The sequence below is a fragment of the Solirhodobacter olei genome (assembly GCF_004010155.1).
In the GTDB taxonomy this organism is placed as follows: domain Bacteria; phylum Pseudomonadota; class Alphaproteobacteria; order Rhodobacterales; family Rhodobacteraceae; genus Solirhodobacter; species Solirhodobacter olei.
This window is the reverse complement of record NZ_RRYH01000011.1, coordinates 1-56,649: the sequence shown is the minus strand read 5'-3', so window position 1 is coordinate 56,649 and position 56,649 is coordinate 1. Positions and strand designations below refer to the sequence as shown.

Annotated in this window: 49 protein-coding genes and 1 tRNA gene (1 of these 50 only partly in view); 26 read left to right on the top strand and 24 right to left on the bottom strand. The window is 68.8% G+C overall.

Features of this window, described 5'->3' with window-relative positions:
* The 3 genes from EIP85_RS09440 to EIP85_RS09430 form a co-directional block, all read right to left on the bottom strand.
* Positions 1-2,662, bottom strand: the 5' portion of a protein-coding gene (locus tag EIP85_RS09440; protein WP_127901934.1) for a condensation domain-containing protein. The gene continues 116 nt to the left of window position 1, outside the view; the window shows 2,662 of its 2,778 coding nt (coding positions 1-2,662); its start codon is at positions 2,660-2,662; its stop codon lies off the left edge, out of view.
* A complete protein-coding gene (locus EIP85_RS09435; RefSeq protein ID WP_127901933.1) occupies positions 2,662-12,450 on the bottom strand; it encodes a non-ribosomal peptide synthetase/type I polyketide synthase in 9,789 nt (3,262 codons plus the stop codon). Before EIP85_RS09435 ends, EIP85_RS09440 begins: the two co-directional genes overlap by 1 nt.
* A 316-nt stretch (positions 12,451-12,766) precedes the next feature.
* Entirely contained in the window at positions 12,767-14,251 is a 1,485-nt protein-coding gene (locus EIP85_RS09430; protein WP_164871688.1) for an oligosaccharide flippase family protein, read from the bottom strand.
* 326 nt (positions 14,252-14,577) lie between these two features.
* Between EIP85_RS09430 and EIP85_RS09425 the strand changes: the two genes are divergently transcribed.
* Complete coding sequence (locus tag EIP85_RS09425; protein ID WP_206615492.1) at positions 14,578-15,309, top strand: sugar transferase; 732 nt, start codon at positions 14,578-14,580, stop codon at positions 15,307-15,309.
* Between the two features lie 12 nt (positions 15,310-15,321).
* Here EIP85_RS09425 and EIP85_RS09420 read toward each other — a convergent pair whose 3' ends face one another.
* Complete coding sequence (locus EIP85_RS09420; RefSeq protein WP_127901931.1) at positions 15,322-15,510, bottom strand: hypothetical protein; 189 nt, start codon at positions 15,508-15,510, stop codon at positions 15,322-15,324.
* Between EIP85_RS09420 and EIP85_RS09415 the strand changes: the two genes are divergently transcribed.
* Complete coding sequence (locus tag EIP85_RS09415) at positions 15,493-16,455, top strand: glycosyltransferase family 2 protein (RefSeq protein WP_206615491.1); 963 nt, start codon at positions 15,493-15,495, stop codon at positions 16,453-16,455. The two genes, EIP85_RS09420 and EIP85_RS09415, sit on opposite strands and share 18 nt — an antisense overlap.
* A 57-nt stretch (positions 16,456-16,512) precedes the next feature.
* On the opposite strand, the gene EIP85_RS09410 is transcribed toward EIP85_RS09415, so the two are convergent.
* Entirely contained in the window at positions 16,513-17,562 is a 1,050-nt protein-coding gene (locus tag EIP85_RS09410) for an NAD(P)/FAD-dependent oxidoreductase (RefSeq protein WP_127901930.1), read from the bottom strand.
* 44 nt (positions 17,563-17,606) lie between these two features.
* Between EIP85_RS09410 and mnmC2 the strand changes: the two genes are divergently transcribed.
* Positions 17,607-18,290: a tRNA (5-methylaminomethyl-2-thiouridine)(34)-methyltransferase MnmC2 gene (mnmC2, locus tag EIP85_RS09405; protein ID WP_127901929.1), complete on the top strand. Its 684-nt coding sequence runs from the start codon at positions 17,607-17,609 to the stop codon at positions 18,288-18,290.
* Entirely contained in the window at positions 18,287-19,192 is a 906-nt protein-coding gene (locus EIP85_RS09400; RefSeq protein ID WP_127901928.1) for a DMT family transporter, read from the top strand. The genes mnmC2 and EIP85_RS09400 overlap by 4 nt, the downstream gene beginning before the upstream one ends.
* On the opposite strand, the gene EIP85_RS09395 is transcribed toward EIP85_RS09400, so the two are convergent.
* Complete coding sequence (locus tag EIP85_RS09395; RefSeq protein WP_127901927.1) at positions 19,167-21,119, bottom strand: lytic transglycosylase domain-containing protein; 1,953 nt, start codon at positions 21,117-21,119, stop codon at positions 19,167-19,169. The genes EIP85_RS09400 and EIP85_RS09395 overlap by 26 nt on opposite strands.
* 173 nt (positions 21,120-21,292) lie before the next feature.
* On the opposite strand from EIP85_RS09395, the gene dapA reads away from it, so the two are divergent.
* On the top strand, positions 21,293-22,177 hold the full coding sequence (dapA, locus tag EIP85_RS09390) for a 4-hydroxy-tetrahydrodipicolinate synthase (protein WP_127901926.1): 885 nt from the start codon (positions 21,293-21,295) through the stop codon (positions 22,175-22,177).
* A gap of 228 nt (positions 22,178-22,405) precedes the next feature.
* Positions 22,406-22,762 (top strand): hypothetical protein, encoded by a 357-nt coding sequence (locus EIP85_RS09385; RefSeq protein WP_422067211.1) that lies wholly within the window; start codon positions 22,406-22,408, stop codon positions 22,760-22,762.
* A 201-nt stretch (positions 22,763-22,963) separates the two neighbouring features.
* Here the strand turns inward: EIP85_RS09385 and EIP85_RS09380 are convergent, their stop codons facing one another.
* Entirely contained in the window at positions 22,964-23,686 is a 723-nt protein-coding gene (locus EIP85_RS09380; RefSeq protein ID WP_127901925.1) for an ArsR/SmtB family transcription factor, read from the bottom strand.
* A 215-nt stretch (positions 23,687-23,901) separates the two neighbouring features.
* Between EIP85_RS09380 and EIP85_RS09375 the strand changes: the two genes are divergently transcribed.
* Entirely contained in the window at positions 23,902-24,270 is a 369-nt protein-coding gene (locus EIP85_RS09375; protein ID WP_127901924.1) for a hypothetical protein, read from the top strand.
* Between the two features lie 167 nt (positions 24,271-24,437).
* Here the strand turns inward: EIP85_RS09375 and EIP85_RS09370 are convergent, their stop codons facing one another.
* The gene (locus EIP85_RS09370) at positions 24,438-25,616 is read right to left on the bottom strand and encodes a MalY/PatB family protein (protein WP_127901923.1); all 1,179 of its coding nucleotides are present in this window, start codon (positions 25,614-25,616) and stop codon (positions 24,438-24,440) included.
* 117 nt (positions 25,617-25,733) lie between these two features.
* On the opposite strand from EIP85_RS09370, the gene def (EIP85_RS09365) reads away from it, so the two are divergent.
* Genes def (EIP85_RS09365) through fmt form a run of 4 tightly spaced genes read left to right on the top strand, consistent with a single transcriptional unit; the run spans position 25,734 to position 28,154 of the window.
* On the top strand, positions 25,734-26,255 hold the full coding sequence (gene def / locus EIP85_RS09365) for a peptide deformylase (protein ID WP_127901922.1): 522 nt from the start codon (positions 25,734-25,736) through the stop codon (positions 26,253-26,255).
* Complete coding sequence (gene def, locus EIP85_RS09360) at positions 26,252-26,767, top strand: peptide deformylase (RefSeq protein WP_127901921.1); 516 nt, start codon at positions 26,252-26,254, stop codon at positions 26,765-26,767. Before def (EIP85_RS09365) ends, def (EIP85_RS09360) begins: the two co-directional genes overlap by 4 nt.
* On the top strand, positions 26,764-27,264 hold the full coding sequence (gene def / locus EIP85_RS09355; RefSeq protein WP_127901920.1) for a peptide deformylase: 501 nt from the start codon (positions 26,764-26,766) through the stop codon (positions 27,262-27,264). The genes def (EIP85_RS09360) and def (EIP85_RS09355) overlap by 4 nt, the downstream gene beginning before the upstream one ends.
* Positions 27,261-28,154, top strand: a complete 894-nt coding sequence (gene fmt / locus EIP85_RS09350; protein ID WP_127901919.1) for a methionyl-tRNA formyltransferase — start codon at positions 27,261-27,263, stop codon at positions 28,152-28,154. Before def (EIP85_RS09355) ends, fmt begins: the two co-directional genes overlap by 4 nt.
* A gap of 10 nt (positions 28,155-28,164) precedes the next feature.
* On the opposite strand, the gene EIP85_RS09345 is transcribed toward fmt, so the two are convergent.
* From EIP85_RS09345 to EIP85_RS09325, 5 genes are all read right to left on the bottom strand, one after another.
* Positions 28,165-28,677 (bottom strand): transcriptional regulator, encoded by a 513-nt coding sequence (locus tag EIP85_RS09345; RefSeq protein ID WP_127901918.1) that lies wholly within the window; start codon positions 28,675-28,677, stop codon positions 28,165-28,167.
* A gap of 49 nt (positions 28,678-28,726) precedes the next feature.
* On the bottom strand, positions 28,727-29,203 hold the full coding sequence (gene rnhA, locus EIP85_RS09340; RefSeq protein WP_127901917.1) for a ribonuclease HI: 477 nt from the start codon (positions 29,201-29,203) through the stop codon (positions 28,727-28,729).
* A gap of 70 nt (positions 29,204-29,273) precedes the next feature.
* The gene (locus EIP85_RS09335; RefSeq protein WP_127901916.1) at positions 29,274-30,353 is read right to left on the bottom strand and encodes an AbrB family transcriptional regulator; all 1,080 of its coding nucleotides are present in this window, start codon (positions 30,351-30,353) and stop codon (positions 29,274-29,276) included.
* Complete coding sequence (gene ispH / locus EIP85_RS09330; RefSeq protein WP_127901915.1) at positions 30,350-31,300, bottom strand: 4-hydroxy-3-methylbut-2-enyl diphosphate reductase; 951 nt, start codon at positions 31,298-31,300, stop codon at positions 30,350-30,352. Before ispH ends, EIP85_RS09335 begins: the two co-directional genes overlap by 4 nt.
* Positions 31,301-31,362: 62 nt before the next feature.
* Positions 31,363-31,944 carry a LabA-like NYN domain-containing protein gene (locus tag EIP85_RS09325; protein WP_127901914.1) on the bottom strand — a complete coding sequence of 194 codons (582 nt, stop codon included), beginning with the start codon at positions 31,942-31,944 and terminating at the stop codon, positions 31,363-31,365.
* A 138-nt stretch (positions 31,945-32,082) separates the two neighbouring features.
* Here EIP85_RS09325 and folK point away from each other — a divergent pair, with 138 nt between their 5' ends.
* The 5 genes from folK (at position 32,083) to EIP85_RS09300 (ending at position 36,738) form a co-directional block, all read left to right on the top strand.
* A complete protein-coding gene (gene folK / locus EIP85_RS09320; protein ID WP_127901913.1) occupies positions 32,083-32,664 on the top strand; it encodes a 2-amino-4-hydroxy-6-hydroxymethyldihydropteridine diphosphokinase in 582 nt (193 codons plus the stop codon).
* A 117-nt stretch (positions 32,665-32,781) separates the two neighbouring features.
* On the top strand, positions 32,782-33,135 hold the full coding sequence (gene rpoZ, locus EIP85_RS09315; RefSeq protein ID WP_127901912.1) for a DNA-directed RNA polymerase subunit omega: 354 nt from the start codon (positions 32,782-32,784) through the stop codon (positions 33,133-33,135).
* 49 nt (positions 33,136-33,184) lie between these two features.
* Positions 33,185-35,308, top strand: coding sequence for a RelA/SpoT family protein (locus EIP85_RS09310; protein ID WP_127901911.1), 2,124 nt, complete (start codon positions 33,185-33,187; stop codon positions 35,306-35,308).
* A gap of 19 nt (positions 35,309-35,327) precedes the next feature.
* Positions 35,328-35,984 carry a DUF2062 domain-containing protein gene (locus EIP85_RS09305; RefSeq protein WP_127901910.1) on the top strand — a complete coding sequence of 219 codons (657 nt, stop codon included), beginning with the start codon at positions 35,328-35,330 and terminating at the stop codon, positions 35,982-35,984.
* A 4-nt stretch (positions 35,985-35,988) separates the two neighbouring features.
* Positions 35,989-36,738, top strand: a complete 750-nt coding sequence (locus EIP85_RS09300) for a pyridoxine 5'-phosphate synthase (RefSeq protein WP_127901909.1) — start codon at positions 35,989-35,991, stop codon at positions 36,736-36,738.
* A 67-nt stretch (positions 36,739-36,805) separates the two neighbouring features.
* Here the strand turns inward: EIP85_RS09300 and EIP85_RS09295 are convergent, their stop codons facing one another.
* From EIP85_RS09295 to argB, 3 genes are read right to left on the bottom strand one after another with little or no spacing between them, the layout of a single operon-like run.
* Positions 36,806-37,312: a SixA phosphatase family protein gene (locus EIP85_RS09295; RefSeq protein WP_127901908.1), complete on the bottom strand. Its 507-nt coding sequence runs from the start codon at positions 37,310-37,312 to the stop codon at positions 36,806-36,808.
* Positions 37,309-37,950 (bottom strand): ferredoxin, encoded by a 642-nt coding sequence (locus tag EIP85_RS09290; protein ID WP_127901907.1) that lies wholly within the window; start codon positions 37,948-37,950, stop codon positions 37,309-37,311. The genes EIP85_RS09295 and EIP85_RS09290 overlap by 4 nt, the downstream gene beginning before the upstream one ends.
* A 7-nt stretch (positions 37,951-37,957) precedes the next feature.
* Positions 37,958-38,854: an acetylglutamate kinase gene (gene argB / locus EIP85_RS09285; RefSeq protein ID WP_164871687.1), complete on the bottom strand. Its 897-nt coding sequence runs from the start codon at positions 38,852-38,854 to the stop codon at positions 37,958-37,960.
* A 117-nt stretch (positions 38,855-38,971) separates the two neighbouring features.
* Here argB and EIP85_RS09280 point away from each other — a divergent pair, with 117 nt between their 5' ends.
* Positions 38,972-39,709 carry an SDR family oxidoreductase gene (locus tag EIP85_RS09280; protein WP_127901906.1) on the top strand — a complete coding sequence of 246 codons (738 nt, stop codon included), beginning with the start codon at positions 38,972-38,974 and terminating at the stop codon, positions 39,707-39,709.
* A gap of 19 nt (positions 39,710-39,728) precedes the next feature.
* Here the strand turns inward: EIP85_RS09280 and yihA are convergent, their stop codons facing one another.
* The 8 genes from yihA to rpmH form a co-directional block, all read right to left on the bottom strand.
* Complete coding sequence (yihA, locus tag EIP85_RS09275) at positions 39,729-40,379, bottom strand: ribosome biogenesis GTP-binding protein YihA/YsxC (RefSeq protein ID WP_127901905.1); 651 nt, start codon at positions 40,377-40,379, stop codon at positions 39,729-39,731.
* Complete coding sequence (locus tag EIP85_RS09270) at positions 40,376-41,137, bottom strand: MOSC domain-containing protein (RefSeq protein ID WP_127901904.1); 762 nt, start codon at positions 41,135-41,137, stop codon at positions 40,376-40,378. The genes yihA and EIP85_RS09270 overlap by 4 nt, the downstream gene beginning before the upstream one ends.
* Positions 41,134-42,981, bottom strand: a complete 1,848-nt coding sequence (gene yidC / locus EIP85_RS09265; RefSeq protein ID WP_127901903.1) for a membrane protein insertase YidC — start codon at positions 42,979-42,981, stop codon at positions 41,134-41,136. Before yidC ends, EIP85_RS09270 begins: the two co-directional genes overlap by 4 nt.
* Positions 42,982-43,157: 176 nt before the next feature.
* Positions 43,158-44,693, bottom strand: coding sequence for a putative bifunctional diguanylate cyclase/phosphodiesterase (locus EIP85_RS09260; RefSeq protein WP_127901902.1), 1,536 nt, complete (start codon positions 44,691-44,693; stop codon positions 43,158-43,160).
* 79 nt (positions 44,694-44,772) lie between these two features.
* On the bottom strand, positions 44,773-45,660 hold the full coding sequence (gene ttcA / locus EIP85_RS09255; RefSeq protein ID WP_127901977.1) for a tRNA 2-thiocytidine(32) synthetase TtcA: 888 nt from the start codon (positions 45,658-45,660) through the stop codon (positions 44,773-44,775).
* A 7-nt stretch (positions 45,661-45,667) separates the two neighbouring features.
* Positions 45,668-45,949 (bottom strand): membrane protein insertion efficiency factor YidD, encoded by a 282-nt coding sequence (gene yidD, locus EIP85_RS09250; RefSeq protein WP_127901901.1) that lies wholly within the window; start codon positions 45,947-45,949, stop codon positions 45,668-45,670.
* Positions 45,946-46,377 (bottom strand): ribonuclease P protein component, encoded by a 432-nt coding sequence (rnpA, locus tag EIP85_RS09245; protein ID WP_127901900.1) that lies wholly within the window; start codon positions 46,375-46,377, stop codon positions 45,946-45,948. Before rnpA ends, yidD begins: the two co-directional genes overlap by 4 nt.
* A gap of 20 nt (positions 46,378-46,397) precedes the next feature.
* The gene (gene rpmH, locus EIP85_RS09240; protein ID WP_127901899.1) at positions 46,398-46,532 is read right to left on the bottom strand and encodes a 50S ribosomal protein L34; all 135 of its coding nucleotides are present in this window, start codon (positions 46,530-46,532) and stop codon (positions 46,398-46,400) included.
* Between the two features lie 208 nt (positions 46,533-46,740).
* On the opposite strand from rpmH, the gene EIP85_RS09235 reads away from it, so the two are divergent.
* From EIP85_RS09235 to urtE, 9 genes are all read left to right on the top strand, one after another.
* Positions 46,741-47,457, top strand: a complete 717-nt coding sequence (locus EIP85_RS09235) for a TVP38/TMEM64 family protein (protein WP_127901898.1) — start codon at positions 46,741-46,743, stop codon at positions 47,455-47,457.
* Positions 47,454-48,821 carry a dihydrolipoyl dehydrogenase family protein gene (locus EIP85_RS09230; RefSeq protein WP_127901897.1) on the top strand — a complete coding sequence of 456 codons (1,368 nt, stop codon included), beginning with the start codon at positions 47,454-47,456 and terminating at the stop codon, positions 48,819-48,821. Before EIP85_RS09235 ends, EIP85_RS09230 begins: the two co-directional genes overlap by 4 nt.
* A 19-nt stretch (positions 48,822-48,840) precedes the next feature.
* Positions 48,841-50,244, top strand: a complete 1,404-nt coding sequence (locus tag EIP85_RS09225) for a sensor histidine kinase (protein WP_127901896.1) — start codon at positions 48,841-48,843, stop codon at positions 50,242-50,244.
* 79 nt (positions 50,245-50,323) lie between these two features.
* Positions 50,324-50,400 (top strand) — tRNA-Arg (locus EIP85_RS09220).
* A 526-nt stretch (positions 50,401-50,926) separates the two neighbouring features.
* Positions 50,927-52,228 (top strand): urea ABC transporter substrate-binding protein, encoded by a 1,302-nt coding sequence (urtA, locus tag EIP85_RS09215; RefSeq protein WP_127901895.1) that lies wholly within the window; start codon positions 50,927-50,929, stop codon positions 52,226-52,228.
* A 67-nt stretch (positions 52,229-52,295) separates the two neighbouring features.
* Positions 52,296-53,891 (top strand): urea ABC transporter permease subunit UrtB, encoded by a 1,596-nt coding sequence (gene urtB / locus EIP85_RS09210; protein ID WP_127901894.1) that lies wholly within the window; start codon positions 52,296-52,298, stop codon positions 53,889-53,891.
* A 1-nt stretch (position 53,892) separates the two neighbouring features.
* Positions 53,893-54,999, top strand: coding sequence for an urea ABC transporter permease subunit UrtC (gene urtC, locus EIP85_RS09205; protein ID WP_127901893.1), 1,107 nt, complete (start codon positions 53,893-53,895; stop codon positions 54,997-54,999).
* Positions 54,996-55,778 (top strand): urea ABC transporter ATP-binding protein UrtD, encoded by a 783-nt coding sequence (urtD, locus tag EIP85_RS09200; protein WP_127901892.1) that lies wholly within the window; start codon positions 54,996-54,998, stop codon positions 55,776-55,778. Before urtC ends, urtD begins: the two co-directional genes overlap by 4 nt.
* 1 nt (position 55,779) lies before the next feature.
* A complete protein-coding gene (urtE, locus tag EIP85_RS09195) occupies positions 55,780-56,484 on the top strand; it encodes an urea ABC transporter ATP-binding subunit UrtE (RefSeq protein WP_127901891.1) in 705 nt (234 codons plus the stop codon).
* Positions 56,485-56,649 lie beyond the last annotated feature (165 nt).

The following is a 56,649-nucleotide window of genomic DNA, read 5'->3' as shown; positions in this document are numbered from 1 at the left end:
CCACGTCCTCCCAGCCGATCGAGGGAGCAAAGGCGCGGCCACGCGGGGTGATGCCGGTGACGACATGCAGGACCGGGGCGTTGAAGGGCGCCGGCCGGTACTGGTTCCGCGCGGCCGAGATATAGGCCACGAACCCTTCCTGCTCGGGCGTCATGTCGGTCCAGCGCACCCGGTCGATCAGCCCCATGGCGCGGGCGAGCTGCAACAGCCCCGTTTTCCGCACGATCCGATAGCTCCCGAGCATCGCTGAGACGGTCATCCGCCCCCGCCGCACGGCGCGGATCTTGGTGCGCAGCGCTGCGAACCGTTCCAGCCAGCGGCGATAGCTGTCGCCCTTCAGCCGCGCGGCATAGCCCGGCTCCCACACGTCCTTGATGATGACGGCGGAGATCTCCGCCCCCTCCGCCTGCAGGATGCGCGCCGTCTCCAGCGCGATATTGCCGTGGACGCAGATGCCGAAGAAGACATATGGCCCCTCTGGCTGCACCCGGCGGACGACCTTGGCATATTCCGCCGCGATCTCCTCGAAGCTGCGCGGGGTCTGGTCGATGCCCCGGCTGCCGTCGAAAAGCCGCACGCAGGTGGCCTGGTGCCGCTCGCGCATGTGTCCCAGTGCGGAAACCATGATGCCCACGTCATTAACCGCAATGATCGGCGCGCCGGTGCCGCCGGATTGCAGCGGCTCGATGCGCCAGTCGTCCTCCGGCACCGGCGCTGCGATGGCGCCCGCAGCAGGCGCCAGCTCCGCCCGGATCAGCCCGGCGAGGCCAAGGATCGTCGGCTGCGCGTAAAGGCTCGCCACGCCGAGGCCCACGCGGAATGTCGCGCGCAGCCGCGCGATCATGCGCACCGCCAGCAGCGAGTGCCCGCCGAGGTCGAAGAAGCTCGCGCCATGCGGCACCTGCGGCAGGTCGAGAAGCTCCTTCCAGAGCGTCTCGAGCGTCGCCTCGATCTCCTCGCGGCTCTGCACCGCCGCGGCGGCCTTGGCCACGGGTACGGCGGTGGGTTCCGGCGGCACCGGCAGCCGCGCCCGGTCGATATCGCCCGATGCGGTCCGGGGCAGCGCGGCAAGGACGGAAACCCCCGACGGCCGCGCCTCTTCCGGCAGCTCTGCCGCCGCATGCGCCATCAGCGCCGCCGGCAGCTGTTCCAGCGGCATCAGGCTGCCCTCGCGGGGGCTGACGAAGCCATAGGCCTGCGCCCCCGCCGCTACCGCCGCCGCGGCGCCAACCTCCGGATGGGCGGCCAGCACCTGCTCCACCCGCTTCAGCCCGCGGCTTTCCGTCTCGCCGCGCCGCGCCAGGGCGGGGGCGAGGGGAAGCGCGCCGAGCCGCGTCTCCGGATCGGCGAAGACCGCCTCGAACCCTTGGGTGATCGTGGCGATCAGCCCCTCGATCGTCGAGCTTTCGTAGAGGTCGGGGCAATATTCGATCGTCATCCGCCAGCCCGCGGCGCGGCGCATGAAATGGATGTGAAGGTCCTGAACGGCGCCCGGGTTGAACGCCGGGGCCGGCGTCAGGCGGAAGGCGCCCTGGTCCAGCGTGTCGCTGAAGACCGGCATGAAGTTCAGCGCGACCGAGGTGATCGGCGCGCGCGATGGGTCGCGCGGCGGGTTCACGATCTCGACGAGGGTGGAGAACTCGAGGTTGCGATGCGCAAGCCCGCCTTCCACCGCCGTGCGGACGCCGGCCAGATGCGCGCCGAAGCTGGCCTCGGGCTCCGCCGGGAAGCGCAGGGCCTGGGTCACGATGAATGGGCCCACGAGCTGTTCCAGATCCGGGTCCGGCCGGTCGGAGACGGGCAGGCTGAAGACCACCTCGCGCCGCCCCGCCGCCCGGGCGAGACTGGCGCCGACCACCGCTGCGCCGAAGACGAAGGCGGAACTGCCCGCCCGTTCGACCGCCGCCTCGAAGCGGGCGTCGAACCCGTCGGGCAGATCGCCATGGATCCGCGCCACGGCATGCGAGCGCTTGGCCGGGCGGGGCTTGTCGGGCTCCAGCTCGAAATGCTCTGCGCCCTGCATCTGCCTTGCCCAATAGGCTCGATCCTCTGCCGCGACCCCGGAGGCGAGCATCTCCGCCTGCCACATGGCGAAATCGCCGTATTGCAGCGGCAGCTCGTCAGCCTCGGCGCTCCGTCCAAGCTCGAAGGCCTCGGCGAAGCGGGCGAAGTCCCGGGCGAGGACGGCAATCGACAGCCCGTCGAAGATCGCGTGATGCGCGACGACCAGAATCGTCACGCGGTCCGCGGCGCCCCGGATCGCCACCGCCCGCAGCTGGCAGGCGCGTGAGAGGTCGAAGGGCCGCGCCGCCTCGGCCTCGATGATCTCCTCGATCCGCGCCGGGCGCTCCGCCGCGGGCGTGGTGCGCAGGTCGATCAGGCTCGGGCGGAACTCCACCCGGGCCAGGACCTCCTGCTCCGGCTCGCCGTCGACCTCCGCGAAGCGGGTGCGCAGGATCTCGTGCCGTTCCACTGCGGCCTGCAGTGCGCGCTCGATATTGCCATCCTGCAGCCGTCCCTCGATCTCCCAACGCATCGCGACGTTGAGCGAGGGGTCGCCCGGGTTGAACTGGTCCAGGAACCAGAACTGCCGCTGCGCGCCCGAGCAGGGGAACCTGGCGACAACTTCGCCGCCCCGGTTCTGACTTTCTTCGGCCCGCATCAGGAAGCCCTCCGGATGCCGCGCCGCGCGCCGCCCTTGAAGTCCTGAAGCGAGGGCCGCTTTGGCGCCGCCTCCCTGCCGTCCGCGTAGGCGGCAAGCGCCCGCACGGAGGGATGGGCGAACAGATCGCGCGCCTCCAGGTCCAGCCCCGCGCCCAGCATCTTCGCGGCGATCCGGAAGACCGCGAGCGAATCGGCGCCGAGCGCCTGCAGCGTCGCCGTCACCGGCACCTCGCGGCCCAACACGTCGGCCCAGATCGCGGCCAGCTGGTGCTCCATCTCGCTCTCGGCGCCGGTCGGGCCCCCCGCGCTGGCGTCTGGCGGCGGGGCCGCGGCCTCGCCTGCCTCCGGCGCGGGCAGCGCCTTGCGGTCAAGCTTGCCGTTGGCGGTCTGCGGCAGCGCGGGAAGGATCATCCAGGACTGCGGCAGCATGTAGTCGGGCAGCGCCTCGGCCAGCGCCTCGGCGAGGGCGGCAATATCGGGCTCCACGCCCGCCTCTGGCACCAGCCAGGCCACCAGGCCCCGGTCGCCCGACGCCTTCTCGCGCACGTCCACGGCCGCCTTGTCGACGCCGGGCAGCGCGCGCAGCCGTGCCTCGATCTCGCCCAGCTCGATCCGGAAGCCACGCAGCTTCACCTGCGCATCCTTGCGGCCAAGCACCACGATCTCGCCACTAGGCAGCCGCCGGGCGAGGTCACCCGTGGCATAAAGTCTGCGCGTCCGGCCCATGAGAGTGACCTCGCGGAACGCCGCCGCCGTCAGCTCCGGTCGTTCGTAGTAGCCAAGTGCGAGGCCCTCGCCGCCGATGTTAAGCTCGCCCACCGCGCCCACGGGCTGCACCTCTCCGGCCTCGGAAAGGATGTGCAGCTCGGTGTTGGCGATCGGGCGGCCGATGGTGATCGGATCCTCCGGCCCGATCCGGCGCAGCGCGGACCAGATCGTCGTCTCCGTCGGCCCATACATGTTCCAGAGCGTGGCACCCCCGGCGGTCAGCCGCCGCGCGAGGTCCGCCGGCAGCGGCTCGCCGCCCGCTAGCAGGCTGAGGCCCGGCTTGGGCGTGAAGCCTGCCTCCAGCAGCATCGACCAGAGCGTCGGCGTCGCCTGCATCATGGCGATGTCGCCCTTCTCCAGCCGCTCGACCAGCGGGAAGGCCGCGCGTACCGCCTCGCTCGAGGGCAGCACGACCTTCGCCCCGGCCGTGAGCGGCAGGAAGAGTTCCAGCACCGCGATGTCAAACATGACCGTGGTGACGGACAGGAGCGCGTCGCCCGCCTTCAGCCCGGGCTCGCGGGCCATGGAGGTGAGGAAGTTCACCACCGCCCGATGCGGCACGGCGACGCCCTTCGGCACCCCGGTCGAGCCGGAGGTGAAGATGACATAGGCCGCGCGCTCCGAATCCGGCGCGACCGTCGAGGGCAGGCCGTAGTCCGGCGCCTGCGACGGGCGGATCAGCTTCAGCGCGGGGGCGAAGGGGGCGGCCTCGGCCACCACGGCGGCGGCCTCGGCCGTCTCCACGATGGTCTTCAGCCGCGCCTCCGGCTGGCGGGGGTCGAGCGGCACATAGGTGTGCCCCGCCTTCAGCACAGCGAGCAGCGCCACCAGCATCCCCGCGCCCCGCGGCAGCGCCACCGCCACCCGGGCTCCGGCCTTCGGCAGCGCCGACTGGATATGGGCCGCCAGCGCATCGCTGCGCCGGGCAAGCTCGCCATGGGTCATGCGGCCGGCCTCGTCCTCGACGGCAACCGCTTCCGGATCGCGCGCCGCCCCCTGGGCGACGAGGTCCTGGATCATCGCATCGCGGTCGAAGGCGAGGGCGGAGGCGTTGGTGCCCTCGACCAGCGCCTCCAGCGCCGCCGCGTCATGCATCGGCAGCGCCGCGATGGGGGTCGAGCTGTCCGCCGCGATGGCCTCCAGCACGGCGCGGTAATGGCCGATCCAGCGGCGCATCGTCTCCGCGTCATAGCAGTCGGTGTTGTAATCGACATGGATGGTCAGCCCGTCCGGCCCCTCCATCACGTTCAGGAACATGTCGAAATTCGCCGCCGCCTTGGCGTTGGTCTCGGCCGTCAGGGTCAGGTCGCCCGCGCGCATCGGGTCGATGCCGCGCTCGAAGTTGAACTGCACCTCGGTCAGCGGCAGCCGGTTCAGCGACCGCGGCACGCCCAGCTCGCGCACCAGCGTGCCGAAGGTCACCGCGCGATGCTCGAAGGCCTCCATGACGGCCCCGCTCGCCCGCTTCAGATGGGCGGCGACGGGTTCGGCCGGATCGAAGGCGGCTCGGATCGGCAGCAGGTTCACCAGGTGGCCGACCAGCGCGCCATCCTCCAGCAGCATCTGCCCCGCCGAGGGCACGCCCAGCACCACGTCGCGCGCGCCGCTGAGGCGGCCCAGCGTGACCTGCAGCCCGGCGAAGAGGGTCGCGAAGAGCGTGCAGCCCTGCTTCGCCCCGGCCTTGCGGACGTCCTTCACCAGCTCGCCCGCGATGCGTGTGCTGACCGTCGCGCCGTTGAAGCTCTTGGCCGCCGGGCGGGCCCGGTCGGAGGGCAGCTCCGGCAGCGCCGGGATTTCTGCGAACTGGCCGCGCCAGTAGGCCAGCGTCTCTGCCGAGGGCGCCGGATCGGCCTGTCGTGCATGCGCCGCGAACGAGGGCGCGGGGGCAAGCTTCGCCGCCCGGCCCTCGACCTTCGCGCCGTAAAGCTCGGCCAGGTCCTGCACCAGCAGGCCGAAGGACCAGCCGTCGACAGCGATGTGATGCGCCGTCATCACCAGCACATGTGCTTCGGCGCCAAGCCGCACCAGGTGCAGCCGCAGCACGCCCGCGCCGGTGATGTCGACGGGCTCCGCCTGCTCCTCGGCCACGATCTGTGCCAGCCCGGCCTCGGGCTCCCCCTCGCCGGAGAGATCGGTGAAGACCAGCGCCGGCGCCGCCTCGGCCCGGATCTCGAAGGACTCGCCGGAGCGGTCGAAGACCATCCTCAGCGCATCGTGCCGCGCGATGAGTTCGGCCAGCGAAACCTCCAGCGCGGGCTGGTCGAGAGGCCCGTCGAGGCGCAGCGAAAGCCCCTCGTTGAAGCTCGCCGCCGGCTTGTCGCCAAGCTGGTGGGTCATCCAGATCTCGCGCTGGCTCTCGGTCAGCGGCACACGGGCGGGCAGGGGGGCCGCCGCCGCATTCGGCGCCACCGGCGCGGCAAGCACCGTGCCATTGCCGGCAAGGATCCCTACCCTCTGAAGCGCATCAACGGACTTCGCGAAAGCGGTGAAGATCGCCTCGATGTCGGCCGCGTCATGCGCCGTGGTCAGGAACCCGCAATAGCCGTCGAGGATATGCACCCCCTCCAGCCGCATCAGCGGGAACAGAAGGCTCGCCCGCGGATCCTGCGCCGTGGCGTTGATGACGAACCAGCCGTTGAACTGGGTCACGAACCCGGGCAGCCCCCGGCTTTCCAGATGCGCGTTCATCCGCGCCGCCAGCGCCGCCGCGCGGGCGGGCACGTTTTCCCACAGCACCGCGCCCTTGGCGTCGAGATGGTCGAGCACCGCCTCGATCGCCGCCAGCGTCAGCGGATGGCGCACGAAGGTGCCGGCGAAGAAGGTCGGCGCCGCCTCGGGCTTGCTGGCGTCGCCATAGCTCCAGGCCCCGCCGTCAAGCGCGTCCATGAACCGGCCCTTCCCGGCCAGCAGCCCGATCGGCATGCCGCCGCCAACGACCTTGCCATAGGTCGCCATGTCGGCCTCGATGCCCCAAACGGCCTGCATCCCGCGCGCGTGGGTGCGGAAGCCAGTGACGACCTCGTCCATCACCAGCGCCGCGCCGCCCTCGCGGGTGATCTCGCGCAGGCTCCGCACGAAATCGGCGGGCTGCAGCTCGGGATGGCGGCTCTGCACCGGCTCCACGATCACGCCCGCGATGTCGGAAACATTGGCGCGGACCCAGTCGAGGCTCTCCTGCGCTCCGTAGGGCAGCACCACCATGTTGGCGAGGCCGGAGCGCGGGATCCCCGGCGCCACCGGCAGCGCGCCGGGCTCGCCGCGCGCCTTGCCGCGGACCAGCACCTCGTCGAACTGGCCGTGGTAGTCGTTGGAGAAGACGACGATCCGCTCCCGCCCGGTCACGGTGCGGGCGATCCGCATCGCCGCCATCACGGCCTCGGATCCGGTGTTGCAGAAGGTCACCCGCTCATGGCCGAGGAAGGCGGCCAGCCGCGCCGCCATCGGCCCGGCGAGGTCGGCCTGCGGGCCGATCGCATAGCCCTTGTCAAGCTGCCGCTTCACCGCCTCGGCGACGAAATCGGGCGAATGGCCGAAGGCGGTCTGCCCGAAACCGTTCACCACGTCGACGAAGCGGTTTCCGTCGAGATCCCAGATATGCGCGCCCTTGGAGCGTTCCGCGACGATCGGGAACACCAGCTCCTTCCAGTCCGGATGGAAGCCCGAGGCGGTGCGCGGGTCGGCATGCGTCGGCCGGAATTCGGCCGTATGCGCCTTGGATTTCGCATGGCGGGTGGAATAGCGCCGCGCGAGATCGGCCACGAAGGTGCGCTGCTCCGCCGTCAGCACGGCGGCAGAGACGTTCGGCCCTCGGCCGAGCTTGAAGCCCGTCTCCTTCGGCTCCGCCTCGGCTGCCGCGGGAATGGCAGGGGCGGGGGGCGGAACTGGGGCAGAGGTCGGAGCGGCGGCAGGCGCGGGCGCCCGAACCATGGCCGGCGCCGGAACCGCGGCGGGCTGGGCCGCCGGTTGGCCCCCGAGCGCGCGCAGCTGTTCTGCAAAGACCGACTGCATCGCCTGCATCTGCGCCTGGATCACCCCGGCTAGGTCGCCGGAGAGCATGGGCGCCGGCGCGGGCGCCACGGTAGCGGCCACGGGCGCTGGGGCAGGGGCAGCCGCGGCCACCGGGGCAGGCGCGGCCACCGGGGCCTCCGCCGGCAGGACCCCGTCAAGGTGGCCCGCCAGCGCATCGATCGACGGGTAATCAGAGATCATCGCGCGGAAGGACACCTCCACGCCGTAGTTCCGGCCAAGCGCACTTGCCGCCTGGGCCATGAAGAGCGAGTCGAAGCCCAGCTCTAGGAACGGAACCTGCGCCTCCTCCGGCCCCAGCGCGTCGCCGGAGATATCGGAGAAGAGCGCAAGCAGCTCCCCTGTCAGGCGGAGCTTGCGGTCGGCTGCGGGCATGGCGTCCTCGTCACTTGAAAGGGTCACGGGTTCAACAATGGGCTCGGCAATGGTGGCAGCATTCTGCGCCGGGGCGGGAGCGGCCGCGTTGGCCGGGACGGTCTTCGGGCCGTCCACCCAGTGACGGCTGCGCCGGAACGGATGCGGCGGCAGCGACACCTTCCGGGCGCCGCGGTCGAGGCGGGCGAAATCCACCTCCACCCCGACGGCCCAGAGGTCTGCGAACGCGGCGGCCATGACGGTCTCATCGTCAAGACCTTCCTGGGTATGATCCGGCAATGACTGGAAGATCCCGCCATGGCCGCCGCGCTTCAGGGTCTGCCCGGCGAAGGCCGAGAGCGTTCTGCCCGCCCCCACCTCGACGAACGCCGGTGCCCCGATCTCTGAATTCTCATTGGTGAACGCGCGCGCCGCCGTCTCCAGCGCCGCCTGGAAGTTCACCGGCTTGCGGGCCTGCGTGGCCCAGTAGTCCGCGCTAGTCGCCTCCGCATCCGTCATCCGAGCCCCGGTGACGGAGGAGATGATCGGCAGCACCGGCGCGGAAAGGCGAAGCCCCTCGGCCCGGGCCCGAAGCGCGGGCACGACCGGATCCATCATCGCCGAGTGGAAGGCATGCGAGGTGTGAAGCCGCACGGTGGCGATATCTGCCGCCTTCAGCCGCGCGTCGAGCGCGTCGATGGCCTCGTCCGGCCCGGCGACCACCTGCAGCTGCGGCGCGTTGGTCGCGGCAAGATCCACGCCCTGTCCCAGATGCGGCATCAGCGCCGCCAGCGGCGCGCGAACCGACAGCATCGCGCCCGCCGGCTGGTCCTGCATCAGCTGCCCGCGGGCGGCGATCAGGCGCAGCGCATCCTCGAAGCGCAGAATCCCGGCGATGACGGCGGCGGCGAACTCGCCCACCGAATGGCCGATCATCGCATCCGGCTGGATGCCGCGCGCCAGCCACAGACGCGCCGTCGCGACCTCTGTCAGGAACAGCGCCGGCTGCGTCAGCCGCGTATCCTTCAGCGCCCGCGATGCGGCCGCGTCAGAGACATCGGCATAGCACAGAAGCTCGGCGATATCGGTGTCGATCAGCGGCTTCAGGATCTCCGCGCCGCGGTCGATCCAGCGGGCGAACTCCGGTTCGGAGCGGTAAAGCCCCTTGCCCATGCCGGGATATTGCGACCCCTGGCCCGGGAAGAGGAAGATCACCTTCGGCGCCTTGTTCGGCGTCCGGGGCTTGGTCGCCGGCACCGCGCGCAGCTTGGCGGCGGCCTCCGCGGCCGATGTCGCGGCGACGGCAAAGCGATGCGGGAAGACCCGGCGGCCCTCCTGAAGCGTAAAGGCCACGTCGGCCAGCGCCGGGGCGTCGGCCCCCTCGAGCCGCGTGGCCAGCGCCCCGGCGAGATCCGCCAGAGCCTCTGCCGAGGCGGCCGAGACCGGCAGCACCTGCGGCGCCCTGGTCGTCTTCGCGCGCCCCGCGCTCGCGCCCTCGGGGGCCTCTTCCAGCACCAGATGCGCGTTCGTGCCGCCCACCCCGAAGGCCGAGATGCCGGCCCGGCGCGGCCCGGCGCTCTGCCAGGGCTCCAGCCGGTCGGCAACGCGGAACGGGCCCGACGCGAAATCGATCCGCGGGTTGGCTGAACGGAAATTCGCGACCGGCGCGATCTCCTTCGCCTTCAGCATTTGAACGGTCTTGATCAGCCCGGCGATGCCCGCCGCGACGTCGAGATGGCCGATATTGCCCTTGACCGAACCGATTGCCACCGTTCCCGGCCGCCCCGCGCCGAAGGCCCGGTTCAGCCCGGCGATCTCGATCGGGTCGCCCAGCGGCGTCGCCGTCCCGTGGCATTCGACGTAGGAGATCGTCTCCGCCGCCACGCCCGCATCGCGATGCGCCGCCGCAACCGCAGCCGCCTGCCCCGCGACCGACGGCGCGGTGTAGGACATCTTGTCGGCCCCGTCATTGGTCAGCCCGGTGCCCCGGATCACCGCGTGGATCTCGTCCCCCGCCGCCAGCGCATCGGAGAGCCGCTTCAGCACCACGACCCCGGCGCCATGGCCGAAGATCGTGCCATCCGCGCCCGCGTCGAAGGGCCGGCAGACGCCGGATACGGAGCCCATGCCGCCCTCGATCGCCATATAGCCGCGCTTCTGCGGCACGGTGATCGAGACCGCGCCCGCGATCGCCACATCGGTCTGGCCCGAACGCAGCGCGCCCACCGCCTGGATCACCGCCGTCAGCGCGGTCGAACAGGCGGTCTGCACTGTCATCGCCGGGCCCTTGAGGTCCAGCTTCCAGGAAACGCGCGTGGCCAGACACCCCGGCAGGTTGCCGGTGATCGTGGTCAGGTCCTCCAGCTGGTAGCCGGTGGCGAAGCGGTGCCCCGCGCCCGGCTCGGCCAGCAGGGTGCCGATCAGATAGGTGCTCATCGCGCTGCCGGCCCAGACCCCGATCGGCCCGGGCGCGCGGGCCGGGTCGATCCCGGCATCGTCCAGCGCCTCCGAGCAGATCTCCAGCAGCACCCGGTGCTGCGGGTCCATCCGCGTCGCCTCGCGCGGCAGGATGCCGAAGAACTTCGCGTCGAACATCTCGATATCTTTGAGGATCGGCCGCACCGCCACGTAGGAGCCAGAGCGGCGCTCCGCCTCGGTATGGCTGTCCTCCATCTCGGCGGGATCGAAGCGGGTGACGAGGTCGTCGCCGGCCCGCACATGCTCCCAGAACTCGGCGAGCGAGGCGGAGCCCGGGAAGCGCCCGGCCATGCCGATGATCGCCACCACGCCATCCTCCGGCGCCTTCGCCCCGGTCTGGCGCGGCGCCTCGGAGGGCGCCAGCGCAGCGAGCCGCATCGCCAGGTCGCCAAGCTTCGGCGCTTCGAACATCAGCGTCACGTCGAAGGCGCGGCCCAGCCGTTCCTCCAGCCGCGAATGCGCCTCGATCAGCTGGATGGAGGAGCCGCCGGCCTCGAAGAAGGTCATGTCGTCGTCCGGCCGCAGGCCCAGAAGCTCCTGCCAGACATCCGCGATCATCCCGCGCAGATCCTGCGCAGGGGCGGTCTCCGGCTTCGCCTTCTCCGCCGGGGTGTCGAACAGCGCCAGCAGGGCCTTGCGGTCGGTCTTGCCCGCGGGCGTCAGCTTCCAGTCCTCCGTCAGCTTCACTGCGCGCGGCAGGCTGGCCGGATGCAGCACGGCCCCCGCGCCCGCGAGCACCGCCTTGACGAACGCGTCCGCGTCCGCCGGCATCCCGCCTGCGGGTTTCAGCACCGCCGCGATGCGCTTGTCCCCGCCCGGCCCCGCGATCACGCCCACCGCGGCCTCGGCCAGCTGCGGCTGGTCGCGCAGCACATGCTCGACCCCGTCCAGCTCGATCCGCCGCCCGCCCAGCTTCACCTGCCGGTCGATCCGGCCGTGGAAGTCGAAAACCCCGTCGGGGTGATGCGTGGCAAGATCGCCGGTGAGGTAGACGAGTCCGGTCTTGCCCGCCCGCGGATCCTCGATGAAGACCTCGGCCGTCTTCTCCGGCCGGTTCCAGTAGCCCTGCGCCACGCCCGGCCCCGCGATGACCAGGTGCCCGGTCGATCCGATGGCGAGCGGCTGCAGGTCCTCGTCGACGACGAAGCATTCCTCGTGGTTCAGCGCACGTCCGATCGGCAGCGGCCGGCCGTCCAGCATGTCGGCCGTGATGCGGATGCCGAGGCTGTCCACCGTCGCCTCGGTCGGGCCGTAGAAGTTCTGCAGCAGGAGATCCGGATAGGTCTCCAGCAGCTTGCGCGCATGCGGCGCGCTCATCACGTCGCCGACCGAGAGGATCATCCGGCAGGAGGCGAAGGCCGGCAGCTGATGATCCACCATCATGTGGTTCATCCCGGCATAGAACATCGCCGCCGTTGTCTTGTGACGGGTCATCACCCGCCCGATCTCGTCAAGCGCGGGGAAGGGCGCCTCGACCACCGCGCAGGCGGCCCCGTTCAGAAGCGCCGCCCAGATGTCGAAGGTCGATCCGTCGCAGGCGATGGTGTTGGAATGCAGCACCACGTCATCGCTGCGCATATCCAGCGCCGGCTGACGCCAGGCGAAGGAGGTGACGCCGCGCTGCGGCACGACCACGCCCTTCGGCTTTCCGGTGGTGCCGGAGGTGTACATGACGTAGGCCGGCGTCTCCGCCTCGGCCTCGGGCCAGGCGGTGCCGGGGGCGGGCGGGGCGGACACGATCGCCTGCTGCAGCGAAAGCGCCGGAAGCCCCTCGGGCAGGATATCGCCCGCGCGGTCGGCATAGCGGTCTGCCACCAGCGCGGCGGTCAGCGGCAGGTCCGTCGCGATGAAGGGCAGCTGCTCGGGCGCATGGCTGGGGTCGAGCGGCACGAAAGCCGCGCCCGCCCGCAGAATGCCCAGCATGCCCAGGATGGCATCGACCGAGCGCGAATCCAGCAGGCCGACGAAATCGCCTTTGCCGACGCCCTGCGCGATCAGCGCGGCAGCGATCCGCTCCGCGATCTCCACGGCCTCGCCGTATCGGATCTCGCGTCCCTCGGCGAGAAGCGCGGGGGCCTCGGGGGCCTCGGCAGCTGATTTTGCGAAGATCGGCCAGATCGGGCCGGTCGGGTCGGGCGTCATGGCCGAGCCTGCGCGCATGCGTTTCCCTCCTGGCGAGAGGCCGCGCGATCCCCCCGGACCTTGCCGCCTTCCCGCCCAAGGCCCTGCAGTCGCCTGCACGGCCCGGTTAACGCCCCCTTAAAGGCGTCTCACACGCGGCCCGATTCAAGTCAACGTCCGCCACAATTCTGGCGTTAATGGACTGTTCGCGAACCGGCATGCACTGTTTCCACAGAATGCTAACACCCTGTAATCGAACGAGATTTATGGCCTGGATCCGGAGATTTGCACGCTTTAGGAAACGGATTGTTTCGGGGCGTGACCTGGGCTCACCGGCGGCGAAATATGGCAGAAATCAGGCCTGCCGCCAGCGCCGCAGCCGTCGCGCGGCCAGCCCTTTCAGCCAGGGATCACTGATCATCAGCGCGGCGGCATAAACCGCCAGCGCCGGCAGCACCACGCCAAGCGCGCGGGCCAGCGCCGGCAGATGCGCGAAGGTTGGTGCCTCGCGCAGCGCGAGGATGGTCAGCGTGCCCAGCAGGATCGGCGCGACAAGCATGCGCGCCTCGCGCAGCACCTCGCGCCAGTCGATCCCGCCATGGCGGCGCATCAGCCGGTTGCCCGCCGCCACCGCGGCAAGGCCGACGGCGACCTGCGCCCAGGCTACGCCCATCAGCCCGAACAGGGCCCCCAACGCCGTCGCCGCCGCGGCGAGGACCAGGAAGACCAGCGTGAAGCCCGGTAGCCGCCTCACCTCGCCGTTCAGCGACAGGACCGGCTCAATGGCCGCCGAGGGCAGCGCCAGCGCCCGGGCGATGGCGAGCACACCGATAAGCGGCAGCGCCGGAAGCCATTTCGGCCCGAGGAGGCCCGAGATCAGATCCGCCCCCATGAGCCCTGTCCAGATCAACACCGGTACGCCCGCCGCGATCAGAAGCTTGAAATAGAGGTTCGCCTGCCGCTGGAACCCGGTGCTGCGCAGCCCGTGATTGTCGCGCGCCTGCCGGAACATCGACCAGGCTAGAACGTAGCTCGGCGCGCCGATCACCTCGGCCACCGCGCCCACCAGCCGCTGCGCCGCTCGGTAATAGCCCACCGGAGCCGGGCCGAGGAACCCGCCGATCACGAAGGTCGCGATATAGACCCGGACGGCGGAGATCGTGCGGCTGAAGAAGATCTGCCCCGAATAGGCGCAGAGCGACCGGAACTCCGCCCGCTCCATCCCGAAGAGCGGCGCCCGCCGGGTGACCACGAAGCTGATTGCTAGATGCGTGGCCTGGAAGGTCAGCCGCCCATAGACCAGGGAGTAGACGCCATGGCCCTCGTAAAGCGCCGCCACCGCCACCGCCATCCCGAGGATCTCGCCGACGCTCTCGGCGATGGCCGAGCCCCTCAGCCCGTCCTGCCAGATCATCATCCCCTGCTGCGCCGAGGAAACCGTCGCGAGCGCCACCCAGACCGCGAAGAGCAGCAGCATGTTGCCCACCTCGGGGGCCGCATACAGCTGCCGCGCGGCAAGGCCCGCCAGCGCGACCACCACACCAGCCCCCAATCCGGAAACGATCGACACCCCCAGCACCTGCCGCGGCACCCGCTCGTCGCCATGCCATGACATAATGTAGGGGGCCCAGCCGACCTCCGACATCCGCAGCAGCAGCAGCGCACAGGTCGAGACCAGCGCGAAGGTTCCGAACTCCGCCGGCGACAGCAGTCGCGCCGCGACGACGAACAGGATCAGCTGGCTTGCCTGCGAGATCACCCTCTCGGCCACGGTCCAGGCGCCGCCCCCGATCGTGGCGGCGAGGCGCGGGGCCCCGGGTTTGTTGGCAGAATCAGTCACGGTGGCGCCTTGGCTCCCTGCATATGCAATCGGGCCCCCGTGCCCCCGTGCGCGGGTGATTGCATTGGAAGTGGGCCATTGGGGCGGTTCTGGCAATCGCCAATTTCGGGCGGTCCCGGGCGGGGCTGGCGGGCTGCCACCGGGACCAATTAAGAAAAATTAAGGTTATCAATGTGTTGAAATGTGGCGAAATCCTGTCCTGACGTTCGTTTCGCGCCTGGAAACACACAATCAAGCACAAAAGGCTCACGTGACGGGCCCGGCCTGCCGTAGAGGTGGCCTTGGGTATGATTCGGCTTGGCATTCAACCTCTTGGGGGCCAACCGATGTTTCTTCAGATCACGAGAAAGGGCCAAGAGCTCAGCCTCGTCAGTCCCACGCCGATCGCGGCGGAGGGGCTTCTGCCGGAACGTGGCGCAGTTGGGCGCGCTCCGGTTGCCGCGCCGTCGCTGCCGTGGTCGAAGGTCGCCTTCGACCGGCTCGCGGGGCTGGCCGGTCTGGTCTTCTTCGCGCCGGTGCTTCTGGCCATCGCCGCGCTCATCTTGTTCACCGAGGGGGGCCCGGTTCTCTTCGGGCATGAGCGTATCGGCCAGGGCGGCCGCCGCTTTCGCTGCCTGAAATTCCGCACGATGGCGGTCGACGCTGACCGGATGCTGCGCGAGATCCTCGCAAGCGATCCGGCCGCCCGCGCCGAATGGCAGGCCCAGCACAAGCTGAGCCGCGATCCCCGCGTTTCCCGCCTCGGCGCTTTACTGCGCCGCACCAGCCTCGATGAGCTGCCGCAGTTCTGGAACGTGCTCCGCGGAGAGATGTCGATGGTCGGCCCCCGCCCGGTGGTGGCGGACGAGCTTGTGCATTACGGCGTACATCTGGCGGAATACCTTGCCGGCCCGCCGGGCCTGACCGGGCTCTGGCAGGTCTCCGGCCGCAGCAACACGACCTATGCCGAACGTGTCGCGCTGGATGTGGAATATGTCCGGAGCCGCAGCTTCGCCAGGGATCTCGGGATCATCGTGAAAACCGCCCTGGTCGTGCTGAAGCGCGACGGGGCTCGCTAGACCGGAAGGATCTCAGAGGACGTGGACGATGGACAGAGCGACCGACGCCCAGAAGGCGGTGCAGCCCAGCACGACCGCGAGACGGATCGTCGCGGGATGACGCGCCTCCAGCCAGCCCAGTACCGGGCCCGACTGCGCTACCGGCCGCTCGCGCGGCACCGCCCCAAAGGCGGGCAGGCTCTGATGGCTATGGGCTTGCATGGCTCGCACGGGAAGAAACCTCCGGCCTCGATCACAGGATCAGAGCAACAGGAAAATCTGGCGAAATTGCGGCTGGTTCTGGCCATTGCGACGACAGGGCGCCCGAAGATCCTCGCCCAGACGCTGGAGGATCTCGCGCGGCAGAGCCGCAAGCCCGACATGATGGTGATCTCCGTCGCCGAGGCCGAGGATTGCGAGCCCGGCCAGCTGGCGCCGCTGCCCTGGCCCTGCCTCGTGGTGAACGGGCCGAAGGGCCTCTGCGCCCAACGCAACCGCGCGCTGGAGGTGCTGGGGCCGAACGACATCCTGATGATGATCGACGACGATTTCCTGATGGCGCCGGATTACCTCGAGCAGCTCATGCGGCTTTTCGAGGCCCGGCCCGACGTCGCCATGATCACCGGCAAGGTGCTGGCGGACGGCATCTGCGGCCCGGGCTTCGATTTCGCGCAGGGCCGCGCCCGTCTCGGCGCCGCGCTGGGCGACGCGGCCTCGGCGGCGGAGGAGGCCTATAACGGCTACGGCTGCAACATGGCCATTCGCGCCCGGCCGGTGCTGGCGAACGCGCTGCGCTTCGACGAGCGGCTGCCGCTCTACGCATGGCTGGAGGACGTGGACTTCTCGCGCCGGCTTGCCAGCCACGGCCGCATCCTGCGCTCGCCTGCGCTGGCGGGGGTGCATCTCGGCACCAAGACCGGGCGGCAGAGCGGGCTCAGGCTCGGCTACTCGCAGATCGCCAATCCCCTTTACCTGATCGGCAAGGGCACGATGAGCCCCCGGCGCGCCCTTCGCCTGATGGCGCGCAACATCGCCGCCAACCTGCTGCGCGCCGCCCGGCCCGAGCCCTGGGTCGACCGCCGGGGCCGTCTCAAGGGCAACTTCCTCGCCATGGCGGACCTGCTGCGCGGCCGTATGAAACCCGAGCGCGTCCTCGCGCTGGGCTAGCCCCGAACCGGGCCCACCCCGTAGGGTGCGCATTCATTGCGCACCTTCCCGCGCACCTCACCGTTCCAGGCTCGCCTCCACCCGGAACCCCTCGGGGATCCGGTCCTGGCCCGCCAGCACCAGCGCCGCCATCACCTCGCCGACCATGGGCGCCACCCCGAAGCCGATCTTGAAGCCGCCATTGGCGACGTAATGCCCCGCCCGCCCGGGCCAGGGCCCCAGCATCGGCGCCCGGCTCGCCGCCCGCGGCCGCACGCCGGCCCAGCGCGCGACGACCTCCGCCCCGGCAAGCGCCGGCACCGCCGCCACCGCCCGGGCGTGCAGATCATCAAGCTGCCCGTCCACCGTGTCCGCCGCCGTGAAGACCCGCTCGCTGGTCGATCCGATCGCCACCGTCCCATCGGCGTGCGGCACCACATGCAGCCCGCCCGCGAAAAGCTGCGGCAGCGCCCCGGCCTCGTACCGCAGGCTCAGCGACTGACCCTTCACCCCGTTCCCGACCTCGCGCCCGAGGGCGCGGGACAGCTCCGCCAGACCCTCATGCCCGGTGGCCCAGACCACGGCCCCCTCGGCCCGACCCGGCCCAAGGACGATCTCGCCCCCCAGGGCCTCGATCGCCGCCGCCAGCGCCGCCGCCGCGCGCTGGGGGTGCATCCGTGCGCTCAGCGTGTCGTGGACGACAAGCCCAGTTCCGCCCTCCGGCGCCCAGCCCGGGAAGGCCGCCGCCTCGGCCACCCGCCAGACGGCACGGTCGCCCCAGATCTCCCGCGCGCTCTCTGCCCGCGCCTCTGCCAGCGCGACGGCCTTGGCGTCGGCCAGCGGCTGCAGCCGCCCCGTCCGCGCATATCCCGCCGAAAGGCCGGAAAGTCGCTCGATCTCCCGCCAATACCCCTCGGCCATCAACAGGCTTTCCAGCTGAAACGCCTTCTTCTCGTTCCACTGGTCCGGCACATGCGGCGCCAGCGCGCCGACCAGCCCGCCGCTCGATCCCGCGCCGATCGCCCGCGCCTCGATCAGCCGGACGGTCGCGCCCTTGCGCAGGCAGGCATAGGCGACAGACAGCCCGAAGATCCCGCCCCCCATCACCGTCACATCGGCCGTTGCCATCGCCTGCGCCCTTCCGCATTGTCGCGCCCCGGGACTTAGGCCAGATGACAGACGAGAACCAGAGAGCCGAGCTGACATGGCGCGACGGCACCACCCCGGTGTCCGCCCGCTTCGACGATCCGTATTTCTCCCTCGGCAACGGGCTGGAGGAGACGCGCCACACCTTCCTCGCCGGAAATGGCCTGCCGGAGCGGTTCCGCGATGGCTTCCACATCGCCGAGCTCGGCTTCGGAACCGGCCTCAACATGCTGGCGACACTCATCGCCTGGAAGGCCGCGGGCACCCCGGGCCGCCTCCGCTACACCAGTTTCGAGGCCTTCCCGATGGCCGCCCCCGACATCGCACGCGCGCTGCGGGCCTTCCCCGAGGCCGAGGCCCAGGCCGTGCCCTTCCTCGCCCAGTGGGAGGAGGGCAGGACACGCCTCAGCCTCGGCACGATGGAGGTGGAGGTTGTGCTCGGCGACGCGCGCGAAACGCTGCCGGGCTGGGGCGGGCGCGCCGACGCCTGGTTCCTCGACGGCTTCGCGCCCGCCAAGAACCCGGAACTCTGGTCGCCCGAAGTCCTGGACGAGGTCGCCCGCCACACCACCCCGGGCGGCAGCTTTGCAACCTATACGGCGGCGGGCTTCGTCCGCAGGGGCTTGCAGGCGGCGGGATTTCGGGTAGAGCGGCTGAAGGGACATGGGGCCAAGCGGCACATGTCCGTGGGCCGGCTGGACATCACATGACCGAACAGAACAACCGTCTGGGCATCCTCCTGATGGTCGCGACGACCATGGTCTTCGCGGGCCAGGACGGGATCTCGCGCTACCTCGCCTCGCATTACAACGTCTTCATGGTGGTGATGATCCGGTTCTGGTTCTTCGCCGCCTTCGTCATCGTGGCCTCGATGCGCCGCCCCGGCGGCATCCGGCGCGCGGCGGCGACGAAGCAGCCGGCGGTGCAGATCTTCCGCGGCGTGCTCCTCGTGCTCGAAGTCTGCGTGATGATCTATTCCTTCACCGCCATCGGGTTGGTGCAGAGCCACGCGGTCTTTTCCTGCTACCCGCTCCTGATCGCGGCACTCTCCGGCCCGGTGCTGGGCGAGAAGGTCGGCTGGCGGCGCTGGACCGCCATCGGCATCGGCTTCTGCGGCGTCCTCATCATCCTCGCGCCGGGGGTGGAGGTGTTCTCGCCCCTGGCACTGATCCCGCTGGTCTCGGCGCTGATGTTCTCGCTCTACGGCCTGCTGACGCGCTATGTCGCCCGGCAGGATCCGGCCTCGGTCAGCTTTTTCTGGACCGGGGTCGCGGGGGCGGCGGCGATGACCCTCGTCGGCATCTGGTTCTGGGAGCCGATGACGACGGAAGGCTGGATCTGGATGGCGGTTCTCTGCTGCACGGCGGTCACCGGGCACTACCTGATGATCCGCGCCTACGAGGTGGCAGAGGTCGCGGCGATCCAGCCCTTCGCCTTCCTGCAGCTGATCTTCGCCTCGGCCATCGGTGTCAGCGTCTTCGGCGACGCGGTGGCGCTGAACACCGTGATCGGGGCGGTGGTGGTGGTCTCCGCCGGGCTCTTCACCCTCTGGCGCGCCCGGGTGAAGCATGAACCGGCGGTGGTGGTCACCGACCCTTCAGCTCAGCCATGAGGCGGATCTTCAGCGGGTGCCCGGCAAGCTTGGACCGGTAGATCTCGTAGCTTTCCGCCACCCGCATGATGTAGTTGCGCGTCTCGTTGTAGGGGATCGACTCGATCCAGTCGACCGGATCGACGTCGGGAGAGCGCGGATCGCCGTACTTGCTGACCCAGGAGGCCGCGCGCCCCGGCCCGGCGTTGTAGCCCGCGGCCACCAGCGTCAGCGCCGGGCCGAACCGGTCGATAAGCTTGGCGAGATAGGCGCCGCCGATCTTGGCGTTGTAGCTCCCGTCCGTCGTCAGCCGGCCCTCGTCGAAGGCCAGCCCGATCGACCGCGACATGCTCCGCGCCGTCGCCGGCATCAGCTGCATCAGCCCCAGCGCGCCCGCCGGGCTGACGATGGAGACATCGAACTCGCTTTCCCGCCGCGCGATGGCCAGCGCGAGATCGGCCGAGATCGGCAGGTCCGCCCGCGCCAGCCGGGTGACCGGGAAATAGGCGCGCGGCAGGATCACGCCGCGCCCGGCGGCAAGCTTGGCCGCCAGCACGGCGATATCGGGATCGTCATGGGCCATGGCGAAATCGGCGAAGGGGCCAAGCTCCTCCGTCTTCAGCCGCTCGGCCGCCTGCAGGAAGAAGTGCCGCGCCACCTTGTGGTCGCCCGCCTCGTCCAGAAGCAGCGCCACATGGATCAGCGGCGAATGCAGAAAGCTCGCGTGCCGCCAGTCCGGATAGTTGGGCCGCGCCAGCAGCGCGGGGTCGAGCGCCAGCCCCGCCTTCTCGGCCGAAAGCAGGCCGTAGAACGCCGTCTGGTAGCGCGCGCCCAGCAGGTAGTCGTCGCGCGCCGAGGTGGTCTTGCCCAGGGCATCCTCGGCCCGGCCCTCCCAATAGGCCGCGCGGGCGGAACTGATCGGGGTGGTCACGGCTGCCGCCAGCGCCCGGAAATGCCGCAGCGCCAGCGCCGGTTCGTGCAGCTTCCGAAGCGCGATGTAGCCGGCGAGGAACTCCATCTCGGCATAGGCCGCGCCGGGCTTCAGGTGATGCTCGGCGGCCAGCCGGTAGGCCATGTGCGGGTTGCCGCTGGTCATCTCCGCCCGCGCCAGCGCCGCGCGGTCATGCGCCCAGGCAGACGGCTCGCCCAGCGACCGGGCAGAGCGCGACCGCTCCAGCATCAGCTGCGCCGCCCAGTCGTTCTTGTCATGACGCAGCCGGTAGCGGAAGCGGTCGAAGGCCAGCCCCGCGTCATCCGCCTCCGCCTTCGGCACCGCGCGGATCAGGTCGTTCAGGCCATTCTCGCGGCCGGTCTGCAGCGCGATCCGCGCCTTGGCCAGCGCCACGGCGCCCGCGCTCGCATAGGGCAGCATCCGCGTCGCTTCCGTGGTCTGCCCGCGCCACAGCAGCCGCTCGAGACGCCGGTCGTTGTCGGGGGCGAGAAGCCGCGCGTAGCGCTTCAGCTCCTCCGCCTGCGCCGACTTGTCGTAGGAAAGCGATAGCCAGGCGCGGCGCGCCTCCGCCTCCGCCTCGTGGGTCTTGCCAAGCTCGGCCAGCGCGCGCTGGTAGGCCAGAGAGCCATCCGACGTGCGCGGCGCGTGGCCGGCGAAATAGGCGATGATGTCCGTGGGCGGCGTCGTGTTCTTGATCGCCCCCTCGCCCTTATAGCGCAGCAGGCCAAGGCCCGGCCAGTCGGGATGCCGCTGAAGGAAGGCGCCGTATTCGGAAAAATCCCCCGCGCCCGCCCGCAGCCGTTCCCATTCGATCACCGCCCGGCCCATCCCGCCCGCCCCGCGCGCGGCTGCGGTGGCGGCATCCCATTTCTGCTGGTCGGCCAGCTTCTGCGCCTCCGCCATGGCGCGGGTCTCGGGATCGGCCCGCACCGCGACGGGCGCCGCGAGCACGACAAGGGCGAGGGCGGCGGGGACAAGTCTGCTGGCGCGTGACATTCTGGGTGAAACTGTGCGGGGGTTTGGGTTCAGTCGGCGTCGACAGGCTAATTGTACCTCAGCACCCCGCGTCCGCAACACACAAACTTGGCAAGCTCGCGCCGCCCGGCTAGGGTCCGCCGGGTTCGAAGCCGGGCGATTCAGCAAGACGCCCATTGAAGGAGAAGCGTGTCATGACCAACAGGATCAGCGGATCTCTTACCGCCCTGGTGACGCCGTTCAAGAACGGCGCCCTGGACCTGGACGCGCTGAAAAAACTGGTCGACTGGCAGATCGCCGAGGGCACCACGGGCCTCGTCCCCGTCGGCACCACTGGCGAAAGCCCGACGCTTTCCCATGCCGAGCACGACCTTGTCGTGGCCGAGGTGGTCAAGGCCGCCGCCGGCCGCGTGCCGGTGATCGCCGGCGCCGGGTCGAACAACACGACCGAGGCGGTGCGCCTCGCCCAGCATGCAGAGGCCTCGGGCGCCGACGCGGCGCTGGTGGTGACCCCCTATTACAACAAGCCGACGCAGGCCGGGCTGATCGCGCATTTCAAGGCGGTGCATGACGCCACTGGCCTGCCGATCATCATCTACAACATCCCGCCCCGCTCGGTGATCGACATGTCGCCCGAAACGATGGGAGAGCTCGCCAAGCTTCCCCGCATCGCCGGCGTCAAGGACGCGACCGGCGACATCACCCGCGTCTCGAAGCAGCGCGCCACCTGCGGCGCCGATTTCATCCAGCTTTCCGGCGAAGACGCATCGGCGCTGGGCTTCAACGCTCATGGCGGGGTGGGCTGCATCTCGGTCACCGCCAACGTGGCGCCGCGGCTCTGTGCCGAGTTCCAGGCCGCCACGCTCGCCGGCGATTACGCCAAGGCGCTGGAGTATCAGGACCGGCTGATGCCGCTCCACACCGCGATCTTCCTCGAGCCGGGGCTCGCCGGGGCGAAATACGGCCTCTCGCGCCTCGGCATGTGCGGCGAGGAGGTGCGCCTGCCGCTCGTGCCGGTGACCGAGGGCGTCCGCGCCCGGATCGACGCCGCGATGCGCCACGCCGGCCTGATCAACTAGGCCGGGCGCCGCCCGGACACAAACCTTGGAAAAGGTCCCGCGCGCCCGCCGTCCCCGGCGGGCGCGCCCGCGTTTCGGGGGCCAGCGCCGCGCCCTGCCGTGCCCCGGTTTGTCGCAAAACCGTCACGCTCCGTCACATATTGGCAACGCGCCGCTCACAATTCGTTTCCGCCTTTCGGCTACCTTGATTTCGCCAACCGTGGCACAGACTTAAAGGGTAAGGAGGCGATGTCTGCGATGGAATTCCTGCCGGAAGAAGTGCGTGCCGGGCTTGAAGCCGCGCGCAAGAACGATGCCAAGCGCCGCGCCCGCCTGCGTGTGCGGGTGGGAGAGGAAACCTATCCCGTCCTGCGCATCTGGGATCGCGGCTTCGCGCTGGATGCCGAGCAGGTTCCGCATCTGCGCGGCTTGGTCGATCTCTACGACGGCTCCCGCCACCTGATGCAATGCCTGATCGTCGCCTCGGTCGAGGATCGGGGTGAGCTGGTCTGCGATTTCAAATGGTCCCGCGTGGCCGCAGACGATCCGCCGGTGGATTTCGACAAGGACGAGAACGCCCCCGTCGCGCTGATCCCGCCCCGCTGACCCCACCCTGAATGGCCCGAAACAGCGGGCGAAGCCCGCCGGGCCAGCGCCCGAGGCCCCCAGGGCGGGCGCTTCTGGTGAGTCTTCGCCCCGGCAAACCTAAGGGGTTCATTAAACCATAAACGGACAGACCTCGGCCGTCCCTAGCGCCCCCCCCCGCGGTCGGGCGCTGCCCCTCCTCACCGCGTGAGGCGCGCGCATTCATTGCGCAACGCCCTCCACCCGCCAGTCCGATGGCAGCCGGAACGCCGCCGCAAACCCCGACTCTCCCGCCCGCGTCAGCCGCAGGGCCCGGCTCTCCGCCTGCCGCACCACCCAGCCCCGCTCCAGCGCCGAGTCCAGCAGCGCCGCGCCAAGCCGCCCGGCGATATGCGGCCGCCGCTCCGACCAGTCGAGACAGGTCCGGCAAAGCGGCCGCCGGCTCTGCGTCGCCCCCGTCACATCGATGCCAAGCCCGGAAAAGAACGCCTCGCCCCGCTCCGTCACCAGCCCGGCGCCATCGGCAAGCAGCACATGCCCCTCGCGCACCAGGCTGTCGGCCAGCGCAAGGGCCAGCCGCCCGGCCATGTGGTCGTAACAGGTCCGCGCCAGCCGCAGCGCCGCGTCGCGCGGGCCCACCGGGCGGTAGCGCGGCGGCCCGTCCGCAGCCAGCGCCATCAGCGCGTGGATCGCCTGCGCCACATCTGCCGTGGCCAGCCGGTAGTAGCGGTGCCGGCCCTGCTTCTCGACCGCCAGCAGCCGCGCCTCGGTCATCTTCGCCAGATGCCCGCTGGTGGTCTGCGCTGTGACGCCGGCGTGCCGGGCAAGCTCTCCCGCCGTCAGCGCCCGGCCGCCCATCAGCGCGGCAAGCATATTGGCCCGCGCCGCATCCCCGATGAGATGGGCGACCTCGGCGATGGAATTTCCGCTGGGAAGGTTGGTCATCCGCCAAGCCTAGCATCCGCCGGCCCTCCGGTCAGCCGGGAACGCTTCGGTAACGGCCGAAGTATTCCGGCCCGGGCGCCACGCCCGTTTGACGCTCCGTCAGCCCCGGCGGGATCGCGCCTCTTGCCCTGTCGTCGCTTGATTTCCGGGGGCAGGGGGCCTTATCTCGAGCCCGGAAGCCGTGGCGCACGCAGCGGCAAGGACAGGACGGATCCATGCGCAACGCGGCATTGATACTGGGTGTGATCGGCGGGCTGATCGCGATGGTCGTGGGCTTTTTCGGCTACGGCTATACCGAGGTGGTGCGCAATCACGCCGAGGTCGGCCAGATGTTCGGCGAGGTCAGCAACGGCCAGCTGATCCAGGTGACGAGCTTCCTCGCCCCCCTCCTTGCGCTCGCCGGCGGGGCCATGGCCAAGGTCCGCGCGCTCTGGGGCGGGATCCTGATGATCGTCGCGGCGGTGCTGATGTTCAACGCCTTCGGCTTCGGCGTCTTCACCATGTTCCCGATCGGCTTCTGCCTCGTCGGCGGCCTCCTCGCCCTCGCCGCCGGCAAGCCCGACGAGCCCAAGTCGCACTTCTGACACCCGGCGTAGGGTGCGCATTCATTGCGCACCGTTTACCGCCCGTTGCGCAAACTGCCCGACCACCGTCCCGAAATACGGTACATTACGGTGCGAAAGCGGTGCGAAGGCTGTGGTGAATCGGCACCCCGATTTCTCAGCCTTTCCAGCCGCTTGCGCCGCCCGGCCTATTGCAGGTCGGCAAATGCCTTCTGCAGCCGCTCCACCGCCTCTTCCACCAGGCTCCGAGGCGCCGCGATGTTGAAACGCAGGAAGTCCTCGCCCCCGCGCCCGAAGGCCGGCCCACGGTTCACGCCGATCTGAGCCTGCGTCTCCACCCGCGCGGTGAACTCCTCCGCCGCCATCCCGGTGCGGCTGAAATCAACCCAGGCCAGGTAGGTCGCCTCCAGCGGCATCGAGGCCAGCCCCGGGATCGCGTTCACGCCTTCGTCGAAAAGCTTCCTGTTGCCGTCGAGATAGTCCATCAGGTCGTCAACCCAAGCCGCGCCCTCCTCGGAATAGGCCGCCGTCGCCATGATCAGCCCGAAGGAATTGGGCGAGATCCCCAGCGCCATCATCTTCGCCGCGAAGCGCGCGCGCAGCGTCTCGTCCGGGATGATGACATTGCCGCTGTGGCCGCCTGCGATGTTGAAGGTCTTGGTCGTGGCGGTCATCATCACCAGTCGGCCGAGGCAGTCCGGAACCGCCTTCGCCATCACGTGATGCCTGTTGCCCGGGAAGACGAGGTCGTGGTGAATCTCGTCGCTGACGATGGTCAGGTTGTGGCGCTCCGCGAAGGCGGCGATGTCCTTAAGCTCGCCCTCGGTCCAGACCCGCCCGCCCGGGTTGTGCGGCGAGCAGAGGATGAGCATCGTCTCCTTGCCGGTCATCTGGGCGTCGTAGGTGTCGAAATCCATCTCGTAGCGCCCGGAGGCGTTGACGAGCTTGCATTCCACCACCTCGCGCTCGGCAGCTTTGATGACGCGGTGGAAGGCGTGGTAGACCGGCGTGAAAAGCACGACCCCGTCGCCCGGCTTGGTGAAAGCCTCGATGCACATCGCGGTGCCGTTCACCAGGCCATGGGTGGTGAAGATCCAGTCCGGCTCGATCTCCCAGCCGTGGCGGGTCTTCATCCACCAGCCGATCGCGGCCTTGTAGTCCCGGTCGTCGCCGAAATAGCCGTAGATGCCGTGATCCACCATGCCCTGCAGCGCGGCGCTGACGCAGGCGGGCGGTCGGAAATCCATATCCGCCACCCACATGGCAAGGCCCGTCTCAGGCGAGACGCCGCAGGCCATCTCCAGGTTGTCCCACTTGGCGCAATGGCTTCCGCGGCGGTTGATGATCTCGTCGAAGGGATTGGACATGGGCTGGCTCTCCGTTTGGCGCCGACCCTAGCCGCTTCCCCGGCAGGCGCAAGACCGCCCGCCCGCACTGCCGCCTGAACCGTTGCGCGCCCGGCTCGGATCGCCTAAATCCCTCGCATGAGCCTGCGTCCGATCCTCATTCACCCCGATCCCCGGCTGCGCAAGATGTGCCAGCCGGTCGCCGCGATCTCGCCCGAGATCGTGAAGCTGGCCGACGACATGCTGGAGACGATGTACGATGCCCCAGGCATCGGCCTCGCCGCGCCACAGGTCGGCGTGATGACGCGGCTCCTGGTGATGGATTGCGTCAAGGATTCCGAGCTGCCGCCGCGGCCTATGGTGTTGATAAACCCTACGATCACCTGGTCCTCGGAAGAGCGCGGCACTTACGAGGAAGGCTGCCTTTCGATCCCCGACCAATATGCCGATGTGGAACGCCCGGCCGAGGTGAAGGTCCGCTGGCTCACCCTCGACGGCACCGAGGCGGAGGAGCATTTCACCGGCCTCTGGGCGACCTGCGTGCAGCACGAGATCGACCACCTCGACGGCAAGCTCTTCATCGATTACCTGAAGCCGCTGCGGCGCCAGATGATCACCCGCAAGATGGAAAAGCTGAAACGCGAGCGGGCCCGCGCGTGACCGACCCCGCCGACCGCCCGATCCTCAGCTGGCCCGATCCCCGCCTGCGGCAGCGGGCAGAGTCCGTCGGCGCCGTGACCCCCGAGATCCGCGCGCTCGCGGAAGAGATGCTGCGCATCATGTACGCCGCGCCCGGCCGCGGCCTCGCCGGGCCGCAGATAGGCGAGATGCGCCGGATCTTCGTCATGGACTGCGGCTGGAAGGAGGGCACGCCCACCCCCCGCGTGATGATCGACCCCGAGATCGCCGGCGCCTCCGCAGATACCATCACCCGGACCGAGGGCTGCCTGTCGCTGCCCGGCATCCCCGCCGATGTCGCCCGCCCGGCCGAGGTGACGCTGCGGTTCACCACCCTCGACGGCACGCAGGTGGAGGAGCGCTTCACCGGCTTCGAGGCGACCTGCGTCCAGCACGAGCGCGACCACCTCGATGGCGTCCTCTGCATCGACTATCTGGACGCGGCGGCCCGCGCCGCTCTCGACCCCGCACTCGCGGCCCTGGGGCCGGTATGATCCGCCCCTTCCTGCCCTGGCCCGACCGCCGGCTGCAGACCGCCGCGGCCCCGGTCGAGGCGATCACAGACGAGATCCGCGCCATCTGGGCCGACATGGTCGAGACGATGGACGCGATGCCGGGCTATGGCCTTGCCGGGCCGCAGATCGGGGTGATGCTGCGCCTCGCCGTGGTCGATTGTTCCGAGAAGCGCGGCCAGGCCGTCCTGCTCGCCAATCCCGAGATCCTGCACGCCTCCGTCCAGCCGCGCGAGCATGAGGAGGCGAGCCCGAACCTGCCCGGCTTCTCCGCCGTCATCTCCCGTCCCCGTGCGGTGACGGTGCGCTACCTGAACGCGGCGGGAGAGCTGGAGGAGCGCGACTTCGTCAACCTCTGGGCCACCTCCGTGCAGCACCAGATCGATCATGTGAACGGACGGATGTTCTTCGACAACCTCTCGCCCCTGAAGCGGAAGATGTTGCTGTCGAAGGCCCAGAAAAAGGGCCGGCGCGGATGAAACTCGTTTTCATGGGCACGCCCGATTTCGCCGTACCTATCCTCGAGGCGCTCGCCGCCCGGCACGAGGTGCTCGCCGTCTACTGCCAGCCACCCCGTCCCGCGGGCCGTGGCAAGAAGGACCGCCCCAGCCCCGTGCAGGCCCAGGCCGAGGCGCTGGGTCTGCCCGTCCGCCACCCGACAAGCCTCAAGGGGCGCGAGGCGCAGGCCGAGTTCGCCGCCCTCGGGGCGGATGCCGCCGTCGTCGCGGCCTATGGGCTGATCCTGCCGCAAGCGGTGCTCGATGCGCCGGCGAAGGGCTGCCTCAACGTCCATGCTTCGCTGCTGCCGCGCTGGCGCGGGGCGGCGCCGATCCATCGCGCGATCCTGTCCGGCGACGCGGAGACCGGCGTCTGCATCATGCAGATGGAGGCCGGTCTCGACACCGGCCCGGTGCTCCTGCGCCGCGCCACCCCGATCGGGGCGGAGGAGACGACGCAGGACCTGCGCGACCGCCTCGCCGCGCTCGGCGCAGAGGCCATCGTCGAGGCGCTCGAAACCCTCGACAGCCGCACCCCAGAGCCGCAGCCCGAGGCCGGCGTGACCTACGCCGCCAAGATCGACAAGGCCGAGGCGCGGGTCGATTTCACCCGGACGGCGGAGGAGGTCGACCGCCAGGTCCGCGGCCTCTCGCCCTTCCCGGGCGCCTGGATCGAGATCGCGGGCGAGCGCATCAAACTCCTCCGATCGCGGCTTGCCGAAGGGCAGGGGGCGCCGGGCACGGTGCTCCACGGCTTCACCATCGCCTGTGGCACGGGCGCGGTGGAGATCGTCGAGGCGCAGCGCCAGGGCAAGCGCCCGATGCCGGCGGGGGAGTTGCTGCGCGGCCTGACGCTTCCGCCCGTGCTCTGACCGATTCGGCTCAGGCGAGCCGCTTCAGCGCGTCCTTCAGGCGAAAACTGTCGCCTGGTCCACCCCAGATCAGCCGGCCCTGCCAGGCCGCGAAGATCATTGCCGCGCTGTCGCGGGCCTTCGAGCCGCCGCCGAGCCTTAGGGCGATCGCCGCCTCCACCCGCGCGCGCCAGGCCTGGCCCGCGTCATGCAGCGCCCCGTCGCGCAGGTGGCCGGCCAGAAGGCAGATATCCGCCTCCCGCCCGCGCCCGATCAGCTTCAGAAGCACCGGCACGCCCTTGGGGGAGACCGCGGCCTCGCTCTCCGCCGCCGCGGTCGCCGCCTCTATCTGGGCCCAGCCGTCAAGCAGCGCCGCGCGGACCATGCCGTCCTGCGTCGCGAACCTTTGCGCCAGGGTAGAGGCGGCAAGCCCCGTCGCTTGCGCTGCTGCGCCAAAGGAGGCAGCCTTGTCCCCCCCTTCCGCAAGCATTTGCCGAAGGGTCGCAAAGACCGTCTCGTCCGGAATGGTTCGGCTGCGCGACATGCCCGAAAGTCTAGGCGAGCGGATGTTCCTGTAAAGCCTGTTTCAGGGCCTAACCGGCGCTCTTGGCAGCTTTGCCGGCCTTGTAGGGCGCCATGCCGCCGCGGGCGAGCTCGTCGGCGCGCTCGTTCTCCTCGTGGCCGGCATGGCCCTTGATCCACTGCCAGTTGACCGTGTGGCGCCCGCGCGCCGTATCCAGCCGCTGCCAGAGGTCGGCATTTTTCACCGGCTTGCCCTCAGCCGTCTTCCAGCCGCGGCGCTTCCAGTTGAACATCCATTCGGTAATGCCGTTCTTCACATAGGCGCTGTCGGTCACCACCGTGATGTCAGAGGCCCGCCCCAGCGCCTCCAGTGCAGAGATCGCGGCCATAAGCTCCATCCGGTTGTTGGTGGTCAGCGCTTCGCCGCCGGCAAGCTCGCGGGTCTTCACCACCGCCCCGCCTTCGCGCGCGATCAGCAGGACACCCCATCCCCCGGGGCCGGGATTGCCGCTGCAGGCCCCGTCGGTATAGGCGAAAAGCTCCGGCATCTCGGCTCCCATGGTCTAGGCCCGGCCGTCATAGCCGCCCGGCAGGCGGAGGAAAACCCTCGCCTCGGCCTCAGCTGGCGCGGACCCGCGTCGCGATGAAGCGAGAGATCGCTGGGCCGAGCAGCAGCACCAGCACGAACCGTACCGTCTGCAGCGAGATGACGAAGGCAAGGTCGACGTGGCTCGTCGCGGCGATGATGGCGACAGAGCTCATGCCGCCCGGGCTGGTGGCGAGGTAGGCCGTCAGCGGATCGATCCCATCGGCCTGGGAAAGAATCACGGCCAGCAGGCCCGACAGCCCGATCAGCGCGAGGATGGCGCCCGCGATCTGCGGCAGAACCTTGATCGCGTGGCGCAGCACCGGCAGCGTGAACGCCAGTCCGATGCCCCAGCCGAGCACGGCGTAACTGACCTGCAACAGCCAGTCGGGCAGGGCGATCTGGATCAGCCCGGCGGCGTGAAGCGAACCGCCGATGGCCAGCGGCACCAGGATCGTGCCCGCGGCGATCCTGAACCGCCGGGCGATCAGAAGCCCGACCCCGGCGATCAGCAGCGCCGTGATCAGCGCCCGCGTCTCGGGGGCGTCGGCGGTGACGATGGCATGCGCTGTCCCCCCGGGGCGGGCCCAGATCCCCGCGATAATCGGCGCGATGGTCGCCACCAGCAGTACCCGCAGGTATTGCATGAAGGCCACGAGCCGCGCATCTCCGCCGAAGGGCTCCGCCATCAGCATCATCGCCTGCGCCGCGCCGGGCGAGAGGCCCCATATAGCCGTCGTCCCTGGCAGGACGTTGAGCCGCAGCAGCGCCCATCCCATCGCCGTGCTCGCCGCGATGATCGCCAGCACGACGGAGAGGAACAGCGGCGCATGGGCAAGGAAGGTGGTCAGCGCGATCGGCGTGATTGACCCGGCAATCATGCAGCCAAGGAACGCCTCCGCTACCGCCTGCGGCGGGCGCGGCAGGCGGATGTTGCCGCCGCCGACCTGCACCACGATCCCCGCCGCCATCGCGGCCAAAAGCGCCGTGGCGGGAAGGTTGAGACGCTCCAGCGGCAGGATCGCGCCGCCGGTAAGCGCCAGAAGAAGCGCCCAGATCGCCCAGCGGGGCAGTTTGGCAAGGGGGCCCGTGCCTTCGGACCCCGCGCTCACGCCGGTTGCCTGAGAACGCGGGGCACCTTGAACTCCACATTTTCCTGCGCGGTCTCGACCTTCTCCAGCGAAACCTTGAAACGGGCGCGGAACGCGGCGACGACCTCGTCGACCAGCTCCTCGGGCGCGGAGGCGCCGGCGGTCAGCCCGACAGCGGAGACGCCCTCAAGCGCACGCCAGTCGATATCCTCGGCGCGCTGAACGAGCTGGGCGTAGGAGCATCCCGCTGCACGGCCGACCTCGACCAGGCGGCGGGAGTTCGACGAATTCGGCGCTCCGATCACCAGAAGCGCGTCCACATCCGGCGCGATCTGCTTCACCGCCGCCTGTCTGTTGGTGGTGGCGTAGCAGATGTCTTCCTTGTGCGGCCCGATGATCATCGGGAAACGGGCCTGAAGCGCGGCCACGATCTCTGCCGTGTCGTCGACCGACAGCGTGGTCTGGGTGATGAAGGCAAGCTTTTCGGGGTCTCTCACATCGAGCCCCGCCACGTCTGCGGGGGTCTCGACCAGCAGAACCTCGCCCTCGGGAAGCTGGCCCATCGTGCCGATGGTTTCGGGATGGCCGGCATGGCCGATCATCACCATCTGCAGGCCCGCTTCGGCATGGCGGGCGGCCTCGATATGCACCTTGGAGACGAGCGGGCAGGTCGCATCGACATAAACCATCTCGCGCGCCTGCGCGGCGGCGGGCACGGATTTCGGCACGCCATGAGCGGAGAAGATCACCGGGCGGTCCGGCGGGCAGTCGTCCAGCTCCTCGACGAAGACGGCGCCCTTGGCGCGCAGCCCATCGACCACGAAACGGTTGTGGACGATCTCGTGGCGCACGTAGACGGGCGCGCCCCATTTCTCGATCGCCATCTCGACGATCTTGATGGCGCGGTCCACGCCGGCGCAGAAGCCGCGCGGCGCGGCGAGGTACAGGGTCAGGGCGGGCTTGGTCATCGAATTCTCGCAGGCTCCGCACTTCACCTAGGCCGGATGTGGCCCGGCGTCCAGACGCGCTCTCAGGCCTGGCTGTCGGTGGTCTCCTCGCGCTCGCTCCGCGCTTCGCGCGGTTCACGCGGCGGCCGGCCGATCACCTCGCGCAGATCGTCGAGCTCGATGAAGTTGTCGGCCTGGCGGCGCAGCTCGTCGGCGATCATGGGCGGCTGGCTGCGAATCGTCGAAACGACCGAGACGCGCACGCCCTGGCGCTGCAGGCTTTCCACCAGCGGCTTGAAATCCCCGTCCCCGGAGAACAGCACGATGTGGTCGACCCTGGGCGCCAGCTCCATGGCATCGACGGTCAGCTCGATGTCCATGTTGCCCTTCACCTTCCGGCGACCCTGGCTGTCGATGTACTCCTTCGCCGGTTTCGTCACCATCGAGAAGCCGTTGTAATGCAGCCAGTCGACCAGCGGGCGGATCGGCGAGTAGTCGTCGTTTTCCAGCAGGGCCGTGTAGTAGAAGGCGCGCAAGAGCTTGCCCCTGCGCATGAATTCCTGGCGAAGCAGCTTGTAATCGATGTCGAAGCCAAGCGCCTTGGCCGCGGCATAGAGGTTCGACCCATCTATGAAAAGGGCCAGCCTGTCATCCTTGTAAAACATTTCAATCCCTTTCAAATCTCCCGGCCGGCATCGCCATGTACGAGAGTGGTGGCACGAAATGGCTTTGTTCCAACGCGGGCAGATGGAAACTAGGATACTCGGGTTGCGTATAGAAGCATTTAGAAACGAAGACGAAACATGACAAAAACGCAGGTTACACCCGTTCTCATCGCGCTCGGGGCCAATCTCCCCTCGGCCGCGGGCGGACCGGAGCGGACTATCCCTCTGGCCCTGCAAGAGATTTCGAAAGCCGGGCTGGAGGTCGTCGCCTGCAGCCGCTTCTACGACACGCCCGCATTCCCCGACCCCTCCGATCCCGCTTATTTGAACGCTGTTGCAGCGATCGCGACCGATCTGGAGCCCGGTGACGTGCTTGCCCGCCTGCATCGGGTGGAGGCGCTCTTCGGTCGCGAGCGGATTCAGCGCTGGGGCGTGCGGACGCTGGATCTGGATCTGGTGGCCTACGGCGAACGGGTGCTGCCCGATCTCGCCGGCTTCACCCGCTGGCAGCGCCTCCCGCCGGAAGAGCGCGTGCGCCGCGCGCCAGAGGAGCTGATCCTGCCGCACCCGAGGCTGGCGGAGCGCGCCTTCGTTCTCGTCCCCATGGCCGAGATCGCGCCGGACTGGCGCCACCCGGTGCTGGGGCTGACGACGGCAGAGATGCTCGCCCGGCTGCCACAGGAAGACCGCGACGCCGTCCGCCCGCGGGCGGACGGCTGAGCCGCCCCGACCGGCAAGGGCCGGGGTCGCCCGGCGGGGCGCGGATTCTCTCCTTGTCAAGCTGGGAGGGAAGGCTTAGATAGGCGCTTCCACAGCCCAATCCTGATTGGAGTCGTTATGGCCCGCGTGACGGTCGAAGATTGCGTTGACAAGGTTCCGAACCGGTTCGAACTGGTGATGCTCGCCTCCCATCGGGCGCGCGAGATCCAGTCGGGCTCGCCGGTAACCGTCGACCGCGACAACGACAAGAACCCGGTCGTCGCCCTGCGCGAGATCGCCGACGAGACGCAGTCGGCGCCGAGCCTGCGCGAGCGGATGATCGAAAGCCACCAGACCCAGATCGAGGTCGACGAGCCTGAGGAAGACGCGATGGCGCTCCTCATGGGCAACGAGGTGGATCGCCCGAGCCAGGACGACATGTCGGAAGAGAAGCTTCTGCGCGCTCTTATGCAGGCGCAGGGGGAGGACTGAAGCGACCGCCCCCTTCGATAGGCGGCTCGCCGGGCAGGATGCGGACGGGATGATCGACGTCGATGATCTGATCGCCCTGGTCCGCAACTACAACCCGCGTACCGACGAAGGCCTGATCCGTCGCGCCTACGACTACGGCCGCGACATGCACGAGGGGCAGAAGCGCCGCTCGGGCGAGGATTACTTTACCCATCCCGTCGCCGTCGCCGCGATTCTGACCGAGCAGCGGCTCGATGACGCGACGCTGGTCACCGCGCTTCTTCACGACACGATCGAGGACACCAAGTCCACCTATTCCGAGGTCGCCCGCCTGTTCGGCAAGGAGATCGCGGAGCTGGTCGACGGGGTCACCAAGCTCACCAACCTGCAGCTCTCCTCCTCTGAGGCGAAGCAGGCGGAGAACTTCCGCAAGCTCCTGATCGCGATGTCGAAGGACCTGCGGGTGATTCTGGTGAAGCTCGCCGACCGCCTGCACAACATGCGCACCATCCGCTCGCTTCCGATGGAGAAGCAGGTCCGCAAGGCGCGCGAAACGATGGACATCTTCGCGCCGCTGGCCGGCCGGATGGGGATGCAGTGGATGCGCGAGGAGCTGGAAGACCTCGCCTTCCGAGTGCTGAACCCCGAGGGGCGATCCTCGATCATCCGCCGCTTCATCATGCTCCAGCGCGAGACGGGCGACGTCGTCCACCAGATCACCAACGACATCCGCAACGAGCTTGAAAAGGCTGGGATCGAGGCCGACGTCTTCGGCCGCGCCAAGAAACCCTATTCCGTCTGGCGCAAGATGCAGGAGAAGGACCTCGCCTTCTCGCGCCTCTCGGATATCTACGGCTTCCGCGTCATCACCGGGTCTGAACAGGACTGCTACCGCGTGCTCGGCGTCATCCACCAGCGCTGGCGCGCGGTGCCGGGGCGGTTCAAGGATTACATCAGCCAGCCGAAGAACAACGGCTACCGCTCGATCCACACCACCGTCTCCGGCCGCGACGGCAAGCGGGTGGAGGTGCAGATCCGCACCCGCGAGATGCATGAAGTCGCCGAATCGGGGGTCGCCGCGCATTGGTCCTATCGCGACGGGGTGCGGGCGCAGAACCGCTTTGCGGTCGACCCGGCGAAGTGGATCACCACGCTGACCGAACGCTTCGAGGCCGACGAGGATCACGACGAGTTCCTCGAGACCGTGAAGCTGGAGATGTATTCCGACCAGGTCTTCTGCTTCACGCCGAAGGGCGACGTGATCCAGCTGCCGCGCGGGGCAACCCCGCTCGATTACGCCTATGCGATCCACACGCGGATCGGGAACTCCTGCGTCTCTGCCAAGGTCGACGGCATCCGCGTGCCGCTCTGGACCCGGCTGAAGAACGGCCAGTCGGTGGAGATCATCACCGCCGAGGGCCAGCGCCCGCAGGTGAGCTGGATCGACATCGTCGTGACCGGCCGCGCCAAGGCCGCGATCCGCCGCTCGCTGCGCGAGGAAGACCGCGGCCGCTTCGTGAAATTGGGCCGCGAGCTTGCCCGCGTCGCGTTCGAGCATGTCGGCAAGCGCGCCACCGACAAGGCCCTGCGCACCGCCGCTCGCCGCCTCGGCCTGCCCGACGAGATCGAGCTTCTGGCCCGCGTCGGCTCCGCCGAACTCACCGCGCGTCGCGCCGTCGAAGCGCTGTATCCCGAGCTTGCCGCCGCCCAGCCGAGCGAGGAGGTCGACGTGAAGCGCCCGGTCGTGGGCCTCGCGCCGGATCAGCCGTTCCGCCGCGCGAACTGCTGCCAGCCAGTGCCGGGCGAACGCATCGTCGGCATCACCTATCGCGGTCAGGGACCGATCGTGCATGCCATCGACTGCCCGGCGCTCGCGGAATTCGAGGATCACCCCGAGCGCTGGGTGGACCTGCGCTGGAAGGCTGGCCGCCACCCGGCCGTCCATACCGTCAGCCTCAACGTCACCATCTCCAACGCGCTTGGCGTGCTGGGCCGGCTTTGCACCTTGATCGGCGAACAGAAGGCCAATATCTCGGACCTGCATTTTGTGGACCGGAAGCCGGATTACTATCGCCTGATCGTCGAAGTGGACATGCGCGACGTCGAGCATCTGCACAACGTCATGACCGCGCTGGAAGCGGAAAGCGACGTGGCCCAGATCGAACGCTACCGGGACTTGAGCAGGAAACCCTGAAGGCGGGCGAGGAAGCCGGGTGGTCTTCAAGCGGCGAGCCAAGCGAAGCGTCGGCCAGATCGTGGCCGAGACGGTCTATCCGCGCGGCGGCTGGCGGCGGGCCATCAGCTATATCATCCATCGCCTGCGCCGTCTGCCGGACAAGCCGCATCGCATCGCGCGCGGGGTCTTCGCCGGGATCCTCGTCTCCTTCACGCCATTCTTCGGGCTGCACCTGCTGATCGCGGCCGGGCTGGCCTGGGTCGTGCGCGGCAATATGATGGCTGCGCTTCTGGCGACACTGGTCGGCAACCCTCTGACCTTCCCCTTCATCATGGCGCTTTCGGTGGAGCTGGGGCATTACCTGCTGGGCCAGCCCGACACGCTCCACCTGCAGGTGATCGTGCGCAGCTTCGCCAGCGCCTCGCTGCAGCTCTGGCACAACCTCGATGCGCTCCTCTATGGTCGCGTCGCGCATTGGGACCGGCTGGAATGGTTCTTCGACCGGATCTTCCTGCCCTATCTGGTGGGCGGTCTCGTGCCCGGGATTGCCTCGGGCATCGCTGGCTACTATCTGAGTTTGCCGGTCATCGCCGCCTATCAGAAGCGGCGCGCCAAGAAGCTGCGCGCGCGGGTCGAAAAACGCGCCCAGCAGAAGGCGGCTCAGGCGCCGGCGCGGACGGAACAGGAAGGGTGAGGACATGCAACCGCTTGGCAAGCTGAGGCTCGGGGTCAACATCGACCATGTCGCGACGGTGCGGAACGCCCGCGGCTCGGCCTATCCCGATCCGCTCCGCGCGGCCGAAATCGCCGAGGCCGCCGGTGCCTCCGGCATCACAGCGCATCTGCGCGAGGACCGCCGCCATATCTCCGATGCCGATATCGACGCGCTGATGGCCGGGCTGAAGCTGCCGCTGAACCTCGAGATGGCCGCGACCGACGAGATGCAGAAGATCGCGCTCCGTCACAAGCCGCACGCGATCTGTCTGGTGCCCGAGAACCGGCAGGAGCGGACGACCGAGGGCGGGCTCGACGTGGCTGTCGACGACAACCGGCTGGCGCAGTATATCGCGCCGCTGCGCGAGGCGGGCTGCCGGGTGTCGATGTTCATCGGCCATGATCCGCGCCAGATCCAGGCCTCAGCCCGGATCGGGGCTGCGGTGGTGGAACTGCACACCGGCGCCTATTGCGACCTCCACGCCGAGGGCCGCTTCGAGGAACGCGATGCCGAGCTTGCTGCCCTACGCGAGGGCGCAGCGTTGGCCCATTCGCTGGGGCTCGAGGTCCACGCCGGCCACGGGCTGACCTACGAAACGGTCAAGCCGATCGCTGCCATTCCGGAAATCATGGAGCTGAACATCGGTCACTTCCTGATCTCGGAAGCGATCTTCCGCGGCCTCGGCCCGGCGATCGAGGAGATGCGGCGGCTGATGGACGAGGCCCGCGCCTGAGTGCGGCGGCGGGGACGAGGGGCTGTCTGCCCCTCGCGCTCCCCGAGAGTACTTCTACCAGGAAAAGTCAGCCATCGAGCTCGCGGGGGATGATGAAATCATCCGGCGCGGCGCTGGACCATGCGGCCTCGGACCAGTCGTCGATGGGAAATTCGGCAACGAGCGTGGCGCCGGTCGGATAGCGCTGGAATTCCGAATGGAGCGGCGGGCGGGCGACCAGGCGTTGGGCGAATTCGGCGATGCCGGGGTTGTGGCCCAGCATCAGCACGCAGTCGCCCGTCGCGTGCCGCAGCACCGCCAGCATCGTATCCGCCGCGGCCTGGTAGAGCTTGCGCTCCTGCCGCGGCTCGGGCGCGCCGGGCAGGGCCTCGGCAATCCGCTCCCAGGTTTCCACCGTGCGGCGTGCGTCAGAGACGATGGCTTCGTCAGGCAGGTAGCCGCGCGAGGCGAGCCAGGCGCCGATCTCTGACGCCGCGCCGCGGCCTCGCGGGTTCAGCGGGCGGTCGTGGTCGGGCATCTCGGCATCGTCCCAGCTCGATTTCGCGTGGCGGATCAGGATCAGGCGCTTGGTCATCGGTGGAACAGCCTCATGTGATAGGCGGATTGTTCGGGCAGTCTGGCATAGCTTTGCGAAACCGGACAGGCGCATCTGACACGGCAGCCACCGCTCATGCAGGCGTGACCCGCGGGCGTATCGAGAAAGCCGTGGCAGGCGTCGAGGTCATAGCCATCCGCCCCCAGCGCCCCCACCGGGCAGGCAGCGAGGCACGGCGCCGCGCAGGTGTCGCAGGGCCGCTGCGGAGGGGCGGGAAGGGGCAGGCGCTCCGGAAGGGCCAGCGCGCCGCGGTAGGAGACGAGGAGGCCCGCCGTATCATGCACCAAGAGCGTGACGGGTGAGGCCCAGGCCCGCCCGGTGCGGAGCGCCCAGGAATAGAACGGGCGATAGGGCGGTCCACCGAACGGGAAATGCGCCTCCCCCCCGAAGCGGGCGGCGAGCGCGCCGATCACCCGGGCCGACCAGCGGTCCAGCGGATCGGGCGCGCCATCGTTGAATTCGGTCGCGGCCTGCACATGCGGCCAGAAGCCGGGCTCCGCCGGACCGAGAAGAAGGAGGGTGCCCCCCCGCCCTTCCCCGGGATCCGGATGAAAGCCGCCAAAGATCGCCAGCTGCTCGTCCGATGCGGCCTTCGCGAGGCTCTCCATCCCGGTCATGCGCGGCTCACCGGCTGCGCAACCGTTCCTGCGAGGCGGTCGATCGGATGATGCTGCCCGCGCCGTGCTCGGTGTAAAGCTCCAGAAGGCAGGCATTCGGCACCCGCCCGTCGATGATCGTCACCGCGCGCACGCCCTGCTCGATCGCCGAAAGCGCGGTTTCGGTCTTCGGGATCATCCCGCCCGAGATGATGCCCGCCGCCGTCATGGCGCGGACCTCCTCGGGCGTCAGGTCGGTCACCACGTTGCCCTCGGCATCCTTCACCCCGGCAACGTCGGTCAGCAGAAGCAGGCGATCGGCCTTCAGCGCCCCGGCGATGGCGCCCGCGGCGGTATCGCCGTTGACGTTGAAGGTCTCGTTATCCTCCATCCCGGTCGCCACCGGCGCGATCACCGGGATCATGCCGGCGCGGTAGAGGTCGCGGATGATCTCCACGTTCATCTCTACAGGTTTGCCGACAAAGCCCAGCTGCGGATCGTCGGCGACGCAGACCATCAGGTCGTCGTCCTTGCCGGAGATGCCGACAGCCCGGCCGCCCTCGTCGTTGATCGCCTGCACGATACGCTTGTTGACGAGGCCGGAGAGGACCATCTCCACCACCTCGACGGTGGCCTTGTCGGTCACCCTCTTGCCGCGCACGAATTCGGACTTGATACCGAGCTTCCCGAGCAGGTCGTTGATCATCGGCCCGCCGCCATGGACGACGACCGGGTTCACGCCCACCTGTTTCATCAGCACGATATCCCGGGCGAACTCCGCCATCGCCTCTTCGTCGCCCATGGCGTTGCCGCCGAACTTGATGACGACGACGGCGCCGGTGTAGCGCTGAAGGTAGGGGAGGGCCTCGGAAAGGGTCCGGGCGGTGGCGATCGGGTCACGCATGGCCATTGTCTGCTTTTTCATCTTCGGGTTCCCGCGGTCCTGCTTTTCGTAGTGGCTTTGACCGGCCCTGCCAAGGGCCGCGTGCCGATTGCCTTTTTGCGGCCGCGGGCTAGGCTCACGCGCAGTCAGGGAGGCGAGATGAGCGAAGATCGGCAGCGGGTGATGGTTCTGACCGGGGCGAGCCGTGGGATCGGCCATGCCACGGTAAAGCGGTTCTCGGCCGGCGGCTGGCGGGTGCTCACCTGCTCGCGCCAGCCATTCGATCCGCGCTGTCCCTGGCCCGGGGGCGCTGAGAATCACATCGAGATCGACCTCGCCGACCCGAACCGCACGATCGCCGCGATCGAGCGGATCAAGGAGAAGCTCGACGGGCGGCTCGACGCGCTGGTCAACAACGCCGGGATATCGCCCAAGGGGCCGGAAGGGGCGCGGCTCAACACGCTCGACACCGATCTGAGGACTTGGGGGCAGGTGTTCCACGTCAACTTCTTCGCCCCCGTGGTGCTGGCCCGCGGCCTGAAGGAGGAGTTGGCGGCAGCCAGGGGAACGGTGGTGAACGTCACATCCATCGCAGGCAGCCGGGTGCATCCGTTCGCGGGCGCGGCCTATGCCACATCGAAAGCGGCGCTCGCCGCGCTGACGCGCGAGATGGCGCATGACTTCGGGCCGATGGGCGTTCGCGTCAACGCCATCGCGCCGGGCGAGGTCGAAACCGCGATCCTCTCCCCCGGAACCGACAAGATCGTCGAGAAGCTGCCGCTGCAGCGCCTCGGCCAGCCCTCGGAAGTGGCGAGCGTGATCTGGTTCCTCTGCTCCGGCGACGCGAGCTACATCTCGGGGGCTGAGATCGAGGTGAACGGCGCGCAGCACGTCTGACCCGCACGGGGGCCGCGGGCTATTCGAGCCCCGCCACCAGCGCGCGCAGCACTTCCATCCCCTCGCCCTTTTCGGAGGAGGTGACGACGATCTCCGGATAGGCTGCCGGGTGCTTCGCCAGCGCGGCCCTGACCTGCGCCAGCACCTTCTCGCGCTGCGCGGCAGAGATCTTGTCCGCCTTGGTCAGCACCACCTCGAAGGTCACGGCGGATTTGTCGAGCAGCGTCAGGATCTCCTCGTCCACCTTCTTCACCCCGTGACGCGCGTCGATCAGCACGAAGGCGCGGCGCAGCGTCTGGCGGCCGGAGAGGTATTCCTTCAGAAGCCGCTGCCATTTCTCGACCACCGCCACCGGCGCTTCGGCATAGCCGTAGCCAGGCAGGTCGACGAGGTAGCGCTCCTCGCCCATGGCGAAGTAGTTGATCTCCTGCGTCCGACCCGGGGTGTTGGAGGCCCGTGCCAGCGCCTTGCGGCCCGTCAGCGCGTTGATCAGGCTCGACTTGCCCACATTGGAGCGCCCGGCGAAGCAAACCTCGATCCGGTCGGCCGACGGCAGCCCGTCCATCGCCACCACGCCTTTGACGAAATCGACCGGCCCGGCGAAGAGCAGGCGGCCCTTCTCGCGGGCTTCGGCCTCGGGTTCCGGGGCGATGGGGTAGGCGAGGGTCATGGCAGAAGCTCGACAGTATCGCCGACCGCGATCTCACCGCCCTCGACGACCTTGGCGTAAAGGCCGAAGAGCTGGTGCCCGAACCCCTCGCGCAGCGCCGCGAGCGTGTCCGCGTCGCGTTCGCCCGTGGCGGGGTTGGTGGTGGTCGCCTTGCAGCGGGTTATCGGCTCCTCCACCCGCAGCCGGGCGGTGCCGATGGTCAGCTCGCGACCGATCCAGCCGGTCTCCTCCCAGGCCGGAAGCCCATCGAGCCAGAGGTTCCCGCGCCAGCGCAGCGGCGAAAGCTCCGCCCCCATGCGGCGGGACAGATCGGCGTTGGAAGCAAGGTTCAGGATCGAGATCGAAGGGTAGTCGGTATCCGTCAGCCCGCGGCCGGGCAGGGCGACGAGCGCAGCCGCCTGCGGCCCGTCCTGGGGCCCGAGCGGCGCGACCCAGTCTAGGAAACGGATCTTGTCGGCCGGGTCCTCGGGGTCGATGGTGATCTCCGGCCGGGCCGGATGGGTCAGGGTGACGCGGCCCTCGGCCTCGTCCAGCGCAGCGTTGATGGCCATCAGCGCCGGGATCTTGGACCCGATCATGAAATTGACGCAGCCGACCCAGCCGGGCGCGGCTGGGTCGAACTTGGACCGCTCATGCGCGACGGCCCAGTGCCGGTCCCAGGGCATGGGCCGGCCGGCGGCCAGCGTCACCCGCTCCAACGCCTCTCTGCCGTGCGCCTTGATCGGGTGGCGCTGGATGCTGGCCAGCCGGACGGTCATTTAGCCGCTGACTTGCCGCGCTTGAAGCTCGACCGGATGTTGCCGAAGATATCCGGCGGGTGGCCGTGGCTGCGCATGATCATGTACTGCTGCAGGAAGGTCAGCGTGTTGTTGGTGATGTAATAGAGCACCAGCCCAGAGGCGAAGTGGCCCAGCATGAACATGAAGACCCAGGGCATCCAGGCGAAGATCATCTTCTGCGTGGCGTCCGCGGGCGCCGGGTTCAGCTTCTGCTGCAGCCACATGGTGATGCCCAGCAGGATCGGCAGCGCCCCGATGGAGAGCGTGGCCAGGAACGAATGCTCCATCGGCGCCGGGAAGGGCAGCACCCCGAAGAGGTTCATCCAGGACGAGGGATCGGGCGCCGACAGGTCGCGGATCCAGCCGAAGAACGGCGCCTGGCGCAGCTCGATCGTGACGTAGATCACCTTGTAGAGCGAGAAGAAGATCGGAATCTGGAACAGCATCGGCAGGCAGCCCGCCGCCGGGTTCACCTTCTTTTCCTTGTAGAGCTGCATCATCTCCTTCTGCAGCTTCTGCTTGTCGTCGCCGGCGCGCTCCTTAAGCGCCTCCATCTCCGGCTGCAGCTCCTTCATCCGCGCCATCGAGACGTAGGACTTGTAGGCCAGCGGCAGCACGATCAGCTTCAGCACGATCACCAGGCAGATGATGGCGATGCCGACGTTGCCGGTCAGGATGTGCAGCTTGTGCAGCAGCCAGTAGATCGGCTTCGTCAGGAAGAAGAACCAGCCCCAGTCGATCGAATCCACGAAGCGCGGCACGTCCTTCTGGTTCTGGTACATCCGCAGCGTGTCGTATTCCTTCGCGCCGGCGAAGACGCGGGAACTGGCCTCGGCGCTGGCGCCCGGCGCGACGGTCATCACCGGCAGGCGGGATTCAAGCTGATAGATGTCGCTCGCCTTGGTGTACTTGTCGACCGCGGTGAAGGGCTTGCCCGTTTCCGGAATCAGCGAGGTCATCCAGTACTTGTCGGTGAAGCCGATCCAGCCGGACTTGGCATGGACGACCTTGGCAGGCCCGCCTTCGGTGGGCACATCCTCGAACTTGCGCATGCCGCCGTACCCGATCTCGTCGAGCTTGCCGTCGGTCATCTGCACCACGCCCTCGTGCAGGATGGTGCTGCCGCGCTCGGGCGGCAGGCCGTGGCGGACGATCATCCCATAGGGCTCCATCGTCACCGCGGCGCCGGTGGTGTTCTTCACGCCCTGGGTGACGGTGAACATGTAGTTGTCGTCCACCGAGATCCTGCGGGTGAAGACCAGCCCCTTGCCGTTGTTCCAGGTCATGACAAGCGGGTTCTTCGGCGTCAGCGCACCCTTGGAGGCGACGGTCCAGACCGTGTTGGCGCCCGGCACGTCGGTATAGGCCAGGCTGCCGCCCGGGGCCCAGCCGTAAAGCACGTAATAGGCGTCAGGCTTGCCGACCGGCGACAGCAGCCGCACCAGCGGCGAATCCTTCGCCAGCGTTTCCTTGTAGCCCTTCAGCTGCAGGCTATCGATCCGCCCGCCCTGGACAGAGATGGAGCCCTCCAGCCGCGGCGTGTCGATCTTGACCGTGGGCAGATCGGCGGCGGTGGCCTTTGCTTCCGGCGTGGCGCCGGCCGCCTGGCTGGCCGAGGCCGTGGCGGTAGCACCCGCCGTGGCCGTGGCTGTTGCCGAGGCCGCCGGGGCCTGCGTCTTGGCCGCGCCCGCGTTCTGTTCCGCCACCGGCTGTTTTGCCGTGTTCTTGGGGGTGTCCTGCGGCGGGAACAGCAGGAACCATACCAGGATCACGATGAAGCTCAGCGCCGTGGCGAGAATGAGGTTCTTGTTCTGGTCGTCCATCAGCGATGCCGCCCGTCCTGTCCGAAGTCAGGCGTGGTTCAACAGAAGGGGGGCGGAAAGGTCAAGCGGTTTCCCTGTGAACGCGGTCCCGGAAGCGCGATTTCCCATAATGCAGAAAGGGGCGCGCGGAGGGAAGGCCAGGCCTCGGCCGCGCGCGGATGGCGGCCGAAGGCGGTTCAGACGGCATGCCGGCCCAGCCGCGGCTGCGCTGTCAGCCGCCCGCGGTAGGCCTTGATCCAGGCCGCCGTATCCTCGACCGGCATCGGCCGGGCCAGCCCGTAGCCCTGGACATGGGAGCAGCCGAGCTGCGCCAGCATCGTATGCTCGCCCGCCGTCTCCACCCCCTCGGCAAGCGCCTCCAGCCCCAGCCGCTCGGCCATGGACAGGATGGCCGAGACCATGCGCTGCTGCTGCGGGTCGCTGTCGACATGGGTGACGAATGAGCGGTCGATCTTGATCCGGCGCACCGCGAAGCGCCTGATATTGGCGATCGAGGCATGGCCCGTGCCGAAATCATCCAGGTCGATGCCGCAGCCGAGACGTGCCAGAGCCGCGACATTGCGCACGATCACGTCATTTTCCGTCTCGGCTACCACGGTTTCCAGGATCTCGACGCAAAGCCTCTCTGGCGCCAGCTCGAACCGGTCGAGATCCCAAGCCAGCGTCTCGGGCAGGCGCGGGTTGCGCAGCTGGTCGCGCGAGAAGTTTACCGCCACGCTCGGCACGCTCAGCCCGGCCGAGTCCCAGGCCGAGAGCGCGGCCAGGGCCTGGAAAAGCATCACCTCGCCCAGCCGCTCCGACAGGGAGGCGCGTTCGATCAGCGGCAGGAACTCGGAGGGCGGGATCAGCCCGCGCTGCGGATGGTTCCAGCGCGCCAGCGCCTCGAAGCCGGTGATCGAGCCGTCGCCGGTCGAGACCTGCGGCTGGAAATACGGTCCGATATGGCCCTGGTCCAGCGCGCGTTCGATCTCGCCCCTCAGCTGGCTGATGCCGGCATGGATCCGCTGCATCTTGGCCGAGAAGGCGCGAATCGCCGCGGGACCGTTCCGCGCCGCATCATCGGCGGCGATCTCCGCCGCCTCAAGCAGCGCCGCGCCCCCGGGCGCCGCCGCGCGGTTGCCGAGGCAGAAGCCGACCGAGGCACTGACATAGACCCGTGCGGCATCGAGGCTGATCGGGTTGGCGACCACCGCCTGCAGCCGGGCCGCCAGCTGCAGGATGCTTTCGAGGTCGATCTGCCGCACGGCCGCCAGCGCCACGGCGAAGCAGTCGCCCTCCAGCTTGGCCACGCAATCGCCCTCGCGCAGCGCTCCCTCCAGCCGCTCGACGCTGCGCTGCAGGATGTGGGAATGGGCGGCATGGCCGTAGCGGTCGATCAGTTCGCACATATCGTCGAGCCGCAGCACGAGGCAGGCGGTGTTCCGGTCGCCCCGTGTCGCCTCTTTCAGCGCGGCATCGAGGCGATCGACCAGCTCTTCTCGCCGCATCGGGCTGTCGCCCGGGTAGCCCCCGGAGGGGGTTACGCGGAACGCGCCAACGGCGAAGAAAAGCAACGGCAGGGTCAATGCCACCAGCACCAGCGCGTGCTCGCCGCCCAGCCAATAGGCCGCCAGCGTCAGCGCGGGCACGAAGGCGAGGTTTTCCGGCCGTTTGAAATGGCCCGCCGCTCGCCGTGCGGCACGCGCAAACCTCTCCGCGTACGGTGCGGCCATGATACGCCCCCTTCTTCCCGCGCCGGCCAGGCCGGCCTTACCCACGTGGTGAGTTTAGGGGTCAGGGTTGATGGCTTCGTTAATCGGGGATCTTCAACTGCGGAGGATTTTCCTCAAATCCCTCGCCGTTTGAGCTGGGCCCGGACCCGAGCGCAAGGCCCGCGAAATCGAACAGCCCGGTGTCCAGCAGATGCGACGGCCGGGCGTTCATCAGTGCGCGGAACATTACTTGCCGCCGGCCCGGGCTGCGGGCCTCCCAGCCGTCAAGGATCTGCTTCACCTGCTGGCGCTGCAGGCCGTCCTGGCTGCCGCAGAGGTCACAGGGAATGATCGGGTAGTTCATCGCGCGGGCGAATTTCTCGCAATCCGCCTCGGCCACGAAGGCAAGCGGGCGGTAGAGGAAAAGGTCCCCCTCCTCGTTCACCAGCTTCGGCGGCATGGTGGCCAGCCGCCCGCCGTGAAACAGGTTCATGAAGAAGGTCTCGAGGATGTCGTCGCGGTGATGGCCAAGGACGACGGCAGAGCAGCCCTCCTCCCGCGCGATGCGATAGAGGTTGCCGCGGCGCAGGCGCGAGCAGAGCGCGCAATAGGTGCGGTTCGCCGGCACCTTCTCCTTCACGATGGAATAGGTGTCGGCATATTCGATCCGGTGCGGCACGCCCATCCGGCTCAGGAACTCCGGCAGCACCGTCGCGGGAAACCCCGGCTGGCCCTGGTCGAGGTTGCAGGCCAGAAGCTCCACCGGCAGAAGCCCGCGCCATTGCAGCTCGTGCAGCACGGCGAGAAGCGTGTAGCTGTCCTTGCCGCCGGAGAGGCAGACCAGCCAGCGCGCGCCCTTTTCGATCATGCCATAGGCCTCGATCGCCTCGCGCACCTCGCGCACCAGGCGCTTGCGGAGCTTCTTGAACTCCGTCGTCGCCGGCGCACCGGCAAACAGCGGGTGGATGTCGTCGCTTTCGTCCAGCATCGGCGCCTCAGGCGGGATCGTGGGGATGATGATGGTGATGGCGGTGGGTGCGGTCATGCTCCGGATCGGCGCCGGGGACCGGGTCGTAGCCAGTGCCGCCCCAGGGATTGCAGCGCAGGATCCGCCAGGCCGCCAGCACGCCGCCCTTCAGCCCCCCGTGCCGCTCCAGCGCCTCCATCGCATAGGCCGAGCAGGTGGGCTGGAACCGGCAGCTCCGCCCCATCCAGGGGCTGAGAACCAGCCGGTAGGCCCGCACGGGCAGCGAAAGGACATAGGCGAAGGGCGTCACGGTCCGGCCTCCTTGTGCCGCTGAGCGTGGACCCGGGAGAGGGCGTTTTCAAGATCGGCGAGAAGAACGTCGAAGGGCCGCTCCACCGTCGCCGCGGGCCGGCCGACAAGAACATAGTCCCATCCCTCGCGGCCATGAGCCGGAATTACCATGCGCGCGATCTCGCGCAGACGGCGCTTGGCACGGTTGCGCGTCACGGCATTGCCGATCTTCTTGGAACAGGTGAAGCCGATGCGGATGCCGTCCGCCGGCTCGCCCGCCTCCCGCAGGCGCGCCTGCAGCAGGAAGCCGGGCGTGCCCTGGCGCCGGGCCCGGGCGGCGCGCAGGAAATCCGCGCGCTTGGCCAGCACCGAAACGCATGAAACCGCCGCGAGGCAACCCGCGGCCTCGGCGTCTTCGCCTGCCACGGGACCCTCCGGCGGTGTCATGGGTGGTCTGGGGTCAGGCCTCAGGCCGAGAGCTTCTTGCGGCCCTTGGCGCGGCGCGCGTTCAGCACCTTGCGGCCGCCGGCGGTCGCCATGCGGGACCGGAAGCCGTGCCGGCGCGCCCGGACGAGGTTCGAGGGTTGGTACGTGCGCTTCATAGCGGGCTCCGTTACGTTTGCAGCCCAAACCCTAGGGATTCGAAGGCCGCCTGATATTCGAAGCCCGTCCTTTACGCAGGTGCGGGCCGCAAGTCAATTCGCCCGCAGCATTTCCCGGCGAGATTTCCGCACCCCGGTCGCGGGGCCCGAAATCGCTACCCAATCCGCCGCTTCCGCCCCATTCTGCCCCGGCTCGTCAAGAGATGCCATGACCGAAGATCCGCAAACCCGCCGGACCCGCGCCACGCCCTTCCTGATCCTGCTCGCCGTCATGGCGCTGGGGGCCTTGGCGCTCGGACACTGGCACGGCATGGCCGCGCTGAAGACCGATCAGGCCGCGCTCGCGGCCTTCACCTCGCGCCATTACCTGGCGGCGGTGCTCCTGTTCCTGCTCGCCTACACCGGCATTGCCGCCCTGTCGCTGCCTGTCGCCACGCTGATGTCGCTGACCGGGGGGTATCTCTTCGGCACCCTCCCGGGCGCCGCGTTCAACCTGATTGGCGCCACCTCCGGGGCCGTCATCGTCTTCCTCGCCGCGCGCGCCGGCTTTGGCGCCCGCTTCGCCGCGCGGCTCGACCGGGGCGGGGGCCGCCTCGCCCGGGTGCGCGCGGGGCTGCGCGAGGGCGAGGTCTCCTATCTCCTCGTCCTCCGCCTCGTGCCGGCGGTGCCGTTCTTCCTGGCGAATCTGCTGCCCGCGATGCTGGGCGTCTCGCTCCGCCGCTTCGCCCTGACCAGCTTCTTCGGGATGATGCCCGCCACGCTGGTCTTTGCCGCCGCCGGCGCGGGGCTGGGCCGGGCGCTGGGGACGGGCGGGACCCCGGGCGCGGGCCTCCTCTTCCGCCCGGCGATCCTTGCGCCGCTGCTCGGCCTCGCGGCACTGGCGCTGCTGCCCGTGCTGATCCGCAAGTTCGGGGGACGGCGATGACCCGGCTTCATGTCGACCTCTGCGTGATCGGCGCGGGGTCCGGCGGCCTCTCCGTCGCAGCGGGGGCCGTGCAGATGGGCGCGCGCGTGACGCTGATCGAGGGCGCCAAGATGGGTGGCGACTGTCTCAACTTTGGCTGCGTCCCCTCCAAGGCCCTTCTTGCGGCCGCCCGCGCCGGGAAGGACCACGCCGCCGCCATGGCCCATGTCGCCGAGGCCATCGCGGCCATCGCCCCGCATGACAGCGAGGAGCGCTTCACCGCCCTCGGCTGCACCGTCATCCGCGCCTTCGCCCGCTTCACATCTCCGCGCGAGGTCGAGGCCGGTGGCACGAGAATCACCGCACGCCGCTTCGTCATCGCCACCGGCGCCCGCCCTGCGATCCCCAAGATCCCTGGGCTGGACACCGTGCCTTTCCTCACCAACGAGACCCTCTTCGACCCCGGCCCGAGGCCCGGCCATCTGCTGATCCTCGGCGGCGGCCCGCTGGGTGTGGAAATGGCCCAGGCCCACCGCCAGCTCGGCTGCGCGGTGACCGTCATCGAGGCCAGCCGGATCCTCGGCCGCGAGGAGCCGGAGCTCGCCGCTCTTGTCATCGACCGCCTCCGCGCCGAGGGCGTGACCCTGATCGAGGGCGCCTCCGCCATCCGGGCCGGGCGCGAAGGCGAAGCCGTCACCCTGGCCCTGGCCGACGGGCGCAGTGTCACCGGCACCCACCTCCTCCTCGCCACAGGCCGGGTGCCCGCGCTGGAGGCGCTCGACCTTCCCGCCGCGGGTATCGAGACCGAAGGCGGCCGGGTGAAGTCGGACGCGCGGCTGCGGACGACCAACCGCAGGGTCTTCGCCATCGGCGACGCCACCTCCGCGCGTCAGTTCACCCATCTCGCGGGCTATCACGCAGGCCTGGTCGTCCGGCAGGCGCTTCTCGCGCTTCCGGCGCGGGCGCGGGCGGATCACATCCCCCGCGTCACCTATACGGTGCCAGAGCTGGCGCATATCGGCCTGACCGAGGCGGAAGCGCGGGAACGCCATGGAAAATCCCTGACCGTGATCACCCTGCCGTTCTCCGAAACGGACCGCGCGGTGACCGATGCCGCGGGGCCGGGCCTGGTGAAACTGATGGTCCATCGCGGCCGCCCCGTGGGCGTCGGCATCGCCGGTCCCCAGGCCGGAGAGCTGATCGCCCCCTGGGCTCTGGCGCTCACCGCGCGGCTGAAACTTTCGGTGATGGCCTCCACTGTTCTGCCTTATCCGACGCTCTCGGAGGTTTCAAAGCGTGCCGCAGGCACCTATTTTTCCGGAAAACTCTTTGATAATGCATGGGTGAGGCGGGTCGTGCGAGCCGTGCAGCGCGTGGTTCCCTGATCCTTACGAAGGCGCTGGAATGTCTCTGAATTCACTCTCGGGCCGCTTCCTGATCCTGACGACGCTTTTCGTCGTCCTGGCCGAGGTGTTGATCTTCGTCCCCTCCGTTGCGCGTTTTCGCGAGGATTACCTGCTTTCCCGCCTCGAACGCGCCCAGATCGCCTCGCTCTCGCTTCTGGCCAACAACGGCGCGGTCTCCGACAGCCTTGAGAAGGAGCTGCTGAACAACGCCGGTGTCCTCAACGTCGTCCTCCGCCGCAATGCCGTGCGCCAGCTCGTGCTCTCCTCGCCGATCCCGAAGCCGGTCTACGCCACATACGACCTGCGCGACGCCAGCCCGTTCAAGCTGATCCACGAGGCGCTTTCCGAACTCGTCGATCCGACCGACCGGGTCATCCGGGTGATCGGCAACCCGGTGCAGGACGCAGGCCTGCTGATCGAGGTCACGCTGGAGACCACGCCCCTTCGCAACGCGATGATCGACTATGGCCTCCGGGTCCTCGCGCTCTCGGCGATCATCTCTGTGATGACGGCCTTTCTCCTTTTCATCGCGGTGCGTCGGCTGCTTCTGGTGCCGATGCGACGGGTGGTCACGCATATGACCTCCTACGCCGAGGCGCCCGAGGATGCGCGACGAGTGATCCAGCCAACCGCCTCGGTCTCCGAGCTGCGCGACGCCGAGGTGGCGCTGCAGAGCCTGCAGAAGCAGCTCACCGGCGCGCTGAAGCAGAAGGAGCGATTGGCCCAGCTTGGCGGCGCGGTGGCCAAGATCAGCCATGACTTGCGTAACATCCTCAACACCGCACAACTCTTCGCCGACCGGATGGAGAGCAGCCGCGACCCGGCGGTAGCCCGTGCCGCGCCGAAGCTGATGAATTCCATCGCCCGGGCCGTGAACCTCTGCGAAAGCACGCTTGCCTTCGGCAAGGCGGAGGAGCCGCCGCCCACGCTCTCCTACGTTTCCCTCCGCCCCCTGATCGCCGACGTGATCGAGGGTGAGAAGGGCGTCGACGGCGAAAACGGCGAGCGCGTGACCTTCCTGGAGGACGTGCCCGCCGGTCTCACCATCCGCGCCGACAGCGAGCAGCTGCACCGGGTGCTGTCGAACCTCGTGCGCAATGCCCGCCAGGCGATCGCGGCTACGGGTGAGCCCGGCACGATCGAACTTGGCGCCGGCGAGAGCGAAAGCGCCTGGTGGATCCGTGTCGGCGACACCGGGCCGGGCCTGCCGCCAAAGGCGCGCGACAATCTCTTTACACCGTTCCAGGGCGGCGCGCGCAAGGGCGGCATCGGCCTCGGCCTCGCCATCGCCGAAGAGCTGGTGCGCGGCCACGGCGGGCGGCTGGAGCTGGTGCGGAGTGACGAGGAGGGCACGGAATTCGTTATCCGCCTGCCCAAGACCATCGCCCCGATCGACGGCTGAGCAGAATTGAATTGGCGCGCCGCGATGGTCGATTCCCCCCTTGCATTCCCTCGGCGGGCGGCCTAAATGGCGGCCTCACGCACCCGTAGCTCAGCTGGATAGAGCATCAGACTACGAATCTGAGGGTCGGGCGTTCGAATCGCTCCGGGTGCGCCACTTCCCCTATTTGCTGAATTGAGTTGGGCAAATCGCCCCCCCTGCCGCAGAGTCCTGCGCCGTGCAGGGCCAGAGATCGCCCGCGGTCTCCGACCCGGCGGGTTAGGCCTGCTGTTTCCGTGCGGCCGCCGAAGGCTCGTTGCCGTCGCGTCCCGCAGGTCGCTTCGGCCGTTCCGGCCCCCGCATCCTCACCCTCTGCTCACCCTTCGGTGACTCTCCTGCGCGTCGCGTTTCGGCAATTGCCTGTGCATCTGCATGTAAATTAAGCGCGAGCCGAGCCGTGAGGGGCCGAGGTGCCTCCGCTGTTGCCCGGCTTGCCGCGATGCAGCAACGTTTCCTTGCGGGCCATTCACGGGCCGCGAACAGGGAAATGTGCGGCGCGCCTGTCTGCGAAAACCCGACGCACCGCACATCGCAACGCTAACAATCGCTGCGGGGGGCACCATACCGCATCCGGGCCGGTCGGGACAATCCGACGCGGCTCCCGGCGGCCGGTTCTCCTGCGCTCTACAAAGGGAGCAAACTCTTGAACATCACCAGAAGAAGCCTGCTCGGCGGGATCGCCGCGGTGGGCGCCGCGCCGCTGGTGGCGCCGGTGCGCGGCTGGGCGGCCGAAGACACGATCAAGGTCGGGATCCTGCATTCGCTCTCGGGCACGATGGCGATCTCCGAGACCACGCTGAAGGACGTGATGCTGATGCTGATCGCGCAGCAGAACGCCAAGGGCGGGGTGCTCGGCAAGAAGCTTGAGCCGGTCGTGGTCGACCCGGCCTCGAACTGGCCGCTCTTCGCCGAAAAGGCGCGCGAGCTGATCAGCCAGGACAAGGTCGCCGTGGTCTTTGGCTGCTGGACCTCGGTCAGCCGGAAGTCGGTGCTGCCGGTGTTCAAGGAACTCGACAACATCCTGTTCTATCCCGTCCAGTACGAGGGCCAGGAGAGCGAGCGCAACGTCTTCTATACCGGCGCCGCGCCGAACCAGCAGGCGATCCCCGCGGTCGACTATCTGATGAGCGAGGATGGCGGCTCGGTGAAGCGCTGGGTGCTGGAAGGGACCGACTACGTCTACCCGCGCACCACCAACAAGATCCTCGAGGCCTATCTGAAGTCCAAGGGAGTCGCCGCCGAGGACATCATGATCAACTACACGCCCTTCAGCTTCTCCGACTGGCAGACGGAAGTGTCGAAGATCAAGGCCTTCGGCTCCGCTGGCAAGAAGACCGCCGTGGTCTCCACCATCAACGGCGACGCCAATGTGCCGTTCTACAAGGAGCTCGCCAACCAGGGCATCAAGGCCGAGGACATCCCCGTCTGCGCCTTCTCGGTGGGCGAGGAGGAGCTTGCCGGCCTCGACACCAAGCCGCTGGTCGGCCACCTCGCCGCCTGGAACTATTTCGAGTCGATCAAGACGCCGGAGAACGAGGCCTTCATCGCCGAATGGCACAAGTTCACCGGCAATCCGAAGCGGGTGACGAACGACCCGATGGAAGCCCATTACATCGGCTTCAACATGTGGGTGAAGGCGGTCGAGAAGGCCGGCACGATCAAGGCCGACACCGTGATCGACACGCTGCCGGGCATCAAGACGCCGAACCTGACCGGCGGCGTGGCCGAGATGCTGCCGAACCACCACATCACCAAGCCGGTCTATGTCGGCGAGATCCAGGAAGACGGGCAGTTCGACGTGGTCTGGCAGACCAAGGGCCTCGTCCCCGGTCAGCCCTGGTCGCCCTACCTGCCGGAGTCGAAGAACCTCGTCTCCGACTGGGTGAAGCTGAAGTGCGGCAACTACGACACCGTGAAAAAGATCTGCCTCGGCGCGAAGAGCTGAGGCTGTAGGGGCGCGCGCCGGCCCCAGCGCCGCGCGCGCCCCGACGAACCCCCGGGGGAGAGGCTCCATGACATCGCTGCTGCGCGCCGTGCTGACGATCTGCGCGCTTCTCTATGCCTCGGTCGCCGTGGCCGATGATTTCTCCGCGCTGGTGCAGGCGCTGCCGAAGGGCAGCTACCATGCGCGCTCGGTGGTGGTGAAGAAGCTCGGCCTTCTGGGCGACGCTCGCGCGGTGCCGGTGCTGAAGGCCCTGAACAACGACGATCTGAAGGTGGCGGGCGACGGCACGGTGCTGATCGTGAACGACACCACCGGCGCGGCCACATCCGCCATCGGCGGGGCGGCGATGGGAAAGCCCGATCCGAACAGCCTCGACCGGGTGAAGGCCAACAATATGGTCCGCCGCGCGATCCGCACCGCGATCGGCATGCTGACCCTGCGCGACCCGGACCCGGCAAAGCGGATGAAGGCCGCCGAGGACGCGCTGAAGGCGGCCGATCCCGAGCAGATCGACGCGCTCGACGCTGCGATCTCGGCCGAGCGCGACGCCGGTGTGAAAGCTGTCATGGCAGAGGCCCGCGCCGCCGCCGTGCTGAAATCCGACGCGCCAGAGGCCCAGAAACTTGCCGCGATCCACACGCTCGGCGACCGGGGTGACAACGCCGCGCTGGCCGCGCTCGTGCCCGTGGCAAACTCCAAGGAGCCCGCACTCGCCCAGGCCGCCAAGACCGCGCTTTCCGCCATCCGCGAAGCGCAGCAGTTCTGGCGCCTGGCGCAGAACATCTGGTTCGGGCTTTCGCTCGGTTCGGTGCTTCTGCTGGCGGCGGTGGGGCTCGCGATCACCTTCGGCGTGATGGGGGTGATCAACATGGCGCATGGCGAGCTGGTGATGCTCGGCGCCTACACGACCTTCGTCGTCCAGCAGGTGATCCGCGCCGACGCGCCGGGCCTTTTCGGCTGGTCGCTCGCCATCGCGGCGCCGCTGGCGTTCCTCGTCTCCGGCGCCGTCGGCATCGCCATCGAGCGCGGAATCGTCCGCCACCTCTACGGACGCCCGCTGGAGACGCTGCTTGCCACCTGGGGCGTCAGCCTGATCCTGCAGCAGGCCGTCCGCACCATCTTCGGCCCGGACAACCGCGATGTCGGCAACCCCGGCTGGATGTCCGGCGCCTTCAAGATCGGCCAGATGCAGGTGACCTGGAACCGGCTCTGGATCCTGATCTTCTGCCTTGCCGTCTTCGCCGTGCTCCTTGCCGTGCTGAAGAAGACGCCCATCGGGCTGCAGATGCGCGCCGTCACCCAGAACCGCGCCATGGCAGCGAACATGGGCATCCGCACCGGCGGGGTCGACGCGCTGACCTTTGGCCTTGGCGCCGGGATCGCGGGGCTTGCCGGCGTCGCGCTGAGCCAGGTCGACAACGTCAGCCCGAACCTCGGGCAGAACTACATCGTCGACAGCTTCATGGTCGTGGTCTTCGGCGGCGCGGGCAACATCTGGGGCACGCTTGCCGGGGCCTTTACGCTGGGCATCGCCAACAAGTTCCTCGAGCCCTTCTCCGGCGCGGTGCTGGCGAAGATCCTGATCCTCGTCGGCATCATCCTCTTCATCCAGAAGCGCCCCCGGGGTCTCTTCGCGGTGAAGGGCCGGGCGGTGGAGTCCTGAGATGCCGAGACAGGGCCTGATCGACCGCCGCCTTGCCATCTTCCTGCTGGGGCTCTTCATCCTGACCGTCGCCGTGCCGGTCGGTAATCTCGCCATGGCGGGCAAGCCGGTGCCGACCTACCTTGTCGCGCTGATCGGCAAGTACCTCTGCTACGCGCTGCTCGCCGTCGCGCTGGATCTGGTATGGGGCTACTGCGGCATCCTCAGCCTGGGCCACGGCGCGTTCTTCGCGCTCGGCGGCTATGCGATGGGCATGTACCTGATGCGCGAGATCGGGGCGCGCGGGGTCTATGCCAACCCGCTCCTGCCGGATTTCATGGTCTTCATCGGCTGGAAGCACCTGCCCTGGTACTGGTGGGGGTTCGACCATTTCTGGCTGGCCGCGATCATGGTGCTGCTGGCGCCGGGAATCCTCGCCTTCACCTTCGGCTGGTTCGCCTTCCGCTCGCGCGTGACCGGTGTGTACCTGTCGATCATCACCCAGGCGATGACCTACGCCCTGATGCTTGCCTTCTTCCGCAACGAGATGGGCTTCGGCGGCAACAACGGGCTGACCGATTTCAAGGATATCCTCGGCTTCGACCTCGCCAGTGATGGCACCAAGGTCGGCCTCACGATGCTGTCCGCCGTGGCGCTGGCAGGGGGGCTTCTGCTGTCTCGCTGGATCACCACCTCGCGCCTCGGCAAGGTGCTGGTCTGCGTCAGGGATGCCGAAAGCCGGACACGGTTCCTCGGCTACCGGGTGGAGCATTACAAGCTCTTCATCTTCACCGTCTCGGCGATGATGGCGGGGGTGGCGGGGGCGCTCTACGTGCCGCAGGTGGGCATCATCAACCCGTCGGAGTTCAGCCCCGCCAACTCGATCGAGATCGTGATCTGGGTCGCGCTCGGCGGCCGAGGAACGCTGGTCGGCGCGGCGCTTGGCGCGATCATCGTCGCGGCCGCCAAGACCTACCTCACCGGCGCGCTGCCGGAGGCCTGGCTCTACGCGCTCGGCGCGCTCTTCATCCTCGTCACCATTGCGCTGCCAACCGGGGTTCTGGGCGCGGTCGAGACCGGTATCGGGCGCCTCCGCCGCCGCCCCGCCGCCAAGGAGGCCGAGGCATGAGCGCCCACCATCCCCACGCCATCGGGGGCCTGCCGCCCGAGGAGTTGCCGCAGCTCTACCTCAACGGCGTTTCGCGCGCCTTCGAGGGGTTCAAGGCCATCAACAACCTCTCTCTCGTCATCGAGCCGGGCGAGTTGCGCGCGGTGATCGGGCCGAACGGGGCGGGCAAGACGACAATGATGGACATCATCACCGGCAAGACCCGGCCCGACACCGGCGAGGTCCTCTGGCAGCAGACGGTGGACCTGACCAAGCTCGATGAGGCCGATACCGCGCGGCTTGGCATCGGGCGAAAGTTCCAGAAACCCACGGTCTTCGAGAGTCACACGGTGGCCGACAACCTCGCCCTCGCCATCAAGGCCGACCGCTCGCCCTGGGCCACGCTCTTCCACCGTGCGGATGTGGCGGAGGCGGCGCGGATCGACGAGCTTCTGGGCATCATCCGCCTCGGCGACAAGCGCCACCGGATGGCGGGGGACCTCAGCCACGGCCAGAAGCAATGGCTGGAGATCGGGATGCTGCTGGCGCAGGACCCGCAGCTTCTGCTGGTCGACGAACCGGCGGCGGGCATGACGGATGCAGAGACGATGCTGACCGCGGACCTGCTGAAATCCATCGCCGGCGAACGCTCCGTCATCGTGGTCGAACACGACATGGAGTTCGTCCGAGCGCTTGGCTGCAAGGTCACGGTGCTGCACCAGGGGTCCGTGCTTGCCGAAGGCAACCTCGAGATGGTCAGCGCCATGCCAGAGGTCATCGAAGTCTATCTGGGGCGCTAAGATGCTGGAAATCGACGCGATCAACCTGCATTACGGCGCGGCCCAGGCGCTGAAGGCGGTAAGTTGCACCGCCCCCGACGGCAAGGTCACGACCGTCCTGGGACGGAACGGGGTGGGCAAGAGCTCTCTGCTTCGCGCGGTGGTGGGGCGGCACCCGATCACCGCCGGTGCGATCCGCTGGCAAGGGCAGGACATCGCGCGGTTCTCGCCTGCCGACCGGGCGCGGGCGGGGATCGCCTACGTGCCGCAGGGACGAGAGATCTTTCCGCTGCTGACGGTGCGCGAGAACCTCGAGACCGGCTTCGCCCTGCTGCCCCGGAAGGCCCGGACCATACCAGAGGACGTGTTCGAACTTTTCCCTGTTCTCAAGGACATGCTGGCGCGGCGTGGGGGGGATCTGTCCGGCGGACAGCAGCAGCAACTGGCCATCGGGCGGGCGATGGTGATGCGGCCGAAGCTTCTGGTTCTGGACGAGCCGACCGAGGGGATCCAGCCCTCGATCATCAAGGATATCGGCCGGGCGATCAGCTGGCTGCGCGACAAGGGGGGGCTGTCGATCCTGCTGGTGGAGCAGTATTTCGACTTCGCCCGCGACCTCGCCGATGGCTTCTACGTGATGGACCGGGGCGAGGTCGTCCTGTCCGGCTCTGGCGCCGACATGCGCGGGGCGCAGGGGGACGAGCTGCGGCGGCGGATCTCGGTCTAGCTTTTCCGGTAGGGATCGCGCGGCGCGCGGTGGGGCGAGAGGGTCTGCTGCCGGCGCTCGACCAGCATCTCGATCGCGTCGGCAAGGTGGATTTCTTCGATATGGTCATCGCCGCGGCCGACGCGGAGGCGGTGGGCCTCGATCATCACGTCGGCATGGGTGCAG

Coding starts and splice junctions, on each gene's coding strand:
- EIP85_RS09435 (WP_127901933.1), bottom strand. CDS start 12,450: ATGCGCGCAGGCTCGGCCATGACGCCCGACCCGACCGGCCCGATCTGG.
- EIP85_RS09425 (WP_206615492.1), top strand. CDS start 14,578: ATGTTTCTTCAGATCACGAGAAAGGGCCAAGAGCTCAGCCTCGTCAGT.
- EIP85_RS09415 (WP_206615491.1), top strand. CDS start 15,493: ATGGCTATGGGCTTGCATGGCTCGCACGGGAAGAAACCTCCGGCCTCG.
- EIP85_RS09420 (WP_127901931.1), bottom strand. CDS start 15,510: ATGCAAGCCCATAGCCATCAGAGCCTGCCCGCCTTTGGGGCGGTGCCG.
- EIP85_RS09410 (WP_127901930.1), bottom strand. CDS start 17,562: ATGGCAACGGCCGATGTGACGGTGATGGGGGGCGGGATCTTCGGGCTG.
- mnmC2 (WP_127901929.1), top strand. CDS start 17,607: ATGACAGACGAGAACCAGAGAGCCGAGCTGACATGGCGCGACGGCACC.
- EIP85_RS09400 (WP_127901928.1), top strand. CDS start 18,287: ATGACCGAACAGAACAACCGTCTGGGCATCCTCCTGATGGTCGCGACG.
- EIP85_RS09395 (WP_127901927.1), bottom strand. CDS start 21,119: ATGTCACGCGCCAGCAGACTTGTCCCCGCCGCCCTCGCCCTTGTCGTG.
- dapA (WP_127901926.1), top strand. CDS start 21,293: ATGACCAACAGGATCAGCGGATCTCTTACCGCCCTGGTGACGCCGTTC.
- EIP85_RS09385 (WP_422067211.1), top strand. CDS start 22,406: ATGTCTGCGATGGAATTCCTGCCGGAAGAAGTGCGTGCCGGGCTTGAA.
- EIP85_RS09380 (WP_127901925.1), bottom strand. CDS start 23,686: ATGACCAACCTTCCCAGCGGAAATTCCATCGCCGAGGTCGCCCATCTC.
- EIP85_RS09375 (WP_127901924.1), top strand. CDS start 23,902: ATGCGCAACGCGGCATTGATACTGGGTGTGATCGGCGGGCTGATCGCG.
- EIP85_RS09370 (WP_127901923.1), bottom strand. CDS start 25,616: ATGTCCAATCCCTTCGACGAGATCATCAACCGCCGCGGAAGCCATTGC.
- def (WP_127901922.1), top strand. CDS start 25,734: ATGAGCCTGCGTCCGATCCTCATTCACCCCGATCCCCGGCTGCGCAAG.
- def (WP_127901920.1), top strand. CDS start 26,764: ATGATCCGCCCCTTCCTGCCCTGGCCCGACCGCCGGCTGCAGACCGCC.
- fmt (WP_127901919.1), top strand. CDS start 27,261: ATGAAACTCGTTTTCATGGGCACGCCCGATTTCGCCGTACCTATCCTC.
- EIP85_RS09345 (WP_127901918.1), bottom strand. CDS start 28,677: ATGTCGCGCAGCCGAACCATTCCGGACGAGACGGTCTTTGCGACCCTT.
- rnhA (WP_127901917.1), bottom strand. CDS start 29,203: ATGCCGGAGCTTTTCGCCTATACCGACGGGGCCTGCAGCGGCAATCCC.
- ispH (WP_127901915.1), bottom strand. CDS start 31,300: ATGACCAAGCCCGCCCTGACCCTGTACCTCGCCGCGCCGCGCGGCTTC.
- EIP85_RS09325 (WP_127901914.1), bottom strand. CDS start 31,944: ATGTTTTACAAGGATGACAGGCTGGCCCTTTTCATAGATGGGTCGAAC.
- folK (WP_127901913.1), top strand. CDS start 32,083: ATGACAAAAACGCAGGTTACACCCGTTCTCATCGCGCTCGGGGCCAAT.
- rpoZ (WP_127901912.1), top strand. CDS start 32,782: ATGGCCCGCGTGACGGTCGAAGATTGCGTTGACAAGGTTCCGAACCGG.
- EIP85_RS09310 (WP_127901911.1), top strand. CDS start 33,185: ATGATCGACGTCGATGATCTGATCGCCCTGGTCCGCAACTACAACCCG.
- EIP85_RS09300 (WP_127901909.1), top strand. CDS start 35,989: ATGCAACCGCTTGGCAAGCTGAGGCTCGGGGTCAACATCGACCATGTC.
- EIP85_RS09295 (WP_127901908.1), bottom strand. CDS start 37,312: ATGACCAAGCGCCTGATCCTGATCCGCCACGCGAAATCGAGCTGGGAC.
- EIP85_RS09290 (WP_127901907.1), bottom strand. CDS start 37,950: ATGACCGGGATGGAGAGCCTCGCGAAGGCCGCATCGGACGAGCAGCTG.
- argB (WP_164871687.1), bottom strand. CDS start 38,854: ATGAAAAAGCAGACAATGGCCATGCGTGACCCGATCGCCACCGCCCGG.
- EIP85_RS09280 (WP_127901906.1), top strand. CDS start 38,972: ATGAGCGAAGATCGGCAGCGGGTGATGGTTCTGACCGGGGCGAGCCGT.
- yihA (WP_127901905.1), bottom strand. CDS start 40,379: ATGACCCTCGCCTACCCCATCGCCCCGGAACCCGAGGCCGAAGCCCGC.
- EIP85_RS09270 (WP_127901904.1), bottom strand. CDS start 41,137: ATGACCGTCCGGCTGGCCAGCATCCAGCGCCACCCGATCAAGGCGCAC.
- yidC (WP_127901903.1), bottom strand. CDS start 42,981: ATGGACGACCAGAACAAGAACCTCATTCTCGCCACGGCGCTGAGCTTC.
- EIP85_RS09260 (WP_127901902.1), bottom strand. CDS start 44,693: ATGGCCGCACCGTACGCGGAGAGGTTTGCGCGTGCCGCACGGCGAGCG.
- ttcA (WP_127901977.1), bottom strand. CDS start 45,660: ATGCTGGACGAAAGCGACGACATCCACCCGCTGTTTGCCGGTGCGCCG.
- rnpA (WP_127901900.1), bottom strand. CDS start 46,377: ATGACACCGCCGGAGGGTCCCGTGGCAGGCGAAGACGCCGAGGCCGCG.
- rpmH (WP_127901899.1), bottom strand. CDS start 46,532: ATGAAGCGCACGTACCAACCCTCGAACCTCGTCCGGGCGCGCCGGCAC.
- EIP85_RS09235 (WP_127901898.1), top strand. CDS start 46,741: ATGACCGAAGATCCGCAAACCCGCCGGACCCGCGCCACGCCCTTCCTG.
- EIP85_RS09230 (WP_127901897.1), top strand. CDS start 47,454: ATGACCCGGCTTCATGTCGACCTCTGCGTGATCGGCGCGGGGTCCGGC.
- EIP85_RS09225 (WP_127901896.1), top strand. CDS start 48,841: ATGTCTCTGAATTCACTCTCGGGCCGCTTCCTGATCCTGACGACGCTT.
- urtB (WP_127901894.1), top strand. CDS start 52,296: ATGACATCGCTGCTGCGCGCCGTGCTGACGATCTGCGCGCTTCTCTAT.
- urtC (WP_127901893.1), top strand. CDS start 53,893: ATGCCGAGACAGGGCCTGATCGACCGCCGCCTTGCCATCTTCCTGCTG.
- urtD (WP_127901892.1), top strand. CDS start 54,996: ATGAGCGCCCACCATCCCCACGCCATCGGGGGCCTGCCGCCCGAGGAG.
- urtE (WP_127901891.1), top strand. CDS start 55,780: ATGCTGGAAATCGACGCGATCAACCTGCATTACGGCGCGGCCCAGGCG.